This window comes from Vibrio sp. RM-41-2B, from assembly GCF_024744415.1.
Classification (GTDB): domain Bacteria; phylum Pseudomonadota; class Gammaproteobacteria; order Enterobacterales; family Vibrionaceae; genus Vibrio; species Vibrio diabolicus.
The window spans coordinates 115,344-173,014 of the sequence record NZ_JAMQWD010000056.1; the positions used below are offsets into that span (position 1 = coordinate 115,344).

Annotated in this window: 58 protein-coding genes (2 of these 58 cut by a window edge); 25 read left to right on the forward strand and 33 right to left on the reverse strand. The window is 44.7% G+C overall.

Annotation, left to right across the window (positions count from 1 at the left end; all coding sequences use genetic code 11):
• On the reverse strand, positions 1 to 361 hold the beginning of the coding sequence (gene glnS / locus NB463_RS23455) for a glutamine--tRNA ligase (RefSeq protein WP_258430310.1). The gene continues 1,310 nt to the left of window position 1, outside the view; the window shows 361 of its 1,671 coding nt (coding positions 1–361); it begins with the start codon at positions 359 to 361; its stop codon lies beyond the left edge, outside the window.
• 276 nt (positions 362 to 637) lie between these two features.
• Positions 638 to 2,131 carry an N-acetylglucosamine-specific PTS transporter subunit IIBC gene (nagE, locus tag NB463_RS23460; RefSeq protein WP_167426807.1) on the reverse strand — a complete coding sequence of 498 codons (1,494 nt, stop codon included), beginning with the start codon at positions 2,129 to 2,131 and terminating at the stop codon, positions 638 to 640.
• Between the two features lie 489 nt (positions 2,132 to 2,620).
• Between nagE and nagA the strand changes: the two genes are divergently transcribed.
• The 4 genes from nagA to asnB all read left to right on the forward strand — a co-directional run bounded on the left by nagA (position 2,621) and on the right by asnB (position 8,540).
• On the forward strand, positions 2,621 to 3,757 hold the full coding sequence (gene nagA, locus NB463_RS23465) for an N-acetylglucosamine-6-phosphate deacetylase (protein WP_258430311.1): 1,137 nt from the start codon (positions 2,621 to 2,623) through the stop codon (positions 3,755 to 3,757).
• 2 nt (positions 3,758 to 3,759) lie between these two features.
• Complete coding sequence (gene nagC, locus NB463_RS23470) at positions 3,760 to 4,974, forward strand: DNA-binding transcriptional regulator NagC (RefSeq protein ID WP_006742713.1); 1,215 nt, start codon at positions 3,760 to 3,762, stop codon at positions 4,972 to 4,974.
• Between the two features lie 81 nt (positions 4,975 to 5,055).
• The gene (locus tag NB463_RS23475; protein WP_258430312.1) at positions 5,056 to 6,645 is read left to right on the forward strand and encodes a cation:proton antiporter family protein; all 1,590 of its coding nucleotides are present in this window, start codon (positions 5,056 to 5,058) and stop codon (positions 6,643 to 6,645) included.
• Between the two features lie 230 nt (positions 6,646 to 6,875).
• Positions 6,876 to 8,540, forward strand: coding sequence for an asparagine synthase B (gene asnB, locus NB463_RS23480; protein ID WP_005393054.1), 1,665 nt, complete (start codon positions 6,876 to 6,878; stop codon positions 8,538 to 8,540).
• 148 nt (positions 8,541 to 8,688) lie between these two features.
• Here the strand turns inward: asnB and rfaH are convergent, their stop codons facing one another.
• Complete coding sequence (gene rfaH, locus NB463_RS23485; RefSeq protein ID WP_258430313.1) at positions 8,689 to 9,189, reverse strand: transcription/translation regulatory transformer protein RfaH; 501 nt, start codon at positions 9,187 to 9,189, stop codon at positions 8,689 to 8,691.
• Positions 9,190 to 9,523: 334 nt separating this feature from the next.
• Here rfaH and NB463_RS23490 point away from each other — a divergent pair, with 334 nt between their 5' ends.
• A complete protein-coding gene (locus NB463_RS23490; RefSeq protein WP_005393058.1) occupies positions 9,524 to 10,912 on the forward strand; it encodes a peptide MFS transporter in 1,389 nt (462 codons plus the stop codon).
• A gap of 47 nt (positions 10,913 to 10,959) precedes the next feature.
• Here the strand turns inward: NB463_RS23490 and hemH are convergent, their stop codons facing one another.
• The 3 genes from hemH to htpG all read right to left on the reverse strand — a co-directional run bounded on the left by hemH (position 10,960) and on the right by htpG (position 14,962).
• A complete protein-coding gene (gene hemH / locus NB463_RS23495) occupies positions 10,960 to 11,922 on the reverse strand; it encodes a ferrochelatase (RefSeq protein WP_256964986.1) in 963 nt (320 codons plus the stop codon).
• 169 nt (positions 11,923 to 12,091) lie between these two features.
• Positions 12,092 to 12,736: an adenylate kinase gene (adk, locus tag NB463_RS23500; protein ID WP_005393061.1), complete on the reverse strand. Its 645-nt coding sequence runs from the start codon at positions 12,734 to 12,736 to the stop codon at positions 12,092 to 12,094.
• Positions 12,737 to 13,057: 321 nt separating this feature from the next.
• Positions 13,058 to 14,962 (reverse strand): molecular chaperone HtpG, encoded by a 1,905-nt coding sequence (gene htpG / locus NB463_RS23505; RefSeq protein WP_104974379.1) that lies wholly within the window; start codon positions 14,960 to 14,962, stop codon positions 13,058 to 13,060.
• 271 nt (positions 14,963 to 15,233) lie between these two features.
• Between htpG and NB463_RS23510 the strand changes: the two genes are divergently transcribed.
• From NB463_RS23510 to NB463_RS23525, 4 genes are read left to right on the forward strand one after another with little or no spacing between them, the layout of a single operon-like run.
• Positions 15,234 to 16,112 carry a transcriptional regulator gene (locus NB463_RS23510; protein ID WP_203346555.1) on the forward strand — a complete coding sequence of 293 codons (879 nt, stop codon included), beginning with the start codon at positions 15,234 to 15,236 and terminating at the stop codon, positions 16,110 to 16,112.
• Positions 16,113 to 16,122: 10 nt separating this feature from the next.
• Positions 16,123 to 16,638: a transmembrane regulator ToxS gene (gene toxS / locus NB463_RS23515; protein ID WP_005393067.1), complete on the forward strand. Its 516-nt coding sequence runs from the start codon at positions 16,123 to 16,125 to the stop codon at positions 16,636 to 16,638.
• 46 nt (positions 16,639 to 16,684) lie between these two features.
• On the forward strand, positions 16,685 to 17,440 hold the full coding sequence (locus NB463_RS23520; RefSeq protein ID WP_258430315.1) for a sulfite exporter TauE/SafE family protein: 756 nt from the start codon (positions 16,685 to 16,687) through the stop codon (positions 17,438 to 17,440).
• 21 nt (positions 17,441 to 17,461) lie between these two features.
• Entirely contained in the window at positions 17,462 to 17,740 is a 279-nt protein-coding gene (locus tag NB463_RS23525; RefSeq protein ID WP_005382088.1) for a SelT/SelW/SelH family protein, read from the forward strand.
• Positions 17,741 to 17,780: 40 nt separating this feature from the next.
• Here NB463_RS23525 and yfcE read toward each other — a convergent pair whose 3' ends face one another.
• From yfcE to NB463_RS23555, 6 genes are all read right to left on the reverse strand, one after another.
• Positions 17,781 to 18,326 carry a phosphodiesterase gene (gene yfcE / locus NB463_RS23530; protein ID WP_258430318.1) on the reverse strand — a complete coding sequence of 182 codons (546 nt, stop codon included), beginning with the start codon at positions 18,324 to 18,326 and terminating at the stop codon, positions 17,781 to 17,783.
• Between the two features lie 64 nt (positions 18,327 to 18,390).
• The gene (locus NB463_RS23535; protein ID WP_258430319.1) at positions 18,391 to 18,600 is read right to left on the reverse strand and encodes a hypothetical protein; all 210 of its coding nucleotides are present in this window, start codon (positions 18,598 to 18,600) and stop codon (positions 18,391 to 18,393) included.
• 149 nt (positions 18,601 to 18,749) lie between these two features.
• Positions 18,750 to 19,157, reverse strand: coding sequence for a CBS domain-containing protein (locus NB463_RS23540; protein WP_005393075.1), 408 nt, complete (start codon positions 19,155 to 19,157; stop codon positions 18,750 to 18,752).
• Complete coding sequence (locus NB463_RS23545) at positions 19,154 to 19,504, reverse strand: P-II family nitrogen regulator (RefSeq protein WP_005393077.1); 351 nt, start codon at positions 19,502 to 19,504, stop codon at positions 19,154 to 19,156. Before NB463_RS23545 ends, NB463_RS23540 begins: the two co-directional genes overlap by 4 nt.
• Entirely contained in the window at positions 19,494 to 20,285 is a 792-nt protein-coding gene (locus NB463_RS23550) for a DUF1538 domain-containing protein (RefSeq protein ID WP_046874269.1), read from the reverse strand. Before NB463_RS23550 ends, NB463_RS23545 begins: the two co-directional genes overlap by 11 nt.
• Positions 20,282 to 21,016 carry a DUF1538 domain-containing protein gene (locus tag NB463_RS23555; RefSeq protein ID WP_046874270.1) on the reverse strand — a complete coding sequence of 245 codons (735 nt, stop codon included), beginning with the start codon at positions 21,014 to 21,016 and terminating at the stop codon, positions 20,282 to 20,284. The genes NB463_RS23550 and NB463_RS23555 overlap by 4 nt, the downstream gene beginning before the upstream one ends.
• Positions 21,017 to 21,268: 252 nt before the next feature.
• On the opposite strand from NB463_RS23555, the gene NB463_RS23560 reads away from it, so the two are divergent.
• The 7 genes from NB463_RS23560 (at position 21,269) to NB463_RS23590 (ending at position 26,725) form a co-directional block, all read left to right on the forward strand.
• A complete protein-coding gene (locus NB463_RS23560; RefSeq protein ID WP_065645456.1) occupies positions 21,269 to 22,183 on the forward strand; it encodes a TIGR01777 family oxidoreductase in 915 nt (304 codons plus the stop codon).
• 40 nt (positions 22,184 to 22,223) lie between these two features.
• Positions 22,224 to 23,051: an SDR family oxidoreductase gene (locus NB463_RS23565; RefSeq protein WP_047009542.1), complete on the forward strand. Its 828-nt coding sequence runs from the start codon at positions 22,224 to 22,226 to the stop codon at positions 23,049 to 23,051.
• 479 nt (positions 23,052 to 23,530) lie between these two features.
• Complete coding sequence (locus NB463_RS23570; protein WP_048626123.1) at positions 23,531 to 24,385, forward strand: co-chaperone YbbN; 855 nt, start codon at positions 23,531 to 23,533, stop codon at positions 24,383 to 24,385.
• Positions 24,386 to 24,540: 155 nt separating this feature from the next.
• Complete coding sequence (locus NB463_RS23575; protein ID WP_005393087.1) at positions 24,541 to 25,458, forward strand: SPFH domain-containing protein; 918 nt, start codon at positions 24,541 to 24,543, stop codon at positions 25,456 to 25,458.
• 3 nt (positions 25,459 to 25,461) lie between these two features.
• Positions 25,462 to 25,923 (forward strand): NfeD family protein, encoded by a 462-nt coding sequence (locus NB463_RS23580; protein WP_053807089.1) that lies wholly within the window; start codon positions 25,462 to 25,464, stop codon positions 25,921 to 25,923.
• Positions 25,924 to 26,248: 325 nt separating this feature from the next.
• Positions 26,249 to 26,428 carry a hypothetical protein gene (locus NB463_RS23585; RefSeq protein ID WP_074191004.1) on the forward strand — a complete coding sequence of 60 codons (180 nt, stop codon included), beginning with the start codon at positions 26,249 to 26,251 and terminating at the stop codon, positions 26,426 to 26,428.
• Between the two features lie 114 nt (positions 26,429 to 26,542).
• A complete protein-coding gene (locus tag NB463_RS23590; protein ID WP_109168626.1) occupies positions 26,543 to 26,725 on the forward strand; it encodes a hypothetical protein in 183 nt (60 codons plus the stop codon).
• Between the two features lie 42 nt (positions 26,726 to 26,767).
• On the opposite strand, the gene NB463_RS23595 is transcribed toward NB463_RS23590, so the two are convergent.
• The 3 genes from NB463_RS23595 to zipA form a co-directional block, all read right to left on the reverse strand.
• Complete coding sequence (locus NB463_RS23595) at positions 26,768 to 28,177, reverse strand: OprD family porin (protein WP_258430324.1); 1,410 nt, start codon at positions 28,175 to 28,177, stop codon at positions 26,768 to 26,770.
• A 511-nt stretch (positions 28,178 to 28,688) separates the two neighbouring features.
• Entirely contained in the window at positions 28,689 to 30,701 is a 2,013-nt protein-coding gene (gene ligA, locus NB463_RS23600; RefSeq protein WP_041852978.1) for an NAD-dependent DNA ligase LigA, read from the reverse strand.
• Positions 30,702 to 30,791: 90 nt separating this feature from the next.
• The gene (gene zipA / locus NB463_RS23605) at positions 30,792 to 31,748 is read right to left on the reverse strand and encodes a cell division protein ZipA (RefSeq protein ID WP_258430325.1); all 957 of its coding nucleotides are present in this window, start codon (positions 31,746 to 31,748) and stop codon (positions 30,792 to 30,794) included.
• 251 nt (positions 31,749 to 31,999) lie between these two features.
• On the opposite strand from zipA, the gene cysZ reads away from it, so the two are divergent.
• The 5 genes from cysZ (at position 32,000) to crr (ending at position 36,930) form a co-directional block, all read left to right on the forward strand.
• On the forward strand, positions 32,000 to 32,743 hold the full coding sequence (cysZ, locus tag NB463_RS23610) for a sulfate transporter CysZ (RefSeq protein WP_258430327.1): 744 nt from the start codon (positions 32,000 to 32,002) through the stop codon (positions 32,741 to 32,743).
• Between the two features lie 164 nt (positions 32,744 to 32,907).
• Entirely contained in the window at positions 32,908 to 33,876 is a 969-nt protein-coding gene (gene cysK / locus NB463_RS23615) for a cysteine synthase A (protein ID WP_005382045.1), read from the forward strand.
• Between the two features lie 300 nt (positions 33,877 to 34,176).
• Positions 34,177 to 34,434 (forward strand): HPr family phosphocarrier protein, encoded by a 258-nt coding sequence (locus NB463_RS23620; protein WP_005382043.1) that lies wholly within the window; start codon positions 34,177 to 34,179, stop codon positions 34,432 to 34,434.
• A gap of 140 nt (positions 34,435 to 34,574) precedes the next feature.
• Positions 34,575 to 36,299 carry a phosphoenolpyruvate-protein phosphotransferase PtsI gene (ptsI, locus tag NB463_RS23625; RefSeq protein ID WP_005393100.1) on the forward strand — a complete coding sequence of 575 codons (1,725 nt, stop codon included), beginning with the start codon at positions 34,575 to 34,577 and terminating at the stop codon, positions 36,297 to 36,299.
• A gap of 121 nt (positions 36,300 to 36,420) precedes the next feature.
• Positions 36,421 to 36,930 carry a PTS glucose transporter subunit IIA gene (crr, locus tag NB463_RS23630; protein WP_005382041.1) on the forward strand — a complete coding sequence of 170 codons (510 nt, stop codon included), beginning with the start codon at positions 36,421 to 36,423 and terminating at the stop codon, positions 36,928 to 36,930.
• Between the two features lie 96 nt (positions 36,931 to 37,026).
• Here crr and NB463_RS23635 read toward each other — a convergent pair whose 3' ends face one another.
• The 16 genes from NB463_RS23635 to NB463_RS23710 form a co-directional block, all read right to left on the reverse strand.
• Entirely contained in the window at positions 37,027 to 38,151 is a 1,125-nt protein-coding gene (locus tag NB463_RS23635; RefSeq protein WP_258430347.1) for a flagellin, read from the reverse strand.
• Between the two features lie 117 nt (positions 38,152 to 38,268).
• On the reverse strand, positions 38,269 to 39,402 hold the full coding sequence (locus NB463_RS23640; protein ID WP_005393103.1) for a flagellin: 1,134 nt from the start codon (positions 39,400 to 39,402) through the stop codon (positions 38,269 to 38,271).
• A 506-nt stretch (positions 39,403 to 39,908) separates the two neighbouring features.
• A complete protein-coding gene (locus tag NB463_RS23645; protein WP_006743025.1) occupies positions 39,909 to 41,063 on the reverse strand; it encodes a flagellin in 1,155 nt (384 codons plus the stop codon).
• 423 nt (positions 41,064 to 41,486) lie between these two features.
• Positions 41,487 to 42,680 (reverse strand): flagellar hook-associated protein FlgL, encoded by a 1,194-nt coding sequence (gene flgL / locus NB463_RS23650; protein ID WP_005393113.1) that lies wholly within the window; start codon positions 42,678 to 42,680, stop codon positions 41,487 to 41,489.
• Positions 42,681 to 42,693: 13 nt separating this feature from the next.
• The gene (gene flgK, locus NB463_RS23655) at positions 42,694 to 44,634 is read right to left on the reverse strand and encodes a flagellar hook-associated protein FlgK (RefSeq protein ID WP_258430348.1); all 1,941 of its coding nucleotides are present in this window, start codon (positions 44,632 to 44,634) and stop codon (positions 42,694 to 42,696) included.
• A gap of 160 nt (positions 44,635 to 44,794) precedes the next feature.
• A complete protein-coding gene (gene flgJ, locus NB463_RS23660; RefSeq protein ID WP_046874278.1) occupies positions 44,795 to 45,721 on the reverse strand; it encodes a flagellar assembly peptidoglycan hydrolase FlgJ in 927 nt (308 codons plus the stop codon).
• 16 nt (positions 45,722 to 45,737) lie between these two features.
• On the reverse strand, positions 45,738 to 46,829 hold the full coding sequence (locus NB463_RS23665; protein ID WP_006743028.1) for a flagellar basal body P-ring protein FlgI: 1,092 nt from the start codon (positions 46,827 to 46,829) through the stop codon (positions 45,738 to 45,740).
• Between the two features lie 43 nt (positions 46,830 to 46,872).
• A complete protein-coding gene (flgH, locus tag NB463_RS23670) occupies positions 46,873 to 47,652 on the reverse strand; it encodes a flagellar basal body L-ring protein FlgH (protein ID WP_006743029.1) in 780 nt (259 codons plus the stop codon).
• A 30-nt stretch (positions 47,653 to 47,682) separates the two neighbouring features.
• On the reverse strand, positions 47,683 to 48,471 hold the full coding sequence (flgG, locus tag NB463_RS23675) for a flagellar basal-body rod protein FlgG (RefSeq protein WP_005382032.1): 789 nt from the start codon (positions 48,469 to 48,471) through the stop codon (positions 47,683 to 47,685).
• A gap of 18 nt (positions 48,472 to 48,489) precedes the next feature.
• Entirely contained in the window at positions 48,490 to 49,239 is a 750-nt protein-coding gene (flgF, locus tag NB463_RS23680; protein WP_258430359.1) for a flagellar basal-body rod protein FlgF, read from the reverse strand.
• Positions 49,240 to 49,528: 289 nt separating this feature from the next.
• Positions 49,529 to 50,842 carry a flagellar hook protein FlgE gene (gene flgE / locus NB463_RS23685; RefSeq protein ID WP_005393123.1) on the reverse strand — a complete coding sequence of 438 codons (1,314 nt, stop codon included), beginning with the start codon at positions 50,840 to 50,842 and terminating at the stop codon, positions 49,529 to 49,531.
• A gap of 30 nt (positions 50,843 to 50,872) precedes the next feature.
• Complete coding sequence (gene flgD, locus NB463_RS23690; RefSeq protein WP_005393125.1) at positions 50,873 to 51,583, reverse strand: flagellar hook assembly protein FlgD; 711 nt, start codon at positions 51,581 to 51,583, stop codon at positions 50,873 to 50,875.
• Positions 51,584 to 51,600: 17 nt separating this feature from the next.
• Entirely contained in the window at positions 51,601 to 52,014 is a 414-nt protein-coding gene (gene flgC, locus NB463_RS23695) for a flagellar basal body rod protein FlgC (RefSeq protein WP_005425613.1), read from the reverse strand.
• A 5-nt stretch (positions 52,015 to 52,019) separates the two neighbouring features.
• On the reverse strand, positions 52,020 to 52,415 hold the full coding sequence (flgB, locus tag NB463_RS23700) for a flagellar basal body rod protein FlgB (RefSeq protein ID WP_005382026.1): 396 nt from the start codon (positions 52,413 to 52,415) through the stop codon (positions 52,020 to 52,022).
• Between the two features lie 307 nt (positions 52,416 to 52,722).
• Positions 52,723 to 53,550, reverse strand: a complete 828-nt coding sequence (locus NB463_RS23705) for a protein-glutamate O-methyltransferase (protein WP_005393137.1) — start codon at positions 53,548 to 53,550, stop codon at positions 52,723 to 52,725.
• 11 nt (positions 53,551 to 53,561) lie between these two features.
• Positions 53,562 to 54,488, reverse strand: a complete 927-nt coding sequence (locus NB463_RS23710; protein ID WP_005382022.1) for a chemotaxis protein CheV — start codon at positions 54,486 to 54,488, stop codon at positions 53,562 to 53,564.
• A gap of 76 nt (positions 54,489 to 54,564) precedes the next feature.
• On the opposite strand from NB463_RS23710, the gene flgA reads away from it, so the two are divergent.
• The 3 genes from flgA to NB463_RS23725 all read left to right on the forward strand — a co-directional run bounded on the left by flgA (position 54,565) and on the right by NB463_RS23725 (position 56,195).
• Complete coding sequence (flgA, locus tag NB463_RS23715) at positions 54,565 to 55,311, forward strand: flagellar basal body P-ring formation chaperone FlgA (protein WP_005393139.1); 747 nt, start codon at positions 54,565 to 54,567, stop codon at positions 55,309 to 55,311.
• A gap of 116 nt (positions 55,312 to 55,427) precedes the next feature.
• A complete protein-coding gene (gene flgM / locus NB463_RS23720; RefSeq protein WP_005382018.1) occupies positions 55,428 to 55,742 on the forward strand; it encodes a flagellar biosynthesis anti-sigma factor FlgM in 315 nt (104 codons plus the stop codon).
• Positions 55,743 to 55,769: 27 nt separating this feature from the next.
• Positions 55,770 to 56,195, forward strand: a complete 426-nt coding sequence (locus tag NB463_RS23725; protein WP_012842057.1) for a flagella synthesis protein FlgN — start codon at positions 55,770 to 55,772, stop codon at positions 56,193 to 56,195.
• A gap of 114 nt (positions 56,196 to 56,309) precedes the next feature.
• Here NB463_RS23725 and flgP read toward each other — a convergent pair whose 3' ends face one another.
• On the reverse strand, positions 56,310 to 56,741 hold the full coding sequence (gene flgP, locus NB463_RS23730) for a flagellar assembly lipoprotein FlgP (RefSeq protein ID WP_053807681.1): 432 nt from the start codon (positions 56,739 to 56,741) through the stop codon (positions 56,310 to 56,312).
• A 9-nt stretch (positions 56,742 to 56,750) separates the two neighbouring features.
• Positions 56,751 to 57,389 (reverse strand): FlgO family outer membrane protein, encoded by a 639-nt coding sequence (locus NB463_RS23735; RefSeq protein WP_005382013.1) that lies wholly within the window; start codon positions 57,387 to 57,389, stop codon positions 56,751 to 56,753.
• 169 nt (positions 57,390 to 57,558) lie between these two features.
• Between NB463_RS23735 and NB463_RS23740 the strand changes: the two genes are divergently transcribed.
• A protein-coding gene (locus NB463_RS23740) for a flagellar assembly protein FlgT (RefSeq protein ID WP_258430366.1) crosses the window boundary here: on the forward strand, positions 57,559 to 57,671 show its 5' portion. It continues 1,021 nt past the right edge of the window; the window shows 113 of its 1,134 coding nt (coding positions 1–113); it begins with the start codon at positions 57,559 to 57,561; its stop codon lies off the right edge, out of view.

Sequence of the window (57,671 nt, forward strand, 5' to 3'; positions counted from 1 at the left end):
ACGCTAAGCCTTTGTTAATCAATTCAATTGCATATTCGTAAAGCTTATCGAAGTAGTTTGATGAGTAACATACTTCACCACTCCACTCAAAGCCCAACCAGTTTACATCTTTCTTGATAGACTCAACGTATTCGATGTCTTCTTTTTCAGGGTTCGTATCGTCGAAACGTAGATTACATTGACCCTGGTAGTCCTGAGCAATACCGAAGTTCAAACAGATAGACTTAGCATGACCGATATGCAGGTAGCCATTTGGCTCCGGCGGGAATCGAGTATGCACGCTAGTGTGTTTACCATCCGCTAGATCTTTATCAATGATCTGGCGAATAAAGTTTGATGGACGAGCATCAGCTTCACTCATCTATAGCACCTCAAAAATATTAGTATTGTCAGAGAAAACGGAACCCTGCATCCAAGTATGGTTTCACAGAGTACATTGTTCCTAATGATCCACAATTCTAAGCAATTAGACAACAAGAACTCGCTCTAAAACGACAATATTTATCGAGTTAGCGTGAAAGCAAAGCAGATTCAAAGGGCTTAAACGAAAAAAGGCCTCCTGCGGAGGCCTTTTGCGATGTTGTAGTATCAATTGTTTGCAATACCAATAACAAACAATCACACCACTATTAAACAGTTAAGCTGGTAGCTGAACACCACTTAAGTCTTCATCTTTAGATACATTCTTCATCTCACCAGCAACAATCTCTGCTAGTGGACCAAGAATAACTTGTAGGTTGTTTGTACCTAGCTTCACAACTCCCATAGCTCCAAGATCTTTCAGAGTTTTCTCATTGATAACGCTCATATCTTTCACAGAAAGGCGCAAACGAGTAATACAGGCATCGATAGAACTTAGGTTGTCATGACCGCCAAGTGCCTTCAAGTACTGACGAGCAAGCTCTGAAGAATTGCTTGATCCAGCCACGTTAGATGAAGATTCTTCATCATCTTCACGTCCCGGTGTTTTAAGGCCAAACTTAACAATCACGGTACGGAACACGAAGTAGTAAACCGCAAAGAAACCAAGACCTTGTACAATGAGCATGTACCAGTTTACCGCTAGCGGGTTACGAGTCGACAATACTAAGTCGACTAAACCAGCAGAGAAACCGAAACCTGCAATCCACTGCATTGATGCCGCGATATAAACTGATAGACCAGTCATCGCTGCGTGAAGAACGTACAGTCCTGGAGCAAGGAACATGAATGCAAATTCAAGTGGTTCTGTTACACCTGTAAAGAATGAAGCAAACGCAGCCGCAATCATGATAGATGCCACTTTCTCTTTATTCTTTGATTTCGCAGTATGGTACATCGCTAGAGCAGCGCCTGGTAAACCAAACATCATGATTGGGAAGAAGCCCGCTTGGTACATCCCCGTAACACCTACCGTTGCCGTGCCTTCAGCTAATGATTTCGCACCGCCAAGGAAGTTTGGAATGTCATTGATACCAGCAACATCAAACCAGAACACTGAGTTTAGTGCATGGTGCAGACCAACAGGAATTAGAAGACGGTTGAAGAATGCGTAAACACCTGCACCTGCTTCACCCATACCTTGAATGCTTTCGCCAAAACTTACCAGACCACCGTATACTGATGGCCAAACGTACATCAGGATGAACGCAATAACGATACCGGCAAAAGACGTTAGGATAGGTACAAGACGCTTACCAGAGAAAAACGCCAGTGCTTTGTGCAGCTCTACGTGAGAAAAACGGTTGTACAACTCAGCAGAAACAATACCAACCAAGATACCTACGAACTGGTTATTGATTTTACCAAATGCAGCAGGTACTTCACTTGGGTCAATGCCTTGAATTTGTGATACTGCACCAGGGGCCAAAAGCGTTGTGACAACTAAGAAGCCCACGAAACCTGAAAGTGCAGCGGCGCCATCTTTGTCTTTAGACATTCCGTAAGCAACACCAACAGCGAACAATACTGACATGTTGTCAATGATCGCTGCACCAGCTTTAATAAGAAATGCAGCAAGTGCACTGTTTGCGCCCCAGCCATTTGGGTCGATCCAGTAGCCAATACCCATGAGTATTGCTGCTGCAGGAAGTGTGGCAACCGGCACCATAAGCGCCTTACCCACCTTCTGGAAGTATCCGAGAATATTCACCTTAAGTTCCCCCTATAGGATTAGATGTTATGTTGAATGACTTATTTCAGTCGTCCAATTTAGTCATCCTCAGTTTATGACATTAATTTTGCTCCGCAAATTAAAAGCTCACCGTTTGTGATCATAATCACCACAATTTGCCCTTTCGGAAGGTTTTTGCTAGCGAGATCATAAAACTTATTTTATCATACGAAAAAATGGCGTTTTAAAGATAATATTCTCGCACTTTATGCAAGGCAGAATCAGTGTTATTTTGGTATCTAGGCGGGTAAATCACTGTAACTTTGCTCTGAAAAAGAATCATAAAAAACCATACAATTATTACTTTTCAGTTAGTTACTATGACAATAACATCGATAAAACGCGACTTGCTGTATGTGACTCGTTATCTAATTCAGTGATACAAACTAAGTACCCATATGACTAAAGCAGTCTCCACTTAGGTAACGATATAGAAATTGAATTCTCATCTATAAGGACTAGCTGACTATGTACGCGCTAAGTAACTGTAAAATTTATACCGGTAGTGATGTTCTTACCGATCATGCGGTCATCATCGAAAACGACCTTATTCAATCTATTGTACTGGCTGCAGAGCTACCTCAGGGCATCGAAGTGAAAGACCTCGCAGGCGCAAACCTAAGTCCGGGCTTTATCGACCTGCAACTGAATGGCTGTGGCGGTGTAATGCTAAACGATGCAATCACACCGGAAACCATGCAAATCATGCACGAAGCAAACCTCAAGTCCGGCTGTACTAGCTTCTTACCAACGCTCATTACTTCATCAGACGAAGATATGCGAACTGCAATTTCTGCCGCTCGTGAATACCACAACCAATATCAAAACCAATCACTTGGTCTACACCTAGAAGGTCCTTATCTTAACGTCGCGAAAAAAGGTATCCACAACGTCGATTTTATTCGCCCGTCAGATGAAAGCATGATTGATCTTATCTGCGCAAACGCCGATATCATCGCTAAAGTAACGCTTGCACCAGAGCAAAACGATCCAGAACATATTGCACGATTAAAAACAGCCGGCATCGTAGTTTCTATTGGTCATACAAATGCGACCTACGCCGAAGCGCGTAAAGGCTTTGAAGCAGGTATTACTTTTGCCACACACCTATTTAACGCGATGACACCAATGGTTGGTCGTGAACCTGGAGTTGTTGGTGCAATTTACGATACGCCTGACGTTTATGCTGGCATTATTGCCGATGGTTTCCACGTAGACTACGCAAACATCCGAATTGCTCATAAAATCAAAGGTGACAAGCTTGTTTTGGTGACGGATGCCACAGCTCCAGCAGGTGCTAACATTGATCACTTTATTTTTGTCGGTAAGAAAGTATATTACCGAGATGGTAAGTGTGTTGATGAAAACGGCACACTAGGCGGCTCAGCTTTGACAATGATAGAAGCAGTTCAGAATTCAGTTGAGCACGCGGGGATCGCTTTAGACGAAGCTCTACGAATGGCCACGTTATACCCAGCAACTGCAATTGGTGTTGAGGATCGCCTTGGCCGAGTTCGAAAAGGGATGGTTGCAAACCTAACCATTTTCGATCGTGACTTCAAAGTAAAAGCGACGGTTGTTAACGGACAATACGAGCAAAATTAAGCATGAATGGCGGACAGATTGGTAATGTAGATTTAGTAAAACAGCTTAACAGCGCTGCGGTATATAGGCTGATTGATCAGCAAGGTCCTATCTCCCGTATTCAAGTCGCAGATGTGAGCCAGCTCGCACCTGCTAGTGTTACCAAAATAACCCGCCAACTTTTAGAGCGCGGCCTTATTAAAGAGGTCGCCCAGCAAGCTTCAACTGGTGGTCGTCGTGCAATCTCTCTGACCACCGAAGTCAAACCCTTCCACTCTATTGCGGTTCGTTTAGGTCGAGATTACGTACAATTTTGTTTGTACGATTTAGGTGGCACTGCACTTGCGGAAGATCAGCACGAACTGCATTACACCAACCAAGCTGACTTGATCGCTGGGCTTATCGATTTACTTAAAGACTTCGTAAACCGTTGCGAAGACAAAATTGATCAGCTCATCGCAATTGGTATTACGCTACCGGGCCTTGTTAACCCAACAACAGGCGTAGTTGAGTACATGCCGAATACCGATATCGATAATCTAGCATTGGGTGAAATTGTTGGAGAGAAGTTTAATACCGCATGCTTTGTTGGGAATGACGTACGTGGTATGGCGTTAGCGGAGCACTACTTTGGGGCAAGCCAAGACTGTCAGGACTCCATTTTAGTTAGCGTTCACCGCGGTACTGGCGCAGGTATTATCGTTAACGGCCAGGTTTTTCTTGGTTTTAACCGCAACGTCGGTGAAATTGGTCATATCCAAATCGATCCGCTTGGTGAACAGTGCCAATGTGGGAACTTTGGTTGCTTAGAAACCGTAGCAGCGAACCCAGCCATTATCCAACGAGTAAAACAACTGATTGCTCAAGGCTATGAGTCAAGCTTGACTGACCTTGAAAACATCACGATTGAAGCAGTGTGTCAGCATGCAATGGATGGTGACGAACTTGCAAAGCAGAGTTTAGTGCGAGTGGGTAACCAGTTAGGTAAAGCGATTGCAATTACCGTTAACTTGTTTAATCCTCAGAAAATTGTCATTGCGGGCGACATTACTGCCGCACAAGACATAGTCTTCCCTGCAATTCAACGTAATGTCGAAAATCAATCTCTCAAAACTTTCCATAACGACCTTCCTATCGTGGCTTCACACATTGATAAGCAGCCAACGATGGGCGCATTTGCGATGATTAAACGCGCAATGCTAAACGGAGTTTTGTTACAAAAGTTACTTGAAGACTAAGTTTATACAACTAATTGAGTTACAATCTCGGGCTGTGTTTTCACAGCCCGTTTTTGTATATCAGGAATACAGCTCAACAGTATGGAAATTATTCTAATTACAACAGCTTTTTTAGCTGGCTTTATTGCGCTTAAATGTAGCCTCCCTCCCCTCGTTGGTTTTCTACTGGCAGGATTTGGTTTGCATGCATTTGGCTATCAAAGCAATGACGTTATCGTCACTCTTGCAGATCTTGGTGTCACTCTTCTTCTATTCACGATCGGACTCAAGCTTGATGTCAAAACGCTACTGTCCAAAGAAATATGGGGAGGAGCGACCGCCCACAACATACTGTCTACCGCTTTTTTTGCACTAGCGCTATCAGGTTTAAAACTACTGGGCTTAACTTCGCTCGCCAGTATGGATAGCGGTCAAATCCTACTTTTAGCTTTTGCACTATCGTTCTCCAGTACCGTTTTTGCCGTAAAAGCATTGCAAGAAAAAGGGGAAATGAACGCGACCTACGGCACACTCGCGATCGGTATCTTGGTTATGCAAGATATTTTTGCCGTAGTATTCCTGACTGCTTCAACCGGCAAAGTCCCAGAATGGTATGCCATTGGTTTGTTCGCATTGCCTTTCCTTCGTCCACTATTCTATAAGCTGTTAGATAAAGTTGGCCACGGCGAAATGCTGGTGCTGTTCGGTATTTTCTTCGCGCTTGTTGTTGGGGCAGGGCTATTCGAATTGGTCGGTATGAAACCTGACTTGGGCGCGCTGATTTTAGGCATGTTACTCGCAGGCCACCCTAAAGCTTCAGAGCTATCCAAATCGCTATTCAATATGAAGGAGCTGTTCTTAGTCTGCTTCTTTTTAAACATTGGCTTGTCCGCTTCATTGAGCGTCAATGGCGTCGTACTCGCCCTACTATTCATCTTACTGCTGCCAATAAAAGGGCTTTTGTACTTCGTCACTATTAATCATTTTAAGTTTCGAGTACGTACCTCTTTGCTCGCCTCTTTATCACTATTTAACTACAGTGAGTTTGGTCTTATTGTTGCTGGGTTGGCCTATAAAATGGGCTGGATGCCAAGTGATATGCTTGCTGCGATTGCGGTTGCGGTGTCGGTATCCTTTGTAATTTCCGCGCCACTTAACCGCCTTAGCCATAAAATTTATCAACATTCAGGTAAGTGGCTGCAAGAGACAGCCGCAGAAAAGCTCAATCAACGCGACCAACTCATCAACCCAGGTCATGCCCAAGTATTGATCTTAGGTATGGGGCGTATTGGAACGGGCGCTTATGATGAGCTACGTTCACGCTATGGCAAAATTTCATTGGGTATAGAAATTCGTGAAGACGCTGCACATCATCATCGTTCAGAAGGAAGAAATGTGATTTCTGGTGATGCCACCGACCCGGATTTCTGGGAGCGAATTTTAGATACAGGTCATGTAAAACTGGTTCTGCTTGCCATGCCACATCATCAAGGTAACCAAACAGCACTTGAGCAGCTTAAACGCAGAAAATATAAGGGGCAAATTGCCGCTATCGCCGAGTACCCAGACCAATTGGAAGGCTTACTTGAAAATGGCGTTGACGCAGCATTCAATATATATAGTGAAGCTGGTAGCGGTTTTGCTCGACACGTCTGTAAACAACTTCAGCCTAAATTCACACCAATTAAATAAGCAACAGCACTGATATTTTTTGAAAGGCTTTCTATTGATAGAAAGCCTTTTTTGTATGGTTTTCATACCAAACCTTGATCTCATTCACCAAAACAACGATTAAGTTAAATATTTTCCATACAACAAGGCTTTTTATCATTTTTTTAATCACAAAACGTTGCTTTTTTTATTAGTAATGGCAAATTTAAACCATACCGATTAGAAATTGTTTAGTTTAGTAAGGATGTAGTATGTGTTCAGTATTTGGCATTTTAGACATTAAAAGCGATGCAGCCGCATTGCGCCCTATCGCATTAGAGATGTCGAAAAAACTTCGTCACCGTGGCCCAGACTGGTCTGGGATTTACTCTTCAGAGCGTGCTATTTTAGCGCATGAGCGCTTGGCGATTGTTGGTCTAAATAGTGGTGCACAACCGCTATACAGCCCTGATAAAAAGCTCATCCTTGCAGTCAATGGTGAAATCTACAACCATAAAGAAATTCGTGCTCGTTACGAAGGAAAATACGAGTTTCAAACCGATTCAGACTGTGAGGTCATTCTTGCACTGTACCAAGATATGGGTGCAGATCTCCTTGAAGAACTAAACGGTATTTTCGCTTTTGTTCTGTACGATGAAGAAAAAGACGAATACTTAGTCGGTCGCGACCACATTGGCATTATCCCTCTTTATCAAGGTCATGATGAGCATGGCAACTACTATGTTGCATCAGAGATGAAGGCACTTGTTCCAGTATGTAAAACAGTGAGCGAGTTCCCTCCTGGTAGCTACTACAGCTCAAAAGATGCCGAGCCAACGCGTTACTATGTTCGTGACTGGAACGAATACGCTGCCGTTCAAGGTAACACCACCAGTAAAGAAGAACTGACTGAAGCACTAGAAGCAGCGGTTAAACGCCAACTAATGACGGATGTTCCATACGGTGTTTTACTATCAGGTGGTTTAGATTCATCCATCACCTCTGCTGTAGCTAAACGTTTTGCTGCAATGCGAATTGAAGACGATGAAAAGTCAGAAGCTTGGTGGCCTCAACTGCACTCTTTTGCTGTGGGTCTAGAAGGTGCACCAGATTTAAAAGCAGCTCGAGAAGTTGCCGATCAAATTGGTACTGTGCACCATGAGATGACTTACACAATCCAAGAAGGTCTAGACGCGATTCGCGACGTGATTTACCACATCGAAACGTACGATGTGACCACCATTCGCGCATCCACGCCTATGTTCTTAATGGGTCGCAAGATCAAAGCGATGGGCATTAAGATGGTACTCTCTGGTGAAGGTGCAGATGAGATTTTTGGTGGTTACCTATATTTCCACAAAGCACCAAACGCGAAAGAGTTCCACGAAGAAACGGTACGTAAGCTGCTTGCTCTGAACATGTTTGACTGCGCGCGCGCAAACAAATCGCTAGCGGCATGGGGGGTTGAAGGCCGAGTTCCGTTCCTTGATAAAGAGTTTATCGACGTTGCAATGCGCCTAAACCCAGCAGATAAGATGTGTGGCAACGGCAAAATGGAAAAACACATTCTACGCGAGTGTTTTGAGCATTACTTGCCAGAGTCGATCGCATGGCGTCAAAAAGAGCAGTTCTCTGATGGCGTAGGTTACAGCTGGATTGATACGTTGAAAGAAGTCGCAGAGCAAAAAGTGACGGATCAGCAGATGGAAACGGCTCAATACCGCTTCCCATACAACACGCCAACCACCAAAGAAGGTTACGTGTACCGAGAAATCTTTGAAGAGCTATTCCCACTACCTTCAGCGGCTGAGTGTGTGCCAGGTGGTCCTTCAGTAGCTTGTTCATCAGCGAAAGCGATTGAATGGGATGAGTCATTCCAAAACTGTGTAGACCCGTCAGGTCGTGCGGTGCAAACCGTCCATAACGACGCATACTAAGCGACTAAGTAGGGTGCCATGCCCTACTCCTAATCGGTAATCATCGTTGTTTTGCTAAGCTAGCTAAACAGCGTCCCACTGGTGGTGATCACCAGCAAGATTAAAAAAGAGGTGACAAAGCACCTCTTTTTTTGTTTGTACGCATTAGCTATTTCAAGTCTAAATAGCTGTTGTCAATGCTGACAGGCACTCGTTTAGTGATCATCTGCACTAACATGATTGAGCGTTTCTCACCATCTTGCTCTTGGAAGATAGCATCTATACCTGCAAACTGACCGCTCTTAACTCGGATTTGATCACCTGGTTTTGGCATACACTCAGAAGCGGTATTTTCATTACAGCATTTTTCTAGCTGCATCAATTCAAAGACTAAGTCACCTTGGACTTCTTTTGGTTGAGCACCAAAACGCACAAAATCAACAACCCCTCGAGTGGAGCGAACTGAGGTGAAGTTAGGTCCCTGTTCATAATCAAAGTAAGCAAACACATAACAAGGAAACAGCGGCTCTTCGACTTTTTGTCTTTTCCCGCGCAAAATCTTCTCAACTTCTACAGTTGGATAAAAGCACTCTACACCTTGGTTTTCAAGGTGCTGTTTCGCCCTAACCTGCTCCCCACGTTTACAATAAAGTAGATACCAACGTTTCATCTTTTTTACTAGCCAATTCTATTTTGTTTTTATCCTAGCATTAAGCCCAAGTTGAGTCATTGACATTCAGTTTATCTATAAAAGTATGATTATACATCGATCGCATTAACGATATCTTTTCAAAAGCTTACATGAAGAAGTCCATAGACAAAAATGGAAATTAAGTTTGTAACACAGCCAACACACCATCATATCATCTGCAAATCCACTCAAAAACAGTCACTTAACAAACAACTTTAGTCGTAATGCAAAATTTTATTGTTTGTCACTCATTAAATTGCAATGTATACGTAGAAGTCGTTAAAAAATGTAATAACTATTATTAGAAGAGCTTATGTCAAACCAACATCAATATTTCGGCCATCCTCGTGGCTTGTTCTTATTGTTCGGTACTGAACTGTGGGAACGCTTTTCTTACTACGCAATGCGCGCCATTCTAGTACTTTACCTTACAGATACAACGATGAATGGCGGCCTTGGCTGGTCAACCAAAGACGCACTAGACCTATACGGTATTTATACTGGTCTTGTGTATATCACACCTCTCATCGGAGGTTACTTAGCGGATAACTATCTAGGTCAACGCCGTTCAATTTTGCTTGGTGGCGCGTTAATGGCTATCGGCCAGTTTACACTCGCACTTCCAGCTGACGCTCTGGGTATTGGTTCGCTACACAGTTTCTATTTAGGTCTTGGTCTGCTTATCACGGGTAACGGCCTCTTTAAGCCGAATATCTCAACCATGGTTGGCGATTTATATAAAGAGGGTGACAACCGTCGTGACGGTGCATTCACCATCTTCTACATGGGGATCAACTTAGGTGCATTGCTTGCAGGCGTCGTTTCTGGCTCTGTGACAACCTCTTACGGTTGGAAAGCCGGTTTTGTGGCCGCAGGTGTAGGTATGATTATTAGCTTAGTGATGCAAATGGTGCTAGCTCAGTCTTGGCTTGGTGACATCGGTCGCGAGCCCGCAGCAAAACGAGATCTAAGCAACAAAAACTCAACTACGAAGCAACCCTTAACGAAAGAAGAAGTAAACCGACTAAAAGTAATTTTGGTCATGAGCTTATTCACTATCGTCTTCTGGGCTGGCTTTGAGCAGGCCGGTGGCCTAATGAACATCTACACTCAACAATATACTGATCGTATGATTGGTGGCTTTGAAGTACCTGCTGCGTGGTTCCAATCGCTAAACCCATTTTTCATTATTACCCTAGCACCAGTTCTGGCGGTCCTTTGGGTAAAATTAGGTAAACGAGAACCCACTTCGCCAGTGAAATTTGCGATGGCACTATTTTTCTTGGCAATTGGCTTCCTATGTATGGTTGGCGCTGTGCTAGAACAAGGTGGAGACACAACGGTAAAAACATCAATGTTGTGGCTGGTGGGAGCTTTCTTCTTCCATACATTGGGCGAACTGTGCTTATCTCCAATTGGTCTTTCACTGGTGACCAAGTTAGCACCGCTTCGCTTAGCTTCACTCATGATGGGTGCATGGTTTGGCTGTAATGCGATTGCAAACTACGTTGCGGGCTATGTGGGATCTCACGTAGGAGAATTGGGCGCAATGGCTATCTTTAGTGGCATTGCAGTCAGCGCTACCGTGAGTGGTGTCATCCTACTTCTGTTCTCGAATACGCTCGTTCGCTGGATGCATGGTGCAGAGAATACTCACAGCACAGCAGAACAAGTAGAAGAGCAGCAAGTACAAGTCGCTTAATCGCTCTACAAAAAATGAAAGGGTCGCTTTTGCGACCCTTTTTGTACCTAAAGCTTAGAGTGAACTAACTCAGCCATCATTTCTATATGAAGCTCACTATCGTTCAAACAAGGAATGTAGGTAAAGCTTTCACCACCTGCTTCAAGGAAAATCTCTTTACACTCTTCCGAGATCTCTTCCAACGTTTCTAAACAATCCGAAGAGAATGCTGGTGTCACTACATTGATATTTTTTACCCCTTTTGCAGGAAGTGCCTCTAGGGTTTTATCGGTATAGGGCTGTAACCACTCTTCTCGGCCAAATCGAGACTGATACGTCATACCTATCTGTTGCTCGTTTAACCCTAACGCTTCAGCGAGTAAGCGAGTCGTTTCTTCACAGTGCTGAGGGTAAACATCTCCATTATCAGCGTAACGTTTTGGAATACCGTGATAAGAACATAGCAAGTAGTCTCCCTTACCATACTCTTGCCAATGTTCACGAACTGAATGCGCTAACGCTTCAATGTATTTCGGGTGATTGTAGTAATCCCGAATAAAGCTAAAGCCCGGTATCACGGGCAGGTTTTTAAACGCTTTAGTGATTCCGTCAGAAACCGCTGCCGTTGTTGTGCCCGAGTATTGCGGATACAAAGGTAAAACGATGACTTCCTCTACCCCTTTAGCCAACAGCGCTTCAAAACCTGATTGCAAACTTGGATTTCCATAAGTCATGCCAAGTTCGACTGGCATATCAAGCTTTTGAGCCAACTTTTCTGTTTGACGCTTAGAGTACACCATCAGTGGCGAGCCCTCTTCCATCCAAACTGATTGGTAGAGTTTAGCAACCTTGGGAGCTCGGATTGGAAGGATAACGCCGTGCAATAGCGGACACCAAAGCCATCGAGTCATGTCTACCACTCGGTGATCATGAAGAAACTGACTTAAAAAGCGCTTTACGGCAGGAGCGGTTGGTGCGTCAGGAGTACCCAGGTTCACTAGGAGTACACCCTGTTTATTATTCTCTTTCATAACATCCTATTCATGGTAAACGGCTTGGTTCATATACTTAAATAGCCTCACGGCGCTGCATCGCTGACACTTGAAGTCATTTAGATATATGTTTACGAGTAAACTAAAAAAAGCGACCACTTGGGTCGCTTTCAATATATCAAAATATGAATTTTTTGACTTCAGCAAATTAAGAGAGTGCTTTCTCGATATCTGCACTAACTTCAGCTACTTGCTTAGTACCATCAAACTTAAGGTACTTAGTGTTGCCTGCTTCAGCTTCTTTACCGTAGTAGTTGATTAGTGGTGCAGTTTGCTCGTGGTAAACACCTAGACGTGCACGTACTGTTTCTTCTTTGTCGTCATCACGAACAACAAGATCTTCACCAGTTACGTCATCTTTACCTTCCACTTTAGGTGGGTTGTAAACAACGTGGTAAGTACGACCAGAAGGAAGGTGAGCACGACGACCTGCCATACGCTCAACAATCACATCGTCAGCAACGTCAAATTCGATAACATAGTCTACATCAACGCCCATTTCTTTTAGGCCGTCAGCTTGAGGAATAGTACGAGGGAAACCATCCAGTAGGAAACCGTTTGCACAGTCTTCTTGAGCGATACGCTCTTTGATAAGACCAAGGATGATTTCATCAGAAACTAGCTGACCAGCGTCGATAACAGCTTTAGCTTGTTTACCAAGCTCTGTACCTGCTTTGATAGCAGCACGAAGCATATCACCAGTAGAGATTTGTGGAATACCGTATTTTTCCATGATGAAGTTTGCTTGTGTGCCTTTACCTGCACCTGGAGCACCTAGAAGAATGATGCGCATGATTTATCCTCTTTAATATTTAAGATTTATACCGAAGCTCACAATAGCTGGGCTTCTTAGACATCAAACCCGAGAAGCACTCACAACGATAAGTTTCGGTATAACGTATATAGGCGAGCAAAAATACACGCCTTATTACTCACATTCAAGTCGCAGATTCTATCACAGGTTCGCCGCGCAAAGAGTGTATTAAGACTAAAGAATGTTAACGATACCCTCTTTCACGCCCTATTGATTATTAACTCAACACCTGAGATGCAAAATTTTGCGACAACAAACAAAAAGCTCGCGAAATGCGAGCTTTTTGATGTACTGAGGTTATTACACCTTAGTCAAAAGTTTATTAACAGCTCCTAAGAACTCCGTTGGGTCCTCAATCGAGCCTCGCTCTGCAAGCATTGCTTGACCAAGCAGGACTTCTACCCAACGACCAAATGCCTCTTCATCCGCTTCGTCAGCCATGCGCTTAACCAGCTCGTGCTCAGGGTTTAGCTCAAAGATGTACTTCACTTCTGGCACTGCCTGACCCGCCGCTGCAAGAAGCTTCGCCATTTGAGTGCCCATTTCGTAATCGTCCGTTACCACAACAGCAGGTGTAGACGCGAGTTTAAAGGTCGTACGAACTTCTTTCACACGATCGCCTAGGTAAGACTTCGTGCGTTCTACAACCGACTTAAACTCTTCTTCAGTTTCTTTCTGCTTCTCTTTTTCTGCTTCATCTTCAAACTGACTTAGATCGAGCCCAGCTTTTGTGATTGACTGGAACTGCTTGCCGTCAAACTCAGTTAAGTAGTTCATCAGCCACTCATCAATGCGGTCGTACATCAAGATAACTTCAATGCCTTTCGCTTTGAACTGCTCTAAGTGAGGGCTGTTTTTCGCAGCTGCATAGCTGTCTGCCGTCAAGTAGTAGATCTTATCTTGACCTTCTTTCATGCGCTCAACGTAAGCAGCTAGACCCACGGTTTGCTCCGCAGAATCCACTTCAGTTGAAGCAAAGCGCAATAGGCCTGCAACTTTCTCTTTGTTTGCGAAGTCTTCTGCCGGACCCTCTTTCATCACAAGGCCAAACTCTTTCCAGAATGATTGGTATTTCTCTTCATCATTCTTAGCCATGCGCTCTAGCATCGTTAGCACACGCTTAGTACAAGCATTACGTAGAGACTGAGTCACTTTGTTGTCTTGTAAGATCTCACGCGATACGTTGAGTGGCAGATCATTGGAGTCTATTAAACCACGTACAAAACGTAGGTAAGACGGCATGAACTGCTCTGCATCGTCCATAATGAACACGCGTTGTACGTACAGTTTCAAACCTGATTTGTGGTCGCGGTTCATCATATCCCATGGCGCTTTAGATGGGATGTAAAGCAAGCTCGTGTAATCGTTTTTACCTTCTACACGGTTATGGCTCCAAACCAATGGATCGGCAAAGTCATGTGATACGTGCTTGTAGAACTCTTGATACTCTTCATCTGAGATATCCGATTTATTACGCGTCCACAGAGCTTGAGCTTTGTTGATTTGCTCCCACTTCTTCTCATCCGTTTCTTTGCCTTCGTCATCGCAAACAACAGTTTGGATGGAAACTGGGATGCCAATGTGATCCGAGTACTTGCTGATCACATCACGTAGACGCCATTCATTTAGGAACTCTTTACCTTCTTCACGCATATGAAGAATGATATCAGTACCACGCGATTCTTTAGTGATGTTTTCGATGGTGTACTCACCTTCACCGGCTGAGTGCCATTGTACTGCTTCATCAGCGGCTAGGCCCGCAGCACGAGTGCGTACGGTGACGGCATCAGCAACGATAAACGCCGAGTAGAAACCAACACCAAACTGACCAATAAGCTGAGAGTCTTTGCTCTGCTCTTCAGACAGCTTTGAGAAAAACTCCGCGGTCCCGGATTTTGCGATCGTACCTAAGTGCTCGATCACATCATCGCGGCTCATACCGATACCGTTATCAGAAATGGTTAAGGTATTTGCGCTTTCATCAAACGACAGTTTCACGCAAAGGTCTGCATTACCTTCATATAAGTCTGGGTTAGATAGCGCTTGGAAGCGCAGCTTGTCCGATGCATCTGATGCGTTAGAAATCAGCTCGCGCAAAAAGATCTCTTTATTTGAATAAAGAGAATGGATCATTAAATGCAGTAGTTGTTTTACTTCTGATTGAAAACCACGAGTTTCTTTGTTTTGAGATACGGTTTCGCTCATGTGTGCTCCATAACATCTAAACTAATTGGTTTTTTCATGGAGATAAGTTTGTGACTTTCCCCTTGAAATTACCTTACTGAGATGTCATTTAACATGTGGCTGACAAATGTAAATTCAAGGTCAATATTGCTAAAAACGGTGTTTTTTTAGAAAAATTTAATTATCCTACCAGCCTAAAAGCATCTAAAATGTCGTGCGCACTCTATGCGCTTCGGTAATTTTGTGACATAAATCACTATAATTACAACATCATCCATCTAAGAAGAACTAAATGACTAACATCGGCACCAAATTTCTACTTGCTCAAAGGTTCACCTTTGATCCAAATAGTAATTCGCTCGCTGACCAACAAAACGGCAACGACGTTGTACGATTAGGAAGCAACGAAAGCCGTATACTTCTGATGTTGGCAGAGAGACCAAACGAAGTTTTAACCCGTAACGAGCTTCACGAGTTTGTTTGGCGTGAGCAAGGTTTTGAGGTGGATGACTCAAGCCTGACTCAAGCGATCTCTACTCTGCGTAAGATGTTGAAGGACTCAACAAAATCTCCAGAGTTTGTTAAAACGGTTCCTAAACGCGGTTATCAACTCATTTGTTCAGTGGAACGCTTAAGCCCATTATCTGCTGACTCTAATACTGACGTTGAAGAAGCCACTTCTGAAAATGAAGCGCACGCTGCGGAAATAGAAACAAGTGACGCGCCGTCAACAGAAGCGGCGACAGACACCACGACTGAAGTAGAGCCTCAAGTAGAACTACCTAAGGCACAGCCAAAACCAGCAGCTAACAAAAATAACTGGCTGCCGCGTATGATCGTTCTTTTGTCTCTACTGCTTCCTATTTGTGTATTGCTATTCACCAATCCTGCAGAATCCCAATTCCGTCAGATTGGTGAGTATCAAAATGTACCTGTGATGACGCCAGTGAACCACCCGCAAATCAATAGTTGGTTGCCGTCCATTGAGCAGTGCATTGAACGCTACGTAAAATACCATGCAGAAGATTCAATGCCGGTAGAAGTGATCGCTACAGGTGGCCAGAACAATCAGCTGATTCTGAACTACATTCATGATAGTCAACATTCATATGAGAACGTGACATTGCGTATTTTCGCTGGTCAAAATGACCCAACCGATATCTGTAAATAAGGAGGCCAGAATGAAGATAAAATTAGCATCTGCGGTTTTGGCCGTATCCGTTCTTTTCAGTGGTTGGTTATATTGGGGTAGCGACCTAAAAGTGGAACAGGTCCTCACTGCCAATGAGTGGCAGTCAACCATGGTGACGGTCATTACAGACAGCTTGCCTGACGATCCTGTCGGCCCACTGCGTCGTGTTAATGTTGAATCAAATGTGAAATATCTCCCTAATGGAGACTATATTCGCGTAGCAAATATCAAACTATTCGCTCAAGGTTCAACGGCAGAATCCACGATTAATATCTCGGAAAAAGGGCGCTGGGAAGTCAGTGACAACTATTTGTTGGTTTCGCCTTCTGAGTTTAAAGATATTTCATCTTCTCAATCAAAAGACTTCTCCGAAGCACAGCTACGTTTGATCACTCAAATCTTTAAGCTTGATGCCGAGCAAAGTCGCCGTATTGATGTCGTGAACGAAAAAACGCTATTGCTCACTAGCTTGAACCACGGTTCTTCGGTGCTGTTTAAAAACTAACTTTGATTTGATGATAAGGGGGCAAAACGCCCCCTTTATTTTGCTTATGGATTGGCTAGATACCATCACCCTCTTTTTCGGCTCACTTATCGCCAATACTCTGGCTTCGCTTTCTGGCGGCGGTGCAGGCTTACTTCAATTCCCTTTGCTCATCTTTCTCGGCTTGCCATTCTCGGTTGCGCTGGGGACACATAAAGTGGCTTCCGTCGCTTTAGGCTTAGGGGCAGCAAGCACACACTTAAAAGCAGGCACAATTAAATGGAAGGTCGCGCTCTACCTTATAGTCTCTGGCAGCGTTGGCGTAGTCTTAGGGGCGAACTTAATTGTCCAAATACCTGATGGTATGGCGGAAAAAATGCTAGGGAGCATGATTCTCGCGCTCGGCATCTATTCACGATTTAAGAAATCGTTAGGCCAATCAGAAATAATACGTAACCGTCACCCAACCGGTTGGGTCATCGGCGGCGTCGGACTAATGCTCATCGGTATCATCAACGGGTCGCTGACCGCAGGTTCTGGTTTACTCGTAACACTATTTTTAGTTCGCTGGTTTGGGTATAACTATAAACAAGCCGTTGCTTACACCATGATTTGCGTCGGGTTGTTTTGGAATGGCATTGGTGGGATCGCTGTCGTCCAAGCTGGCGCTCCGATACATTGGGCTTGGTTGCCTGTTTTATTGTTAAGCTCATTTCTAGGCGGCAGTTTAGGCGCATGGGCCGCGACTCGATACAGCAACCGAGTGATTAAAATTGCATTCGAAATTCTCACGTTTGCCGTGGGCATCAAGTTGCTAGTTTAAACCGATTAAAAGGAAAGTTTCATGGATAAAGCGATCATTGATATTTATTACTGCCGCCAATGCAACTGGATGTTGCGTTCAACTTGGCTATCGCAAGAACTACTGCATACTTTTAGCGAAGAAATAGAAACGATCAGCTTACACCCAGATACGGGTGGTCGCTTCGAAATTTTCTGTAATGGCCAGCAAATTTGGGAACGGAAAAAAGACAGCGGCTTTCCTGAAGCAAAGGTGCTAAAACAGCGCGTAAGAGACATTATCGACCCGGAACGCGATTTAGGACATTCAGACACAAAATAGGGAGCAATTCGCTCCCTATTTTTTTTACTTAGTAAAACCGTTAAATCATGGTTTGTGCTAATACTTCGCCTTCTGGCGTTTTTACCGTTAGCGTATTGTCTTCTAAAGTACCAAAGCTTCTTGGTAAACCATTACGTGGAAATGTCATCGAGCCTGGGTTAAAAATAATGGCCCCATCTTGCATCTCTGCGACAGGAACATGCGTATGACCGTGGGCGATGATATCACCTTCACGCAGTGGCGGCCGTTTTTCAGAGTTGTACAAGTGACCATGAGTCAAAAAGATTCTCTTGCCAGATTCAAGTAGCACCCACGAGTAATCCATCATCATTGGAAACTTCAATAGCATTTGGTCTACTTCACTATCGCAGTTACCACGCACAGAAATAATTTGGTCACTGTATTGGTTCAATAGCTCCACCACCTGCGGTGGGTTGTAACCTTCTGGAATCGGGTTTCTTGGCCCGTGGTTTAGCGTATCCCCCAACAAAATCAGGTGCTCCGCACCAGAGGCTAAAAATAGCTCAATAGTTTCTTTAGTTGCTGGCAAAGAGCCATGCAGATCTGAGGCAAAAAATAGTTTCACGACATCGTCTCCTCACAAAGTACGAGGTCATTCTACGGCATTTTTATGACAGCTCAACCAACGACTACTGATAGCGCAATGATTCAATGACCATAGGCAAAATATAGAACCATGCTGCATACGCTGTTCCAACCAACACCAGTGTCCAAAACACCATCGACATAAATTTTGATTTGGCTAGATGGTGCAGCGGATCGGGCTCTCCGCATCCTGGACATGCGTGAGCGCGCTTTGAGATTTGTTTCTCACACACAGGGCAAGAGACTAAAGGCATGATACAAATTCCTCGACAATAGACTTAGGGCGCAAAGAATAATGGTGAATTAACACATATGCAACCTAACATATATTAAATATTTTAGTTCTTTGTAACAGTCGCTGACTTGAGAAAAAATGCGTTGATTTTTCATTTATATCAACCTATTACACTTCTTCTCGCACCATGCCATTGATGACAATATTGTTATAACTCACCATGCCAATGACCTCCCCATCTTCAATGACCGGAGCTCGGCTAATGCCAAATCGTTCAAATAGGCGCGCACAATATTTCACATTCATATCAGGGTCGACACACAAAGCGGGCTTGGTCATGATCTCATAAATATTCGTGCGCTGTGGAGAGCGATTATTCGCCAGCACCTTTTTGGCGATATCATTCATCAAGACGATGCCATATTCATCGTTGTCATCTCGCTTTTTCACCACCAGCGCTTTTACTTGGTATTTTTTAGCCAACGTTATGCCTTCATAAACTGTCATTAGCCCATCAACCATGACATAAGTAGCCGCCATTACATCTCGAACTCTAATTATCGTTTGACTGCTCATAACTCATCCTCGACCACTTTGGTCAACGTCTCTACTTGATGCGCGACACCGACTGCATCCTCAATATCGATCTGAATAGCAATGCCCTGCCCCGACTCTCTGTCGAACTCACCAACTTCATTGATGGTTTCTAATATGTGTCGAGAAAGGTGCTCCTCAACGACAAACAGCAGCACATCTTTTTGTACTTCCAGCGTTAAGCCAAAAAACGTTCGCTTTTGATTTAAACCTTGTCCACGAGCGTTATTAATCACCGTCGCACCAGTCGCGCCAGCTTCGCGAGCAGCGTCCAGTACCTTGTCTGTTTTGCTGTCTTCAACAAACGCAAGTATCAATTTAAAGCGCATTTTCTTCGTCCTCCGAGACATCTTTATTCAGCCATTGGGTTATTTGCGCATAGCCCATCACAGAGATCATAGGAAACAGACTGGCAAAAGCGATCAAGCCAAAACCATCAATCATTGGGTTTCTTCCTGGGACGGTAGAAGCAAGCCCCAGCCCTAGTGCGGTTACAAGCGGAACAGTGACAGTAGAAGTCGTGACGCCTCCAGAATCGTAGGCGAGTGGAACAATAAGCTTTGGCGCATAAAACGTTTGAATCACAACCACGATATAACCCGCAATGATGTAATAGTGGATAGGGTCACCGACAACAATCCGATAGCTCCCTAGCGCGATGCCAATGGCCACCCCAAATGCAACAGCCACGCGTAAGCCGTTAATACTGATACTGCCACCAGAAACTTGGTTTGCTTTTATCGCTACCGCGATTAGAGAAGGCTCAGCAATCGTGGTACTAAAACCGATAAAAAAGGCGAAGGTATACACCCAATAGTAGTCGACCCACACTAAGGCTTTTCCCACAGAGACTTTAAACTCTTGTAAAAATTCCGGCGCCGTCAGTTGCACGGCCATGGTCTCTCCGAGCGGAAACAGAGCCATTTCTAATCCGAGCAAAAAAAGAGCGAGCCCAAGAATCACATAAACAAACCCAAGCAAAACCTTCTTAAGGTTGTTAACTGGACGCCTTAACACCGCTAACTGAAAACCAAAAATAATGCTGGCGATGGGAATGACATCTCGAACGGTCGATAATAAAGTGTCTAGGAAATGTTCAATTGAAATCATGTTACGACCATTCCGTAAACCATCACAAACATCATCGGTAGCAGCGAGGCAAAAGCGATCAAACCAAAACCATCCACCATGGGGTTGCGCCCTTTAATCGCCGATGCTAAACCAACCCCTAGTGCAGTGACCAAAGGCACGGTGATAGTCGAAGTCGTCACACCTCCAGAATCATAAGCAACGCCAATAATGGCTTCCGGTGCAAACCACGTCAGGACTACAACGCCGACGTAGCCGCCGATGATCATGTAATGAATTGGCCACCCTTTTAAGATGCGCAGAACGCCAATAACGATGGCGATCCCCACAGAAAGTGCCACCGTTACTCGTAGCCCTTGTCCATAATCCTGCATGGATTGCTCTGAGTTTGTGATCATCCCGCCTTCTGCCGCAACTTCTGATGCTTCTTCTGCTACGGCCGTTAATGCAGGCTCGGCGATCGTGGTGCCAAAGCCTAGACAAAACGCAAAAACTAACAACCAGAATACGCTGCCTTTTTTTGCAAAGGCTTGAGCCATACTCTCTCCGATAGGAAAAAGACCAAGCTCTAGACCAAAAATAAAAAACGTTAACCCTAAAACCACAAGCAATAAGCCAAAAAGAATGGAGATGAGATTAGGAAGTGGCTCTTGCAAAACAACTAATTGAAAAAAAGTGATAACAACAACGATGGGTAGCAGATCGCGAGCACTATTAAGGAGCGCTCGAAAAAGAGCAACAAATGCTTCCATACCTATCCTCCTTGATGGTGCAAACTGATTACGCTTGTTCCGGTAGCGATGTTTCTAGTCTGGCATAGATTTAGTTCTCCTACCGTGAACGAATTAGCGCCATGCATAACATTTAGTTACATTTTTTCAATATGTGAAGTCAGTAGCCTCGCTACAGGCTTGCCACTATCCTAGAAATAATAGTCGTGAGATGATCAAGCTCAGCACAAAACGACTATAATGTTCTAATACGTGTACATTCAAAGAGATAACATGAAGATATTACTCACAGGTGGCACTGGGTTTATTGGTTCGGAGTTGCTCAAGCTGCTATCCACTCACCAAGTTATGCTACTTACACGCTCTCCAGAGCATGCAAAACAACGCCTCCAACACGCTGATTTGGGTAATATCGAATACCTTAACTCGCTTGAGTCATTCGCCGATCTCAATCACATTGATGCCATAATTAATCTTGCGGGTGAGCCTATCGCAGATAAAAGATGGACCAGTGAGCAGAAAGAAAAAATCTGCAAAAGTCGCTGGAAAATTACCGAACAAATCGTTGAGCTGATCCACGCCAGCACAGAACCTCCCGCTGTTTTTATTAGTGGCTCGGCCGTTGGTTACTATGGCGATCAACAAGACCACCCGTTTGATGAGTGCCTGCATGTTAACAGTGAAGACTTTCCTCACGAGGTTTGTGCAAAGTGGGAGCAAATAGCCAAACGCGCAGAGTCTGAACAAACACGTGTTTGTCTATTGCGAACTGGCGTGGTGCTCGGCCTTAATGGCGGTGCGTTGGCGAAAATGCTCTTACCTTACAAACTTGGCGTAGGCGGCCCGCTCGGGAACGGTAACCAGTACATGCCTTGGATTCACATTCTGGATATGGTCCGCGCCATCATGTACTTGCTTGAAACACCACATGCCCACGGTGCGTTCAATATGTGCGCACCTCACCCTGTGACTAACCGTATCTTTAGCGGCACGTTGGCAAAAACGCTCAAACGACCACATATCTTGTTCACGCCTAAATGGGCAATGGAACTCCTAATGGGTGAATCTTCCTGCTTATTGTTCGATAGCATGAGAGCAAAACCCAAAAAGCTCACCGAACTTGGCTTCAAATTTAGCTACTCCAGAATAGAGCCAGCACTCAAGCACTTGCTTCATGACCGGAGCTGATGAATGATGACCTCATTCAATGTTTCTTGAGGCTTAATTTATGAAAAAGTCGATTCTTATTACGGGTTGCTCAACCGGTATCGGTTACGTGTGCGCTCACGCCCTGCAAAACGAGGGATTTCATGTCATAGCATCTTGTAGGAAAGAGCAAGATGTCCAACGTCTAATTAATGAAGGGCTAACCTGCATCAAGCTAGACCTAAACAGCCCTGAAAGTATTTCTTCGGGCGTGAAGCAAGCATTAGAGCTAGCAGAGGGTAAGCTTTATGCCGTGTTCAATAATGGTGCCTATGGCCAGCCCGGTGCATTGGAAGACTTGCCCACCGAGGCTCTTCAAGCTCAATTTCAGACCAACTTTTTTGGTTGGCACCAGTTAGTCAGAGAAGTGCTTCCTCACATGCGCATACAAGGCGAAGGACGGATAATACAAAACAGTTCTGTTCTTGGCTTTGCTGCAATGAAATACCGCGGCGCCTACAATGCGTCAAAGTTTGCCCTAGAAGGCTGGACTGACACACTACGGCTAGAGCTTGCGGATACGAATATCAAAGTGGCATTGATAGAACCTGGGCCTATCGAAACTCAATTTAGAAACAATGCATTAAAAGCCTTCGAGAAGTGGATTGATATTGAATCCAGCCCTCACCGCCTCGCCTATGAAGGACAAAGAGAGCGACTCAACAAAGACAAATCTAATAATCGATTTGTTTTACCTGCAGAGTCCTGCGTCGCACCTGTTCTTCATGCATTAACTAGCGCTTCACCTAAAATTCGCTATCGAATTACTACGCCGACTAAATTATTCGCAATCTTGAAAAGGTTATTACCAACCCGTGTGCTTGATAAAATTTTGCGACAAGCTGCATAAAAAAGTTTTGTCACAATGTAATTTCATCGTAACAATGTGATGTCATTATGAGCATGTAGGTTAAAAAAACCTCAAGCAAACGAATCAATTTCTACGCAATTCAGTGAGCACTATTCAACCTAAAGTGAATGAGTTGCTTAGATTTGGTATCGCCACCCATTACGTTTTGTAGCAATGTTTTTACTACTGCGAGGCAACAATGACATTAAATCAGCTTAACTGGCTTAGTGTGGGTGTAGTGTTGACCATGTTCATCCTATTTTGATACCGCACTAACAAATAGCATTAGAACTGCGCTGCTTCGGCAGCGTTTTCTTTTTGCCTTACACCTATTCAGCAGTAACACCATTCTCTTACCGCATCCTTTCACAAAATAGAATGATTCATTATTGATGACGATTAGCAACCATCGCTTGAATTTCCCTTAAATCAACTCCATATCTATTATCAACGACAAGACACAAAGCAAGGATACTCTGATGCAATCCCCATTTATCGTTGAGATAACAGAACAGAACTTTCGCGAAACTCTTGAAGGATCAATGAACACGCCCGTTCTGATCCACTTTTGGGCCAATGCTCAACCAGAAAGCGCACAGATACTCCCTGAGTTGCAATCTCTTGCTCAACAGTACAACGGTGCATTTACGCTTGCTTTATTAAATTGTGAAGATCAGCCGGCTTTAGCGTCTCAATTTGGTGTGCAAGTATTGCCAACTATCGCGCTGTTTATAAATGGTCAAGCCGTCGATGGATTGGGTGGCCCTCAGCCAATTGATGCCATTGCAACCATGCTACAAAAGCATTTGCCAAGCCCAGATGAACAGCTATTAAAGCAAGTCAGTGAACTTCTTCAGCAAGGTGAACATGCTCAGGCTTTAAGCATCATCCACACTTTGCCGCCAGAACTGCAAGAGCGTGGCGATGTGAAACTCGCGATGGCTGATTGTTTATTAGAAACCAAACAATTTGATGTAGCCCAAGAGCTACTGAACGCTATCCCTCTTGAGTATCAAGATAACTACTACAAGAGTCTAATAGCCAAGCTCGAGCTGCATTTGCAGGCTGCAGATAGCCCTGAGTTACAACGACTAGAACAAGCATACGCAGCAGACATGGCAAACTTCGAACTCGCTTGTGAATTGGCGGTACAGTACAACCAGGTGGGTCGTGATGAAGAAGCGCTGGAACTGCTGTGGAATATTCTTAAAAAAGACTTGGGCGCCCAAGACGGTGAAGTGAAGAAGACTTTTATGGATATTCTCAGCGCGCTAGGTCAAGGCAACGCATTAGCAAGCAAATATCGCCGTCAGCTGTATTCGATTCTGTACTAACTCGCTGAAAAGCGAAACTTCAACTAAAGGCCGGATATTCCGGCCTTTGTTATATAAAAAACCAATAACCTCTTAAGGTTCTCAGAACTTCAATTGTCTATTGTCTATAAATAGGTAAAAATGAATCGGACATTATGCACTTAAGGGAATAACTCATGCCAATTGATTCACTGATTACCATCGGTATTTTCGTCGTTCTTGCTGTAGTTATCTTATCTTCAGCCATTAAGACGGTGCCACAAGGAAATAACTGGACAGTCGAACGCTTCGGACGCTACACCCATACGCTAAAACCCGGCTTAAACTTGATCATCCCATTTGTTGATAAGATAGGGCAAAAAGTCAACATGATGGAGCGCGTTCTTGATATTCCAGCGCAAGAAGTTATTTCAAAAGACAACGCTAACGTGGTTATTGATGCCGTCGGATTTGTTCAAGTCATCGATGCTGCCAAAGCGGCTTATGAAGTCAACGATTTGGAACATGCCATTAGAAATTTAACTCTCACCAATATCCGTACCGTTTTAGGCTCAATGGAGTTGGACGAAATGCTGAGCCAGCGTGACATGATCAACTCCAAGCTGCTGGCAATTGTTGACCAAGCCACCAACCCGTGGGGTGTAAAAGTCACGCGAATTGAAATAAAAGATGTCCAGCCACCATCCGATCTAACGGCGGCGATGAATGCTCAAATGAAAGCCGAGCGAAATAAACGAGCGGAGATTCTTGAAGCAGAAGGGGTACGCCAAGCTGAAATTTTAAAGGCTGAAGGTCATAAGCAATCGGAGATATTAAAAGCTGAGGGCGAAAAGCAGTCTGCTATTCTCCATGCTGAAGCTCGTGAACGCGCCGCGCAAGCAGAAGCAAAAGCGACTTATATGGTTTCTGAAGCGATTGCCAAAGGCGATATGCAAGCCGTCAATTACTTCATTGCTCAAGGCTATACCGAAGCGATCAAAAGCATTGGTCAAGCCGAAAACGGCAAAATCATTATGCTTCCATTAGAAGCGACCGGACTAATGGGCTCGGTTGCAGGGATAGCAGAGATGTTTAAACAACAAGATAAAGAATAACTTATGGACTTTTTCAGTTTGCTGGAAGGTATCTCTTTCTGGCATTGGCTAGCCTTCGGTTTTGCACTTCTAGCGGTAGAGCTACTTGGGACTGCGGGATATTTTCTCTGGCTCGGAGTTTCTGCACTTATCGTTGGGGCACTAATGACCGTTTTGCCAATGAGCTGGCAATTACAATGGCTTTGCTTTGCAAGTTTCAGCTTAATCACCACTTGGTTATGGTGGCGACGACAATGGTCTCAAGACAAGAAAGAAGACCAAGAAAGAGATCTGAACCAAAAGTATAAGCAGTTAATCGGACGCACACTTACCATTGAAGAGGACTTTTCTGTTGGGCTCAATCGTATCAAGGTTGCCGATACCACGTGGTCGGCGCAGTCGGATCAAGCACTTCCAGCAGGAACGCGCGTTAAAATAAAAGATATCGATGGTATTATTTTAATCATTGAGCCTGATTCTAAGTAATTTATGCCAAAGTAATGGGGCATAACTATGCTCCATTACTTTAATCTAAACAACCGCTTTCATTTCATTGATTTAATTAAAATCGAACAAAAAATAAGTAGCAGAAATATTATTAATATCCTACCCTCTTCTTCCAATTATTTAATTCTTCATCATACGATAATCAATAAGATAGAAATATATCGATAAAAATTATCTTCCTAAATTTATTTTAAAAAATAAAACTTTATTGAATTATTTTTTGATCTTTTTGCCCCCCCATACATACTTAACGCATAAGCATTTAAGTTGAATGCTTTTTATTTGGTAAGTAAGAGGATGTACTATGAAGAAACTTCTCTTTTTAATGTTATGCGGTATCTTTTCTTTTTCTTCCTTTGCCTACACCAACGGAAATGGTGGTACAACTAATTTAGGACCGATAGTCGAATGTAAATTGCCCAGTGGTGATGTCACTAATATTCCAAGTGAAATGTGTCGATTTAGAGGCGGGGAATGGAACTAATATAGAAGTCAGTAGTTAGTTCAATATTAAGAAACTATTGATACCTTACTTTTCAGTAAAGTCATTATTTATCCAAGCAAGTAGATATTCAATGTCTACATTAAGGTGATGATTATGAAATTTTTAGCTGGTCTATTGTTAGCATGTTTTGCCCTAGCTCCATTAACTACTCATGCTAATGGTGCTTCAGGTGGTCGTACGCTAGCCCCAGAGATAAAGTGTGAGTTACCAAACGGTAACGTGCATATGTTACCGCCGTTATATTGCAAAATATATGATGGTCGAGAAGTAAAATAAAAAAAGGAGCCTAGCGGCTCCTTTTTATCATCTCACTAAGTATTAGTGGAAGCTGTAAGGGATAAGAACTTGTAGACGTAGGTCTGTTTCATCCGCATCACCAGCACCAGTGTACTCATCACGCTCTAGGATTGTACCGTGTAGACGGATCGTAGAACCTTTCAGTGCACCACTCTGTAGAGAGTAAGATACTGTCGCGTTAACTGCGTATTCACTTTCGTAATCCCAGTCACCTGATGCACCGCTTGCTGCAGAATCAGCACCAGTACCGTAACCAAAGCCTAGGTAGTAGTTCCAGCCGTTACCTTGGTTGTAAGATAGACGGTTGTACCACGCTAGCTCACCCGCTTTGTTCCAGTCAGACAGTGCATCCCACCACTGAGACCAAGTACCGTTGTTCATACCGTAAGTATGAATTGTACGTGGAACGAAGTCAGCACGGTTGTCTGTGTCTGTGTAGCGTAGCTCAGACATCCAAGCTAGCTTGCCGAAAGATTGATTCAAAGATAGACCAGTGTGGAAACCTAGACCATCGTATTTCACATCATCGTCAACACCGTAGAAATCAAATGCTAGAGTTGTACGGTCACTCACAGTGTACTTCAAGTAAGCCTTGTAAGAAGTGTTGTCAGTTTCGTTGTGGTAGCTAGTTACTTGACCTGCACCCCAGTCGATACCATTTGCATATTGAACGCCAGTAGCTTGACCCAAACCAAGTTGCATAAACAAGCTGTCAGTTAGGTTACCGTTTAGGCCTAGAGAGTGTAGGTAGCTCCATGACGTGTCAGACCAAAGCGCTGGCGCGTAGTCATCTTCGTGAAGTAGCCAAGGTGCTGTAAATTGGTCTGCACCAAAGTAGCTTAGGTTGAAATCACCTAGTTTAGCGTTCAGTTCGAAACCACGGTAAGTACCAGGTACGAAACTCCAAACGTTACCAATAGTACCGTTACCACCCGCTTGTAGCATACCAAAGCGCGCGTTGAAGCTTTCGTTTGCTTTGAACTTCAGTGCTGCTTTGTAAACTTTAAGCTGTTGACCATCACCTGCACCCCAGTCTAGGTTGTTACAAGTTGAAATTTCATTACATAGGTAGCCTTCGTTTGAATTGTAAAGGCTATCGTTGTAAAGGTCGCCAGAATAGTAAGCCGCAACATCTGCACCAACCCAACCATCGTGGTAGCCAGAAGTAAAGTCTAAAATTGCGTTGTAAGAAGAGTAGTTTAGACGACTCCAACGGTCACCGTTTTCACCGCCAGGCTTACCTGTTGTACGAGTACGAGAACGAGTATCAACTAGAAATAATGCATTAAGACTAGAGTCTTGCATAAATTCGTTCACTTTCTCTACGTACTCGCCACCTGCTGCACTTTCAGTAGACGCTGTAGCTGGAGCAACAGCAACAACACCAAACATTGCTGCGGTTAACGCTGAAACCTTAAAAAATTTGTCCATGGAAAAACTCCTAAAAATGGATATAGCTGTATTTTTCTATCTCACCTTTAGTTGGCCGCCGAAGGAGAGAAGTAAATTCCTGATCAAACCTCATTATTTCTAATTTGGCTTTTTTTTAGTTCCTGCATACACACCGTGTATCCACGTGATTAAGACTAACTTCGCAGCTAAAAACATCCAAACGGAACTTATTTTTTTTCTAAAAAAATATGAGCCAGTCCAAAGTTCCATATAAGTTGTTGATCCAGATCTTACTTTTAACAACACCAACACAAAAAGACAGTTAAACATTGAATATCAATAACTTAAACCACACCCTAGAATTCCAACTTGAAGTCACTCGCAGACTAAAGAAGTAAAAAACCTTAATAATTCAATGGGAGATCTTGATCACTGAAAAGATAAAAAGCACAAATAACTCAATCAAAAAGCACTTAATTATGAGCAAGAAAAAGCCCCACATGCTTACCATGTGGGGCTTTTAGTTATTTTTTAGCTTTTTTGATAAGACTTAATTCATCAACTCGAGTAAGTCTTGTTCTGTTTTGATCTCGATACCCAGTTCTTGTGCCTTTGCCAACTTCGAGCCTGCATTTTCACCAGCAAACAAAATATCTGTTTTCTTAGAAACACTACCTGTCACTTTTGCACCTAGTGATTGAAGGGCTTCTTTAGCCTCTGTGCGACCTAATTGAGAAAGTGTTCCTGTCAATACAACTGTCTTACCTTCTAACGGTAGCTCTCCTACCTGCTCAGTCGTATTAATCTCTGGCCAGTGGATCCCTTGTTCAAGCAAATCTTTAACCACTGCTTGGTTCTGCTCTTCACTGAAGAAAGTCGTAATATGTTGAGCAACCACAGCACCGATGTCTTGCACTTCAATTAACTGCTCTTCGTTAGCATTTTGGATGGCTTCCAACGTTTTAAAGTGCATTGCTAGGTTTGCGGCGGTTGCCTCGCCAACTTCACGAATCCCAAGCGAATACAAAAAGCGAGGTAACGTTGTTTCTTTGGATTTTTCTAACGCATTCACAATATTCTGCGCAGACTTTGGCCCCATGCGATCTAATACCGTTAAAATCCCCGCAGATAACTTAAATAAGTCAGCAGGGGTTTTTACCATCTCACGATCAACAAGTTGCTCGATCACTTTATCGCCTAGACCGTCAACGTCTAACGCTTTACGAGACACAAAGTGTTTTAGCGCTTGTTTACGTTGGGCTTGGCAAACTAAGCCACCCGTGCAACGTGTTACCGCCTCTCCTTCGATCCGCTCAACATGCGAGCCACAAACCGGACACTGAGTTGGAAAAATAATATCTCGCGCTGTTTCTGGTCGACGCTCTTTGATGACAGAAACGACTTGAGGAATAACGTCACCCGCTCTACGAATCACAACGTGATCACCGATCTTAACTTGCAGACGTTCTATCTCATCTGCGTTATGAAGCGTCGCATTACTTACCGTTACCCCGCCAACAAATACAGGCTCTAGTTTAGCAACAGGTGTAATCGCACCAGTACGACCGACTTGGAATTCCACCTCATTCAACGTCGTCATTTCTTCCTGAGCCGGGAATTTGTAGGCAATCGCCCAACGTGGAGCGCGAGCAACAAATCCAAGACGCTCTTGCACGGCAATATCGTCAATTTTAATGACGACACCATCGATCTCATAAGGAAGGGCATCACGACGCTGCAAGATATCTTGGTAGTAAGCTTTTACATCAGCCAAGCTTTCAACTCGCTTGGTCTCCGGGCACATTGGTAATCCCCAAGATTTAATTTGCAAGAAGCGTTCGTAGTGACTTGCCGCCAATTCAGCGCCTTGCACCACGCCCACACTGTATGCATAGAAGCTAAGCGGACGAGAAGCCGTAATGCGTGAATCCAATTGTCGTAAGCTACCAGCCGCAGCGTTACGTGGGTTGACAAAGATTTTCTCGCCTTTCTTCCTTGCTAATTCATTGAGCTTTTCAAACCCAGCTTTCGGCATAAAGACTTCACCACGAACTTCAAGACGATTTGGCCAGTCATTACCTCTGAGTTTTAAAGGAATGGCTTTAATCGTGCGAACATTCTCTGTGATGTTCTCGCCGGTAGTGCCATCACCTCGTGTTGCCGCCTGCACTAACACTCCGTTCTCATACAGTAAACTAACTGCGAGTCCATCCAGTTTCGGCTCACAACAGTATTCTTTCACACTCTGACTGCCCACCCGCTCTTGTGCTCGCTTATGGAAACTATCAAGTTCGCTGTCATCAAACGCATTATCAAGCGAAAGCATCGGTACTTCATGTGTCACTTGGCTAAACGCAGAGAGAGGTTGTCCACCGACTCGTTGACTTGGTGAATCTACGGTAATTAAATCAGGGTTCTCAGCTTCAATATCCAGGAGCTCTCGCATTAAGCGGTCGTACTCGGCATCAGGGATCTCTGGGTTATCTTCCACGTAGTAACGCACAGCGTGGTAATGCAACGACTCTTTTAGTTCTTCTAATCGCTGAAGTACTGATTCAGACATAGTAAAGCCCCGTGTATTTTCAATCGGTGAGGTTGGGAAATCCAAGAAAAAGGGCTCCATCCGGAGCCCTATTATTATTTGCTGTTAAGATTATGCGTTAGCGGCATTAAACTCAACTATTTGACGTCGATAAGACGCTAAACGGTCTGGCGTCATTAAGTTACGCTGGTCATCAAGAACGTTGCCACCTAAATCATCAGCAATTTGCTGCGCAGTTCGGAGCATTAAGTTAAAGTTCTGTTCAGCCTCACCATAACAAGGCAATGTCATGAAGAATGAAATACCCTTCGTTGTAAACTCAGCAGGATCAGCATGCTCAAACGTACCAGGGTGCATCATATTAGCGACGCTAAACAGCACTTTGCCGTTACCGGACAAGTCGACATGACGGTGGAAAATATCCATCTCGCCATAAATTAAGCCGTTTTGTTGCATACTCTCAAATAAAGCAGTACCAACAAATGGCTCTTCACCCGCGCAGTGCACATTCAATACAATCACTTGCATTTCAGGTTCAGGCTTTGGCTCTTCCTTAGGCTCTGCAACGACAGGGTCGCTAACCGTTTCGACTTGCTGTTCTTTCTCAGTAATATCAAACGCGGCGGGAATAGCTTCTTCTTCCACAGCAGGCTGGAGTGGCTCTTCAACTACTGGTGCTTGAACAACAGGCTGAACGTCCTCTTCTTTATCTTTTTCTGCAACAAATGAAGGGATGTCATCCGGCTCCTGCTGTGTCTGTGTTACTTCAGATGGGCCACCGAATAGCGGGTCAGATTCAAATTTGTTGTCGAAAGAACTCGCCATCCCAAAATCTGGTTCTTTGCGATCTTTACGAATGATCTCAAAGTCATCTTCAGGAGCGGGAGCGAAGTCTCGTTCTTTCTCGACAAGATCATTTTTGTCCCCTTGGTCAACATCCAGCTTACCAAGCGGTTTGTTACCAAACTTTGCTTTGCCTTCTTTTTTACTGCTCCACAAACCATGAAACAGCAATGCCGCGATGGCTAATGCGCCAACAACAATGAGTACGAATCGCAATTCCTGCATTATTTACTCTCAATATACTTGTTTTTACTACTCGCAGTTCCTTGAGCAGCAACCCAAGTGCAATAAATCTGAATGATACGTTTACTTTACCAAAACTATATGTAGATTTAGAACAACTTAATGCAAGAAGTTCCGTTTTTTGTTGTGATTCTTGCCACGATTCCACTTAACAAGACGTCATTTGTCAGGGCATTGAAAGAAAAGCCCTCACAGGTACAATGAGTTTTCATTTACACGAAGCCAAAATAGACATGAAGCAAAACAATCAGCAGAAAACCGGATTCGGTTATTTTCTATACGGGATACAATTGGCACTTGCCCCTAAAATCAGACGCTTTGTCATCTTACCTCTACTTGCAAATATCTTGCTTGTGGGTGGTGCCATCTTCTATCTATTTTCAAACCTTAATATATGGATCGAAGACTGGATTGGGCAATTGCCTGAGTTTTTATCCTGGTTAACTTACATTCTTTGGCCTTTACTCGCTCTGACGATACTCGCTACCTTCTCCTATTTTTTCAGCACGCTCGCGAACTTTATCGCCGCGCCATTCAATGGCCTCTTAGCTGAAAAAGTGGAAGAGTACTTAACGGGACAAAAAGTAAATGATGATGGATTCACTGCCGTTCTGAAAGATGTTCCTCGCGTTTTAGCTCGTGAATGGAGAAAGCTGCTTTACATCTTACCTAAAGCAATAGGCCTATTCCTGTTATTGCTTATACCTGCCCTTGGGCAAACAGTAGGCCCATTTTTATGGTTTATTTTTACCGCTTGGATGCTCGCGATTCAATATTGTGACTACCCGTTTGATAACCATAAAATCCCATTTAACGACATGCGTTACAAATTGAAACAAAAGCAAGGTAAGGCCTATGGCTTTGGGGTATTGGTGTCTGTGTTTACGACGATCCCAATTTTGAACCTCATTGTCATGCCTGTAGCAATATGTGGCGCAACCGCTATGTGGGTGGCGGAGTTTAAGCACCAACGATAGTCGATTAGAGATTAAGGAAAGGGATCTGCGCCAGCTTTTCCCTTTTCTTTTATCGAGTTCTGGGCCAACCTAATAAGATATAACTTTTTAATCCTTTTCCCTTTTTTTCATACCGCATATTCTTCTATCCATATTCACACAACGTGTAATGAAGGAACATCACTATGAGCAAAATCTACGAAGATAACTCTCTTACTATCGGTAATACACCTCTCGTTCGTCTAAACAAAGTAAGCAAAGGCAAAGTTCTCGCGAAAATTGAAGCGCGTAACCCTAGCTTCAGTGTTAAGTGCCGTATCGGTGCAAACATGATTTGGGAAGCAGAGAAAGCGGGGCTTCTTAAGCCAGGTGTAGAGCTTGTAGAACCTACCAGTGGTAACACAGGTGTTGCTCTAGCATTCGTAGCGGCCGCTCGCGGTTACAAGCTAACATTGACCATGCCTGAATCAATGAGCCTAGAACGCCGTAAGCTACTTAAAGCACTGGGCGCTAATCTTGAGCTGACTGAAGCGGCGAAAGGCATGAAAGGGGCGATTGCTAAAGCAGAAGAAATCGTAGCAAGCAACCCTGAGAAGTACCTACTTCTTCAACAATTTGACAACCCTGCGAACCCAGAGATCCACGAAAAGACTACGGGCCCTGAGATTTGGGAAGCGACAGACGGTGAAATCGACGTATTCGTTGCTGGTGTAGGTACGGGCGGTACTATCACAGGTACAAGCCGTTACATCAAAGGTGAAAAAGGCAAAGCCATCACTTCTGTCGCAGTTGAGCCAGCAGAGTCTCCAGTTATTGCCCAAGCACTTGCTGGCGAAGAAATCCAACCTGCTCCGCACAAAATCCAAGGTATCGGTGCTGGTTTCATCCCAGGTAACCTCGATTTAGATATTATTGACCGCGTTGAACAAGTCACCTCAGAAGAAGCGATTGAGATGGCTCGTCGCCTAATGGAAGAGGAAGGTATCCTAGCTGGTATCTCATCTGGTGCGGCTGTTGTTGCAGCCAACCGACTTGCAGAACTCCCTGAATTTGAAGGAAAAACAATTGTAACCGTTCTACCAAGTTCAGGTGAGCGTTACCTAAGCACAGCACTCTTTGCAGGTATCTTTACCGAAAAAGAGAACCAACAATAATATGTGTTCAAATCAATTTTTAGTTTAAAAAAGCCCCGTTTAGGGGCTTTTTTGTTGATCCCTGCCCTACCTTTGGTAATATCAGGGTGTTTTATTTCTAGCTTCAAAATAAAGAAGCAGAACACAAAAAGGTTTCAAAGTGATTACGCACGCAAACAGTTGCGTAGTTACCAAACTTTTGACTAGTATCAGAACTGACGCGCTTTGAACTCTTCCCGTGCTAGCGCACAAGATGTAAAGCAGTTAAGCTAAAATCTAGTCACAAACTAACAAAAAAATACATTTATTGGGGTATATCACATGTACGAGAAGCAAGTAGAAATCACAGCAGAAAACGGCCTTCACACTCGTCCAGCTGCACAGTTTGTTAAAGAAGCAAAAGCATTCGACGCAGACATCACTGTGACTTCTAACGGTAAAAGCGCTAGCGCTAAGAGCCTATTCAAACTACAAACACTAGGCCTAGTAAAAGGTACTCAAGTAACTATTTCTGCTGAAGGCCCACAAGCTCAGCAAGCAGTTGACCACCTAGTTGCTCTAATGGACCAACTACACTAATCCGGTCTCCTACTCCAGAAGCCATTTTGTGAAAGCAAAATGGCTTCGTTGGAAATAGGCTCAAAACTAAGCTAAAACTATTCGTTAGCGCACCCATTATTCTCCCGTTTTATAAAGTTGACCAAACTTAAGGTAAGGCTATGATTTCAGGCATCCTAGCATCTCCTGGTATTGCAATCGGTAAAGCACTACTACTTCAAGAAGATGAAATTGTCCTAAACACAAACACTATTTCTGACGATCAAGTAGAAGCTGAAGTTCAGCGTTTCTTCGACGCTCGTAACAAATCTGCAGCTCAGCTAGAAACTATCAAGCAAAAAGCGCTTGAAACGTTTGGTGAAGAAAAAGAAGCGATCTTTGAAGGTCACATCATGCTTCTTGAAGACGAAGAGCTAGAAGAAGAGATCCTAGCACTTATCAAAAACGACAAGATGACTGCGGATCACGCTATCCACTCAGTTATCGAAGAGCAAGCATGTGCTCTTGAGTCACTAGATGACGAATACCTAAAAGAACGTGCAACTGACATCCGCGATATCGGTTCTCGTTTTGTGAAAAACGCACTGGGTATCAACATTGTTTCGCTTAGCGACATCAATGAAGAAGTTATCCTAGTTGCTTACGACCTAACGCCATCTGAAACGGCACAAATTAACCTAGACTACGTACTTGGTTTTGCTTGTGATATCGGCGGTCGTACATCTCACACTTCAATCATGGCTCGCTCTCTTGAGCTTCCAGCTATCGTTGGTACTAACGACATCACGAAAAAAGTTAAGAATGGCGATATGCTGATTCTTGACGCGATGAACAACAAGATTGTTGTTAACCCATCAGAAGCTGAACTAGAAGAAGCGAAAGCGGTTAAAGCAGCATTCCTAGCTGAAAAAGAAGAGCTAGCGAAACTGAAAGACCTGCACGCAGAAACGACTGACGGTCACCGTGTAGAAGTTTGCGGTAACATCGGTACAGTGAAAGACTGTGACGGTATCCTCCGTAACGGCGGTGAAGGTGTTGGTCTGTACCGTACTGAATTCCTATTTATGGACCGTACTGCACTTCCAACTGAAGAAGAACAGTACCAAGCGTACAAAGAAGTTGCAGAAGCAATGAACGGTCAAGCTGTGATCATCCGTACTATGGATATCGGCGGCGATAAAGATCTCCCATACATGGATCTTCCAAAAGAGATGAACCCATTCCTAGGCTGGCGCGCTGTACGTATCAGCCTGGATCGTCGTGAAATCCTTCGTGATCAGCTACGTGGCATCCTACGTGCTTCTGCACACGGCAAACTGCGTATCATGTTCCCAATGATCATCTCTGTCGAAGAAATCCGTGAGCTTAAGAAAGCGATCGAAGAGTACAAAGAAGAGCTACGTGCTGAAGGCCACGCATTCGACGAAAACATCGAAATCGGTGTTATGGTTGAAACTCCTGCTGCTGCAGCGATTGCACACCACTTAGCGAAGGAAGTATCTTTCTTCTCTATCGGTACAAACGACCTAACTCAGTACACGCTAGCGGTAGACCGTGGTAACGAGATGATCTCTCATCTTTACAACCCACTATCACCAGCAGTACTAACCGTGATCAAGCAAGTTATTGACGCTTCTCACGCAGAAGGTAAATGGACTGGTATGTGTGGTGAACTTGCAGGTGACGAGCGTGCAACGCTTCTACTTCTAGGTATGGGTCTGGACGAGTTCTCAATGAGCGGCATTTCAATCCCTAAAGTGAAGAAAGTAGTTCGTAACTCTAACTTCGCAGAAGTGAAAGCAATGGCTGAAGAAGCCCTTTCTTTACCGACAGCTGCAGAAATCGAAGCAGTGGTAGAAAAGTTTATTGCTGAGAAAGCTCAGTAATCGGTAGTACCAAGTAATTCAATACTTAATGGCCATTAGACTGCGAAAAAAGTCGTCTAATGAGCTATATTGGTATACTATAATTCGACAGAATAAAACCAAACCTTAGGAGCATGACACAATGGGTCTGTTTGACAAACTTAAGAAGCTTGTATCTGATGACAGCGCTGACGCTGGTGCTATCGAAATCATCGCGCCACTTTCTGGTGAGATTGTAAACATCGAAGACGTGCCAGATGTTGTTTTCGCTGAGAAAATCGTTGGTGACGGTATTGCTATCAAGCCAGCAGGCAACAAAATGGTAGCTCCTGTAAACGGTACTATCGGTAAGATCTTCGAAACTAACCACGCATTCTCTATCGAGTCTGACGACGGTGTTGAGCTTTTCGTTCACTTCGGTATCGACACAGTTGAACTAAAAGGCGAAGGCTTCACGCGTATCGCTGAAGAAGGTCAAACTGTTAAAGCTGGCGACACTGTTATTGAATTCGATCTAGCTCTTCTAGAAGAGAAAGCGAAGTCAACGCTAACTCCAGTTGTTATCTCTAACATGGACGAAATCAAAGAGCTGAACAAGCTTTCTGGTTCTGTGACTGTTGGTGAAACTCCAGTTCTACGTGTAACTAAGTAATTTTTACTTAGCCGAACACGAAAAAACGCTGCCATTGGCAGCGTTTTTTATTACCTGAAATTTTATTCCTGATCGACTTACATCAATGAAACCCGCTCAGCTAAGTAATCCAAGTGCCGAACTCGGCCTTTGCTTTGCCTGAGCCAATAACGCAGTTGTCGCATCTTGGAGCACTTGAGAACGTACCATTTCCGTAGATTCTCTTGCGAAGTCTGTATCTCTTATTCGACTCTTGGATTCTGTAACACTCCGATTCACGGTATTTAAGTTATCCACCGAACCATTTACACGATTCTGAAAGCTGCCAATTTCACTTCGGTGAGAATCAACGTACTTGATCGCTGCATCAATCACCCCAATTGAAAGCTGCGCCTTACCAGCCGTCGCCATATCAATGTCGTCCATTGTGACTAATTGACCAGCACTCACATCAAGCTCATCCGCTAAACTCCCTTCGAGAACCACACCCTCTGGCGCCTTGATCGTAGAAGCGAAGAATTGCAGTTCGTTGTTTTCCGTTACTGAAGCATTCACTGTCGATTGTTGAGCATTGATGTAAGTGGCGACCTGTTCTACGCGATCACCCAATTTGAGCCCAATGGATTCCGTTTGGGTTTGCCCTTTACTGTCTTGGTATTCGACTTTTAGAGTTTGGTTATCTTTAGTGACTCGCCAATCTTTATCGACCGCATCACCAACATAATGCTGCCCTCCCATCTCTGGGATATGGCTACGCATATTACGTAACGTCAAAGAGATTGAGTTAGCGTTCGCGCCAATATGGAAACTTTGTGAACCGTAAGATCCATCAAACAGATTTTTATCCGCAAATGTCGTTGTGATCGCGACACGATCAAGCTCATCCTGCAGCGCTACGACCTCGTATTGGATGCTTTGTCGGTCACTGGTATCGTTACTACCATTTGCCGCTTGAAGCCCTAGAGAGCGTAACCGTTGCAAAATATCACTGCTCTCATGTAACGCGCCTTCCGCGGTTTGCGCGACCGAATAAGCATCGTGCGCATTTCTTAAGGCGACATCAAGTCCTCTCGTTTGCACATGGAGAGTATTGGATATCTGTAAACCTGCCGCATCATCACTCGCCGAGTTAATTCGAAAACCAGAAGTGAGGTTCCGTTGTGACTCGACGTTTTGCGCTGCCGCTTGACTCAGATGTCTCTGCGCCACCATCGCGGCAACATTGGTATTTAAAGAGACCATCTAATCGATATGAGTGCCTTGTCGAACATCCTGTTGGGACGCATCTAAATCGTTATAGCCGATAAGCAAAAAAGCCAGGGATGAGCCTGGCTTTTGTATCTTGTCTTATTAAGGTGATTAACCTAGCAGACTTAGCGCTGAGTTTGGCGCTTGTTTCGCTTGCGCAAGGATTGAGCTTGACGCTTGCGATAGAATTTGTGACTTGGTCATTTGAGTCGTTTCTTTCGCGAAGTCAGTATCTTTGATACGGCTCTTCGACGCGTTCACGTTCTCGTTGATGTTATCCAAGTTGCTGATTGCATGGTTGAAACGGTTCTGGAATGCACCCAGTTCTGCGCGGTGGCTGTCTACGTATTTCAGTGCCGCATCGATGATAGCGACAGATTCTTGTGCGCCACCAACTGAGGTTACGTCAATAGTATCTACCGTCACTTTTTTACCTTCGCCCAAACCTAGCTCGCCAGATAGGCCGCCTGAAAACTCGACTTCGCCTTCGACTTTGTTGTTGCCAGCAAAGATTTGCAGTTTACCATCTTGGTCTACTGATGCTTTCACTAGGTCAGTTTGACCGTTAATGTAAGTCGCAAGCTCTTCGATATCGTCACCCGCTTTTGCGCTGATGTTGATTTCTTGCTCTTGGCCGTAGCTGTCCGTTAGGTTGATTTTTAGGTCGTTCTTACCTTCAGCAACGTTCCAGTCTTTACCTTTACCACTTTCAGCTTGGTAGCTCACACCGCCCATCATTTTGTTGTCTGAACGCATGTCTTTTAGCTCAAGCATCACGGCTTCACCGTTATCCGCACCGATTTGGAACGATTTCGCGCCGTGTGTGCCGTTTAGTAGCTTGTTACCACCGAAAGACGTGGTTTCTGCGATACGGTTTAGTTCGTCATTTAGCGCGGTCACTTCTTCTTGAATCGCCACACGCTCTGATTTCGAGTTTGAGCCGTTTGCTGATTGTAGAGACAAATCACGCATACGTTGAAGAATGTTAGTGGTCTCGTTCATTGCACCTTCAGCGGTTTGTGCAATTGAGATACCGTCGTTCGCGTTGCGAACCGCCACATCCAAACCACGGCTTTGTACGTTCAAACGGTTCGAGATTTGTAGACCCGCAGCGTCATCTTTTGCGCTGTTGATTTTGAACCCCGAAGACAAACGCTCCATAGAAGTTTGTTGAGCTGAGTTTGCGTTGTTTAGGTAACGCTGAGCCGTCATCGCTGATACGTTAGTGTTTACATTCACTGCCATGGTGATTTCTCCAATTGATTTTCCGGTGTAGCGGTTTCCGACGTCTCGGAAAACCAAGTAGTTCTCTCAAAGTTACCTCTATTAACGACACCAAATTCAGAAGCTTTAGAAAAAAATTTAAAAAAATAACATTGCGAGATTTAGCTAATAAAATTGAAGAAAAGTAAGAAAAAGTGCTCAAGTTTCCACAAATCGAGCCGAGAGGGCCAAATTGTATAGAAAATCAGCAAAAGGAAACAATTGAAGGTAAGTTCGCAGACGATAGACGTGAGAATTAGAAAAGAAAAAGCCCCTTTTCCTTTGAGAGAACTGGGGCTAGGTTGGTCGCCAGAGCCTATGTGGAGATCAAGAGAAATGAACACATTTCCGGCATACCGAGTGCAACTTTACATTGAAAATGATTGGCAGGTGAGAGATGAGAGAGCCGCTCATTCTATTGTAAAGTTGCTTGCCAAAAGCCTGTATTCCCATCCACGTCTGAATGTATTGAGTACAGGCTAAGTAAACTACTGCAATAGTGACATTGCAGAGTTTGGCAACTGTTTCGCTTGAGCAAGAATCGATGTACCTGCTTGTTGCAAAATTTGTGCTTTGGTCATTTGCGTGGTTTCTTTCGCAAAGTCCGTGTCTTTAATTCGGCTGTTCGACGCGTCAACGTTTTCTTGGATGTTTGCCAAGTTGTTGATGCTGTGGCTCAGACGGTTTTGCTTCGCACCCAGATCCGCACGTTGTGAATCCACGTATTTCAGTGCCGAATCCAGCACAGAGATAGCGTTTTGAGAACCTTGTACGGTTGTCATATCAATATCTTGTACTGATGTTCTAAGAGGTTCATCGCTCAAACCAAGCTCAGACGCCAATCCACCCGAAATTGAAATCTCACCCTGAACGTTTGGATGTGCAACAAAAACTTGTAACTTGCCATCTTCACTTACAGACGCGTTGATCATGTCAGACTGACCATTAATGTACGTAGCAAGCTCTTCGATGTCGTCACCTGCTTTTGCATTAATGTTGATTTCTAGATCATCGACATTGCCGTCTTCGTCTTCACCCATACCTGGCAAAGTGATTTTTAGGTCCGATTTAGCAGGGTCAACGCCCCAATCTTTATCTTTACCGTTTTCCGATAAGAAGGTCACACCGCCCATACGAGTATCGTCCGCACGAATGCTGGTTAGCCCCATGATCATTGCTTCACCTGAGCTCGCACCAATCTGGAATGCCGCTTCACCGAATGAGCCGTTCAATAGACGACGGCCACCAAATGACGTGGTTTCTGCAATACGGTTTAGCTCGTCAATCAATGCCATTGACTCTTCGTTGATCGCCTGACGCTCAGCCGGAGAGTTAGTACCGTTCGATGATTGAATCGCCAGATCACGCATACGTTGCATGACAGATGTTGCCTCATTCATCGCACCTTCAGCGGTTTGGGCAATCGAGATACCATCGTTCGCGTTACGCATTGCGACATCTAGGCCACGAGACTGTGCAGTTAAGCGGTTAGAGATCTGTAGACCTGCCGCATCATCTTTTGCACTGTTAATCTTATGTCCTGAAGATAAGCGCTCCATCGACGTATTTAATTCGTCAGTCGCTTTGTTTAGGTAACGCTGCGCGGTCATCGCGGAGACGTTAGTACTAACTGTTACAGCCATTTTGCTCTCCTTTTGAGTTCGCAAGCTTTTGCGAAGCGGCCAGCTTTACTCTCATTTGGATAAGCACTGACCGTAAAAATTACTTGCTAAATCTGCCTTAAACGCAGGGTTTAGAATCTCGAAATCTGTTCTAATATTTTCAATACAATTTGTGTGCCAACTTACAAAATTTATTTCACTGCTTTTAAAAGAAGTAAATAAACAATAAGTTAGCGTTAGCACCAAACCATTTCAGGATAATGAGGCTCATCTTGTCTCATGTATATTGACCGCTACTCTGTTGCCGCCCGACTTGCCTCTTGCGTCATTGCCGCTTTGGGTAAAATCGTGCCGCATAGCATGACTCTCAATTTACGTCGATTTATCGCACTTAAGGCTTTGCACATAAGGCATCAAAAATCAGACAGTGTGTCTTAAGTCAGACTAAATATAGTTAAACAACGTTAGATCTTTGGTCTTACCGAATGCTTGTTGCGATGCCTGTAACGCTCGTGAGTTTTCACTGAACTCGATAACGGCTTTAGAGTAATCCAAATCCTCAAAGTTGCTCTTCGCTTTCGCCAGAGACAAATTAAAGTCTTCGTGGTTTTGCTCTTGGATATCGAGCGTGCTCAATCGAGCGCCAGCATCAGTACGCGCTTTATTCAAATGGATAAAAGCAGCGTGAAATTCTTCTGTCATTTGGTGCAATTTGGCGGTCGCCGACGTATCCGACACCGATTTATCTGACCACGCCATTGCATCCTTGAAGGTATCGAAAATGCTGAACTCTGCCCGCTTTTCGATCTCGATGCTGTCGCCAGGCGTAATTTGACCTTTTACGTGCACTTTCAGGCCTTTGTACTCAATGCCTTTTTCTGGAGAAAACTCATCGGCATCCACGACTTTACCGTTACGCTCTAGTTGGTAACCAAATTTGCCGTTGTTCATATCGACAAATGTCACGCGATACGCCGCATCATCCTTCGTATCAACGTTAGTGGCTCTGTTTAATAGCAACTCAGAACCGTTTTGTAGATCGTAATTCGGCTGATAATCGCCAAATGGGTTTGGTATCTCCATAAACAGCTTGCTGCCAGGATCGTTCATTGGCATCTCAAGCATGCTGGAGACTTTCATTTTGCGCTGGTAATCGTCTCCAGCGTACTGAACACTACCGTCTTTATCGCGATAGAATGGTTGGCTTTTGGGCTTAGTGCCCGCAAACACGTAGTTACCAGATTCATCTTGCGAGTTCACTAAGTTAAGGAAGTTGTTCGCAATCTCTTCTAGCTCACGCTTCTTTGCTTGTCGGTCTTCCGCAGAAAACGCACCGTTAATCATCTCCATCGTTAAGCGCTTCGACTCGTCGGCAAAATTCTCTGCATTGGCGATATTAACTTCGTGGTTTTCTAGACGATTACGCACCAACACTATCGAGCTAAGATATTGTTGTAGCTGTTCTTGTTGCTGACTAATATTTTGAATGTAATGCGACGCAAGGGGATCGTCGCTAGGTTTCAGTAACTTTTTCCCTGAAGCAAGTTGCTCTTGGTTATGGTGAACCTTATTCTCTTGACGACGCAAATCATTTTGTACGGACTGATAGTTATGGAAACTAGAAATTCGGGTTAGCACTTATCTCTTCTCCTTACCTCAGTTGTAAAATGGTATTGAAGGTGTCATTCGCCGCTTGCATCACACGTGATGAAGCCATGTACGCTTGTTGAAACTTCATCATGTTGGCGGCTTCTTCATCGAGGTTAACGCCAGAAATAGAAGCAACGCGCTCTTGTGCCGCCTCATGCTCTAAGCGAGCGACGGAGGCTAATCGGTTTGCTGTAGAAGATTTCAATCCGACTTCGGTATTGAGGTTGTGATAAACATCAATCAAAGTACTGGATTTTCCGTCCATCATCTTATCTGTTTGGATCTTCTGCATTTTTCTCAAGTTGCCATTACCACCTTCCGAAGGCACCAAGTTCGCGGTGAACTTGTCATTCATCAGCGCACCTTCGCTCAACTCAAACACGGTTGCATCGCCGTTTTTATACAGCGGATGACTTTTCGGCACTGAGATTTCAATCATCGGGTTGTCTTTGTCTAGCGGGTATGAGTATTTGTCCGATAGCAAATTGCCTTTGTTGTCCGTGATCTTTAACCACGGCTTATCATGTTTCTCGTCGGCTGGTTGTACGGTGACCTCAAACTCTTTGACATCCCCCGCCTCACGAATTTTGAACTTGGCGTTACCTTGAGCAAAAGTGGTTGAAGCTTCATAACTTTGCGCGGCAATGGCTTTTGCATCGTTGGTTTCCATCTTGATGATGGCTGCGCCACTTCGTGTTGGGCGCAACAATACGCGCTCACCAGCGGCAAGACCTTCACCAATTTGCACTTTCATACCATCCAGAACAAACGAAGAATCCGATTGATCAATGTTCAACGACATTTGCTCACCTTTCGGTGTTGTCACGCTATATTGGTCGCCATCATAACGTAGCGAATATTCACCACCTTTGATCGCTGAAATATCATCAATGTAAACCGCAACATCAGCTTGAGAGTCAGGCGCAGCAAAAACTCGAGATTTTGCCACCAGCTCAGAGTTCACGTCGGTAAATACGTCTTTACCTATCTTACCGTTAAGATCCAGACCTTGAGATTGCAGCTGATTAATTTTGTAGGAAAATCCCGTCGCTAAACGGCCCATTTCATCCTGAAGTTGTGGAATGTGTTTGTCGCGCATTTCAAGCAAGGCACCGATTTTGCCATCCATGTCGTCAGACTTGATCGCTTTAATGCCATCTCCTTCCACCATCGCTAATCGTCTCTGGTGAACATCAGGATAGCCGTCAATCATTTTGAGCTGGCTTGCTTCCGTGCCCGAAACTAGCGTGTGTCCATTGCCAATATGAACATTAAACCCTTCGGCATTTTTGCGTGGGGTTACGGTTACTTTGGTGTACTCAGATAGCTCAGTAACCAGCTTTTCATGCTGGTCCATCAAATCATTGTGTGGACCGGGTGTGCGCATCATTAACCGATGCACATCGCGGATTTCCAACGCAAGTTGGTTCACGCGTTCAATGCCCATATCCAATTTTTTATTGGTCACATCAGATTGCAATCGCACGGTTTCATGGAAGTCATTTAATGTATCAGAGAAGATTTTCGCCTTTTCCAATACCACTTTCCGTGCCCCCAAATCGTTCGGGGTATCTGCCATGGTTTTGACCGCATCGAACCACTCGTTCAAGTTCTCTGGAATTTTCTTCGATGCAACTGAGCTCAACATGCTAGAGAGCATATCAAGATTGTCTTGGTTATCCGTTTTGTTGGCGTTGTTGGTTGACGACAAGTTCAGTTCATTCACGGCAAACTGATCCCACGAGCGGCGAACATTTTCCACATGCACACCCATGCCGTAGGTAGAACCACCAAACATGCGCGGATCATTCGTACCTTGGATAACAGACTGGCGGCTATAACCCTCTGTATTAACATTAGAAATGTTATGACCAGTGGTGTTTAATTGTCTCTGAGCAGTAAGCACACTTTGAGTACCTACATTCAGAAGATCTGACGCCATACATGCCCCCAAAAACGAAATAAAATCGGCAAAACCGATCACCTAGACACATCAAAGCAAAAGGTGTGCCAAATAAAAGAGAGGTGTGAATGTTCAGAAAAAGTAAAGGCTTGCACTGTGGCAAGCCTTCGAAAACAACATGAACTGGCGAAGAGTAACATTACATACTTTCGATTTTCTGCTTCACCTGCAGGACTTTGTCTGCGTAATTCGGATCGGTCGCGTAACCCGCGCTGTGGATGCCGCGAATGAAGGACTCTGAATTCCCTCGCTGTTGCAATGCCGTCTCGTAACGTGGGTTGTCATTTAAAAAGCGCACAAAGTCATTAAAGCTGTCTTCGTAATTTGAGTAGGCGCGAAACGCTGCCGTCTCTTTCACTGGCGTATTATCGTGGAACTCTAGCGTTTGAGTCGTCACTTTGTCACCCTGCCAACTTCGATCTGCTTTGATGTTAAATAAGTTGTTGCTGCTGCCACGCGCGTTCTTCACGACCTTTTGTCCCCACCCGGTTTCCAAAGCCGCTTGCGCAAGTAGCAGAGATGGCTCGACACCTAGGGCTTTCGCGGCTTTCTCCGCGTATGGCTTCATCGAGTTAACAAAAGATTCTGGCGAATCGAATCGAGTTGGTTCATTGCTTGGTCGAGATAGCTGACCAGATTCAATCAAGCGCTGTTCAATCTCACGCGCTTTTTTCGGGTCAACACGACGATATTCCACGGCATTATTTGCCGCATCACGCATTGCCGTTTCACTCTTGTCGTTACCTTGCCCAGCCGTTAATTGCTTAACAATCATATCGGCCAAGCCCATTGAACCAGACGAACTGAGCTCGCTCGCCATCTGCTCATCCAGCATTTGTCGGTAGAACTTCTCGTTCTGGCTGTTCATCATGTTGGACTCAAAGCCCTCATTGGCTTCTCGCATTGATTTCAACATCATGGAGGTGAAAATAGATTCGAACTGACGAGCCGCTGCACGAAGTGCTTCTTGCTCGCCATCTTTACCTTCCTTCACTGCTTTTTGACGCAGGGTATCCAGCGAACTGATGTCATGAATAAAACCAATGTCGTTAGGATTGTTCATTATACCTACCTCCTAACCATTAAATGATGATCAACTGGCCTTCAATGGCACCAGCTTGTTTCAATGCTTGCAAGATAGCCATCAAATCCGACGGCGCTGCGCCGACTTGATTCACTGCACGGACCAAATCATCCAACGTTAAGCCTGGCTCGAACTTAAACATCTTGCCCTGCTCTTCGCTAACTTCGATATCCGAGTCTGGCACGACAACGGTTTGCCCACCAGAAAAGCCGTTCGGTTGGCTAACATTCAGGTTTTCTTTGATTGCGACCGTCATTCCGCCATGGGTTACCGCAGCAGGTTTAAGGCGAACATGTTTACCAACTACGATGGTACCCGTGCGAGAGTTAACGATGATTTTGGCTGCGCCATCTGCTGGGTCGAACTCTAGGTTTTCAATTGCCGATAAGAACGCCACACGCTGGCTGACATCACGAGGGGCACGTACACGTACCGACGTCGCGTCTACTGCACTCGCCATTTGTGGGCCAAGGAAGTTGTTTACCGCATCCGCCATACGTTGAGCCGTTGTGAAGTCTGACTCAAGCAAGTTGAACGTGATGTAATCGCCACGACCAAATGGGTTTGGAATTTCTCGCTCTACTGTCGCACCACTAGAGATAAGACCAACGGTTGGATTGTTACCTACGATTTTTGAACCGTCAGCGCCTTCAGCACTGAAGCCGCTCACCACTAAGTTACCTTGAGCAACCGCGTAAACTTGACCATCGAGACCTTTGAGGAACGTTTGCAGTAGCGTACCACCACGCAAACTTTTGGCACTACCGATAGAAGAGACTGTCACGTCTACTTGCTGACCTGGTTTAGAGAATGGCGGCAACTCTGCCGTTACCATGACTGCGGCAACGTTTTTTATTTTCGGCTTTGTGCCCGGCGGCATCTGAATGCCGAAGTTTTGCAGCATGGCGGCGAAACTTTGCTCCGTAAACGGGTTCGCTTCGCCTGTGCCAGGTAAGCCTGAAACCAAACCATAACCCACGAGTTGGTTGCTTCGTACACCTGCCACTTGCGCGACGTCTTTGATACGTGCAGCTTGGGCAGCGGTAGAAAACAGAGCCACGCTCATCAGTATTAAAAGGAGTTTTTTCATGCTTACTTATCTCTTGCAGTCAAATTGCCGTCAGCACGGCGTGTTATAGCGCTACATTAAAGAATCGTGCCAAGAAACCCGGCTCTTGCATATCTTGTTGTACACCGGTGCCAGAATACTGAATTCTTGCGTTAGAAACGCGGTTTGATGCAATAGTATTGTCGAAACTAATGTCATCCGGACGAATAGTGCCGCTTAAACGTATGTACTCATCACCCGTATTAAGCGTCATCCATTTTTCTCCACGGATAACGAGGTTGCCATTTGCCAAAACTTCAATCACCTCAACAGTAATGTAACCACTGATGCTGTTACTCTGCTTAGCAGAAGAGTCACCCGCAAATGAGTTTGAGTTATTTAAGTCATAAGAGAAATTGTATTTGCCACCAATTTGCAGCTCTTCGCCACCCACTTGAAGTGGGTCCATTTGCGCTTCATTGGTTTTCGATAAATCGGCATTGGCGCTTTTCGTCGCGCTGGTTGTCTCATCCAGTGTCACAGTAATAATGTCGCCAATACCACGTGGCTTGGAATCGTCGTAAAGATCGGTAATGTGCTCGGCGCTAAACAGTGAGCCTGTTGCAGCAGCATAATGCTCTGGTTTCTTTTTCGGATGAATCGGAGCCCATGCAGGATCACCCGCAACCGGATCGCTTCTGCCACGCAGTGTATCCACGATACCGCTGCTCTCTTCTTTCGATTTATCGCCTTCTACTGCGTCGACCACCGTGGTTGCTTGCGTCACTTCATCCGTTTCAATCGGCTCTAACATGGCACAACCCGACATCGTGGCAATCAAAGCAAGTAGACAAATACGTTTCATCGTGAGCTCCTCAATTCTTGCTCTTAACCGTTATAACTGCTGGTTAACAAAGCTCATCATCTTATCGACTGACGAGATCACTTTTGAGTTCATTTCGTAAACGCGCTGGGCTTCGATCATGTTGACCAACTCTTCCGTTACATTCACGTTAGACGCTTCCAGCATGGATTGACGGATTTCACCCAAACCGTCCAAACCAGGAACACCTTCTTGTGGATCGCCACTGGCACCCGTTGGTAAGTAAAGGTTCTGGCCAATTGGCTCTAGGCCACCTGGGTTAACAAAGTCTGTAATGGTTAGCTGACCAACGACTTGGTTGTCTTGCTGACCGCGGACGCGAACCGATACTTCACCATCCGTACCGACAGTGATAGAAATCGCATCTTCTGGAATCACAATTTCAGGTTCTACAGGGTAGCCAGAACCCGACGTGACTAACGTGCCTTCACCATTTAACGTGAACTGACCGTTACGGGTGTAACCGATGTTGCCATCCGGCAACGTCACTTGGAAGAAGCCGTCGCCTTCAACCATCATGTCCAGTGCGTTGGTCGTTGTCTGCGCATTACCATGCGTGTGCACTTTTTGCGTCGCAACCACTTTAGAACCCGCACCTAGCATCAAGCCACTCGGAAGCTCAGTGTTCTGAGATGACTGGCCGCCAGGCTGGTTGATGTTCTGATAGAACAAATCTTCGAATACCGCTCGGCTCTTTTTGTAGCCCACAGTAGAGGCGTTCGCCAAGTTGTTCGAAATCGTGGCAATGTTGGTTTGTTGGGCGTCTAGACCTGTTTTACTTACCCATAGTGCTGGATGCATAGTGAACCTCTAACTCTGTTAACTCATACGAAGCAGTGAATCTGAAGATTTATCCATCTCTTCAGCAGTGCTCATCATCTTGACTTGCATTTCAAACTGACGCTGTAAGTCAATCAATGCGGTCATTTCACCTACGGCATTCACGTTACTGCCTTCAATCGCTCCTGTCTGGAGGCTAACAGTAGCGTCTGCTTCGTAAGGTTGGTTTGGAGTTTTATGGCGAAATAAGCCATTGGTGTCTTTAAACAAGCTTTGATCATTAGGCTTAACAAGCTTGATGCGATCAACTGCTTGGAATTCTTCTGCCGGGGCACCTTGAGGAAGCACAGAGATGGTGCCATCCCGACCGATTTCAATTTTGGAGAGAGGAATAGGCAAAGTAATCGGCGCATCGTTTTCACCCAGCACCAAATGGCCACTTGCGTTGGTAAGCATGCCATTTTGATCGACTTTTAGGTTGCCGTTACGGGTCAACCCTTCTTTCCCTGTGTGATCGAGTACCGAAATCCAGCCGCTGCCTTCAATCGTCACATCCAGATCACGCCCTGTTGTAATCACGCTACCTTGAGCAAAGTTATGCCCTGAACGCTCTGTCATGCTGAACACACGTGAAGGATGGCCTTCACCATAAGCCTGCATTGAGCGAGCCTGTGCTAAATCCGCACGAAACCCTGTCGTGCTTACGTTAGCCAAGTTATTAGCACGCAATTGTAGTGCCTGCATATTTTGCTTGGCCCCACTCATTGCGAGAAACAGTGCGCGATCCATAAATTACTCCAAAAACTTCTCTGTACACGGAGTAAAAGCAATAGTTATGCCAACATAAAATGAGCTTATTTATCAAATATTTAAATAAGAAACAAAAGATTAAGAGGGGTTTCAGTGGCAGAAAACTGCAACAAGGGGCAAGGTTTTGATCCACATGGCGGCAACGGCGGCAAATCAGAGATCAAAGCATGCTTAACCTGAACTGAGGTATTTTCAGGCTAAGCAACAGATGAATGTCATGATGTTATCAAGCCAAGCGGCGAAAGCTCGCCTAACTTGATGATGCAGATTATCGGATCTGCAGGATATTTTGTTGTAGCTGGTTGTGCACTTCTAGCGAACGTGAGTTTGCTTGGAAGTTACGCTGAGCAGAAATCAGGTCCACCAGCTCCTGCGTCATATCAATGTTTGACTGTTCCAGCATACCGTTGTTGATGGTGCCGAAAGAGCCTTTGTTAGATTCACCCCAAATCTTGTCACCAGAGAACTGAGTTGAATCCCATTGCGTACCGCCCTTCTTATCCAGACCTTGCTCGTTTGGAACACGTACTAGCGCGACACGACCCAATGTGACGTTTTCACCGTTTGAGTAAGTCCCCATTACGCTGCCGTTTTCATCGAAGTCAACCTTGGTTAGGAAGCCCGTTGTTGCACCGTCTTCATCGAACTTGGTCAGTTCGAACGGAGCAGCAAACTGTGTTGCCGAGCCTAAACCGAAGTTAAGCGTCTGCGCAGGATCGGCACCATTCATATCGACTGGTGTCGTGTTCGTCGCTGGATCGCCTAATGCCACAGACGTAATTGGCTGACCATTGTTCAAGCTCGCCAACGTACCATCGTTGTTGAACTTCATGGTATGACCCACATGGCCTGTTGGCGTTTGTGCATCACCTGCCGCAACATTTAAAGGCTTTTCACCTTCTTTATCTGTCACGGTGTAGTAAGTGTTCCACGTGTTTGGCTGAGTCTGATCTTTCAAGTAGTACGTCGTTAGCTTGTAAGACTGACCCATCGAGTCATAAATAGTCGAAGAGGTTGAACGGTTGTATGTATCTGGGTCTGAAAAATCAAACTGAGTCGGATCTTTCAAATCGCCGTTAGCTGGCAAGTTCACGCCCACTTCAATGTTTGCTGTTTGCTTTGGCTTACCAAATTCAGCAGGAATATTGATAGGTTGTGGCTCGTATGAAGAAACCTCACCAGAGCTTGGATCCACTTGGTAACCTAATAAGAACTCATCGTTCGCGGTCACCATGTAGTTTTCTTTATTTAAATGGAATGCACCATTACGTGTCAGTTCATTCTGTTGTGGAGTCAGACGCTCCTTCGCCACGGCGAAGAAACCTGTACCCGAAACACGCAAATCCATTGGGTTGTTGGTGTAAATGCTTGAGCCTTCATGGAACTGCTGCGCCACTTGGCTTGCTTGCGCACCCCCACCCGGTGTGGTTTTTGCGTTAGTAAATAAAGAGTTAGAGTAGACATCAGCAAACTCAGCACGGGACTCTTTAAAGCCGTATGTGTTGGCGTTCGCAATGTTGTTACTGGTGGTGTTCAAATCCAGTTGGGCGGCGGACAAACCGCTTAAAGATACATATGACATTCCAAAATCTCCTAATCTAGCGAGCTATGACTACGCTTTGCCGACTTCCAAAACTTCTGCAAGTCGAACTGGCGATTCAAAACCAGCCAGATTGAGTAATACGTTTCCGTCACCTTTGCCGAGCAATACGCTGTTTACGTTGGCGTATGTCGATACTGGGAACTCTTGCGACTCCCCTTCAACTAAGCCAGACGCTTTCACTTTGTATTTGCCAGCAGGCAGTGGATTTCCGCTTTCATCTTTACCGTCCCAAAGCACACGCGTGTCGCCGGCTGGTTTCGCTCCTACCTCAAAAGTACGAACCAGTTGGCCAGCTTCATCCTCTACACGAACAAACAGATTATCGATAGATTGTGAAAGCTTAACCATTGCCGCCATTGGCGCGTCGTCCTGCTTCACACCTGCCGCTCCTGGGACCAATACGTCACGTCCTACCAAAGAGGAAGCTTGTAACGCTTGGTTTGATGTCATTGACGAGTTCAAACTCTCAAACTGAGTGTTCATCTTGCCAATGCCATCAACGGTCGCAAATGAAGCCATTTGCGCAATCATCTGGTCATTACTTACCGGCTTAAAAGGGTCCTGTTGAGACAATTGCTTCGTGAGCAATGATAAGAAGTCTTCCTGTTTTAGGTCCTGCTTACCCGTGCTCTCTTCCGTCTTCTTGTTACTCTCTTGTAGACTTTTAAGCTGGTCGATATAGGACAAGCCGCTTTGACCAACGTTGTTAATTCCGGCCATACGCTACCTCCTTATCCTTATTGACCCATCTGCAGCGTACGCAGCAGCATTTGTTTACTAGAATCCGCTACTTGCACATTGGTTTGGTATGCGCGAGAAGCTGAAATCATGTTCGCCATTTCTTCCATTACATTGACGTTAGGCTTGTAGATGTAGCCTTCGTCGTTTGCAAGGGGATGGTCTGGGTTGTACTCCGCATTCAGCGGTTTATCGCTTTCTACAATACCCATCACTTTCACTGGCACCGTATCACCGCCACGCATGGCGTTACTTAACTCTGCACCAAATACAGCATGACGCGCTTTGTAAGTGTCTTTCGCAGAGCTGCTGACACTGTCGGCGTTCGCCAAGTTGCTTGAGGTAGTGTTCAGACGAACGGATTCAGCGCTCATTGCGGAACCTGTCACATTGAAAACGTTAAATAAGCTCATCTAAATTATTCCCCTTTGATTGCTTTGGTTAAGTTCTTGAATTTGCTGCCTAGAAAGTCGAGTGATGCTTGGTGTCTGATTTGGTTTTGCATAAATAAGTTACGCTCTAAATCCAAATCTACCGTGTTGCCATCGCCCGTATCTGGTTGCGTAGGAAGACGATATAGTTTGTCCCCGACCAACGTCGTAGTGGCAGGAATATGCCGACCATCTGTGCGACTAAGACCAATGCTTGCCCCAGATGTTGCCGCTTGCAATTCCTTCGCAAAGTCTAAACCTCTTGCTTTGTAACCAGGCGTGTTGGCTTGTGCAATGTTGGTGGAAATCACCTCAGCATTGCGCTCACGTACGCCCACCGTGTGCTGGTGGATGCCTAGTGCATTGTCAAAAGATATAGCCATGTTTGCCTCTACAATTAAGAACTGACCGTGATTGATAACCAAAAAGCAATTAGCATGCCAAAAACATAAAGCGCTCTATCTACTTAATAGCTATCACCCATTGGAATAGCAATAAGTGAGCCAAAGTGACTGGAATGTCATGTCGTTTCACTTTGTTCACTTAATAAAGATACACCGTGATGAGGGAACAAAGCAAAATCGCGCTTCAATTTAGCAAGTGAAAACGTGGAAACACTCGAAGTCAGGAAACCAGCAAACAAAAAAAGCCTGACACTAGGTCAGGCTTTTTATCAATGAAGAGATACCGCTATTTAAGCTTGTAAATGATACCCGGATTACAGCGCACCATTTCAAATTTATCAGTCAGACCAGTTAGCGACTCAGATGCCCCTAACAGCAGATAACCACCAGGGTTTAAGCTGCTCGCCATTTGGTTAAGCACTTTTGATTTCATTTCCGGTGAGAAGTAAATCAGCACGTTGCGACAAAAAATAATGTCGAACTTACCCATCAGTGCATAACTGTCCATCAAGTTTTGTGGACGAAAGTTCACCAAACGTTTGACGTTGTCTTTGACTTTCATACGACCACCGTCCGCATCCTCAAAGAAGGTGCGGCGACGTTCAGGTGAAAGTCCGCGCCCTAGAGCCAAATTGTCATACACACCTGCACGACACATCTCGAGCATACTTGCTGAAATGTCTGTTGCTGTAATAGACACGTTTGGTAACAAACCCGGCTTGCGCTGTTGCGTTTCCAGAATCGTCATTGCAATAGAATACGGCTCTTGGCCCGATGAACTGGCTGCAGACCAGATCTTGATTGGGCGCTTGCTTGCCGCTACTTCTGGCAATAATTTGTCAGCTAAAACTGTGAACGGATAAGTATCTCGAAACCACAAGGTTTCGTTAGTCGTCATCGCGTCCACAGCGGCCACTCGTAATTCACGATTGCGCCCTGTAACAACATCACGTAGCAAATCTGATAACGATGCGAGCTTAAACTTCGTCACTAAAGGACTCAGTCGGCTACGCACAAGGTATTGCTTGCTATCACCTAACACGATGCCACATTGCGATTCTAGAAAACGGCTAAAGTCACGATACTCTTGATCACTGATTGTAATAGCAGTCATTAATGTCTCTTTTATTGTGTTAATGCAGATTTAACCGCGTTACCCAATTCATCTGGGTTAAATTTCGCAATGAAGGTATTGGCACCTACACGCTCAACCATAGCCTGGTTGAATACACCACTTAATGAAGAATGGAGGATAACATAAAGGTCTTTCAAATCGGCATGTCTGCGAATTTCAGCCGTTAAGGTATAGCCGTCCATTTCTGGCATTTCAATATCGGAAATAACCAACGAAATTTGATCGTAGATATTGCCTTCTTGAGCCATTTCAATCAACTTATTGTACGCTTCTTTGCCATCTTTGACAGATACGACCTCGAAACCGATGGATGTAATCGCACGCTCTACCTGTTTACGCGCGACAGTCGAGTCATCAGCAATCAATATACGACGTACAATAGGCTTTTCTTGTTCTGCTTGCGCGATTTCTTCACCGATAGCGGAATCCATCGTTTCATCAACCGGCGCAATCTCTGCCAGGATTTTTTCAACGTCAAGGATTTCAACCAGCTCGTTGTCGATGTTCGTCACTGCGGTCAAGTAGTGCGCTTTACCCGCACCGTCTGGCGGTGGCAAAATCGCTTCCCAATGCATATTGATAATACGCTCAACCGATGATACCAAAAATGCTTGGATCGTACGGTTAAATTCTGCGATAACAACAAAACATTTATCCAGATCAGTGGTTGGGCGGCCACCAATTGCCAGGCTCAAATCAATAACGGACACGGTATGGCCGCGGATATGAGCGATACCTTTTACCAGCGGGTGTAGATTTGGCATTGAAGTCAGCTTAGGGCACTGCAGTACTTCTTTCACTTTGAATACGTTAATGCCGTAGCGCTGTCGGCCCATCAGTCGAAAGGTCAATAATTCCAATCGGTTCTGACCGACGAGTTGCGTACGCTGATTCACCGAGTCAAGAATCCCCGTCATATGCTCATCTCCATCTCAAACTTTTTGTTTTTAAATGATACTCTACCACTGGCAAGCACGATACCAGGGAGACAGTATGGCGTATTTCACTTTCACTTCGACACCATTGACTATGACAATATGTAGAGCGCTAATTACAAAGTACGCTAAGTCTATCGGCATTTTGCTCAGTATGTTTAGCTTTTTTGTTCATTCAGCTTCAGATAATCAGATCGAGCAAATAAAAACGGCAGCAGAACAACATATTCTTGCTACAGTTGATCAGCCTGATGGTGGCGAGCTATCTGTTAATGCGGCAGATATCGACTCGAGAATAAAAGCAACGGATTGCCCAGTGCCCCTAGATACGTCAGCTTCTTCCACCAGCAGTACTCGAAGCAACATCAATGTTCTAGTGGAATGCCCACCGGATGACTGGAAAGTCTATGTCCCTGTGAGGATCTCAGTATCGGTGCCAATGATCGTCGCAACACGAACACTAGGGAGAGGAGAAATCGTCAGCGCGTCGGATGTCACCACTTCCATGATCGAGCTACAGCGCTTTCGCAAAGATGGCTTTTCTAACTACGATCAAGTGGTTGGCGCAAAGCTAAAACGCAACGTTCGCCTAGGTGATGTTGTTGAGCGTAATGATGTCTGTGTCGTTTGCCGGAATGAAAAGGTCACAATCAAAGCGGTGAATTCTGGCATGACAATCACCACGCAAGGCACTGCATTGCAAGATGGTGCGGCTGGCGATCAAGTAAGAGTGAAAAATGATAAGTCACAGCGTATAATAGAAGGCATAGTGACTGGCATTGCGGAAATCACTGTTAATTTTTAACACCCACTGGTAGCGTGTTTAAACTGATCAATAAAAATGCAAAAAATGACTAAAGTTATTTTTGCACTGGTCGATAGTCTGGATACCAGTATTACGATACAAGGCAAAGGTTAAACATGGCAGGTATAGATAATATACGTTCAGGGCAAATGATGACGACGACAAGTCGTGCACCTGCGCGTAACGATTCCAATGCTACCAGCACGACTGAATCGAAAAAAGCCCCCGCACAACAAGACGCTGTATCACTCAGCCAGCAAAGCAAAGCCGTTAGCAAACTCCAAAAAGATATGGCAGCTTCTCCGGCCTATGACAGCGCCAAAGTGGCGGCAATCAAAGAAGCAATCACAAACGGTTCATACAAAGTCGATCCTGAAAAATTGGCCGACAACATGATTAAGTTTGAAAACGAATTGCAAGGCAAAAGCTAACTGACTTAGGCCGAAGGTAAGTATTTTATGGCAGCATTAGTCGATCTCGTCAATTTCCAACTAGAAAATGCTAAGGCACTTTCTGCTGTTTTGCGTCAAGAAACACAAGCGATAACTGCGCGTGTCTCTACCGAGATTGAGAATATTGCCAAACAGAAGATGACACTCATTGATCAGCTTAGAACGACTGATCAGCGAATCGCCTCTCACCCGCACGTCAATCAACTTACTGAAGATGAGCACCTAAGTCAGGTTGTTGCTCAAATCCAATCGATCGTCCTCGACTGTCAACAAGTCAACAAAGTAAATGGTGAATCGCTTAGTCGCGCACAGCTGAGTTTCAATAAACTCAATAACATGCTTCAGCGAACTCATGGCAAAGTGGGCATGACCTACAATGCCGGTGGCAAAACCCACACTATTTCGACACTTGGCACCAATATAAAAGCCTAAACGTCACTCCTGGCCCACACCATCTCTAGAATGTAGATATAAAAAAGCGACTCATTGTTGCCAATCAGCCGCGGGAAAGATTATCTGGTCTTCTGAAGTAATGCGCTTAGGGCATTAGAACAAGGTTTGTTGACGCTTCTCAGGCACCTGTTGAACTTCTCCGTAATCACGTAGCTTATCCATTTTACGAATATCAAGACGCAACTCTGTAACGTAACTGTCCTCAACAAGATAACTACGCACAACTTCCGCACCACGAATCACACCATCAACCGCGCCTGTAGTGCTCTCAATACCTAAACGCTGGTCTTGCAGTTCTGCACGTCCACTAACACGCATACCATACACTTGTTCTGCCAGTTCACGGTACGCATCAATTTTTGATGCACGCATCGCTCGTACACGCTTTTCTTCTACTGTGCGGCCTGTTTGCTCACTGACACTGGCGTAACCCACTGCCACTAAGATTTCATCTTGACGCATCTGTTGTAATGGCTGACACCCCACCAATACCAGTGTGGTAATAATAAATAATAACTTCTTCATGCTTCTATCCTATGGACGCAGAATCACAGTGTACGGCTGACGAATGGTTGGGTCTGAGCGAATCAACACGCCATCTTGCGTACGGATACTGTTTAACGTATCTAAGTCACGACCAATACGGTCAGCCGGAAGGAAACCCTGCGCAGTCGCTACAACTACACGGCTCTGCATACCGACCACACGTGCGTTGACCAGCACCCCGCCCTCTTGGCGCAGCATCGTGCCAGTCAGTACATACTGAATTTGTTGCTCTTGCGCCAGATCTTGCCAATCACGGCTTAAAGCAAAATCGCCCTGCTGCGTCACTTGGATAGAGCCCGTAGTTTTGAAATCAACCACTTTAAACCCTCGGCGCTGGAACTGATGGATAAAACCTTCCGAGACCGAGTTACCTAACCAGTTTGTTGCATCCATATTTTGTAGATCAACAAACGAGGTAATCGCAATCGGTGTCCGCGCAGATACCGCCACATTAGAAACCATCAGGTCTTCGGTCATGCTTTCAATGAAAAAGTCCATCGTATGACGTGGACTATCCATAAGCATGAACTGGCTTCCCGAGTACGGTTCTTTACCATTGTAAATCGGTGAGTACGCGCACGATGTCAGAAGCGTCATCATCGATGCGGCGACAAGCCACTTTTTCATGGTTTGATTCTCCAGATAATCTGAGGTGATACCGTTCTTGATTAATTCCTTTCTAAGAAAGTGAATATTGGAACAGTCTTTGCTTTTCTTTGTTTGCCTAACGAAGAAAAATCCACCAAACTTCACTGAAATTGTTAAAGCAATATTTATACCCGAACGGTTGTAATCAATGAAAAAAATATTAAACAGTCTGTTTTCAATCACTTTAGTGATGCTTGTGCCTTTTAAAGTAATGGCATCTTGGTATGAAGTAACAGGCGTTGCCACTATCGTTTCTTCAGA

Coding starts and splice junctions, on each gene's coding strand:
- NB463_RS23520 (WP_258430315.1), top strand. CDS start 16,685: ATGGATTGGCTAGATACCATCACCCTCTTTTTCGGCTCACTTATCGCC.
- NB463_RS23580 (WP_053807089.1), top strand. CDS start 25,462: ATGGACTTTTTCAGTTTGCTGGAAGGTATCTCTTTCTGGCATTGGCTA.
- NB463_RS23710 (WP_005382022.1), bottom strand. CDS start 54,488: ATGACGGGGATTCTTGACTCGGTGAATCAGCGTACGCAACTCGTCGGT.
- NB463_RS23645 (WP_006743025.1), bottom strand. CDS start 41,063: ATGGCTGTAACAGTTAGTACTAACGTCTCCGCGATGACCGCGCAGCGT.
- ptsI (WP_005393100.1), top strand. CDS start 34,575: ATGATTTCAGGCATCCTAGCATCTCCTGGTATTGCAATCGGTAAAGCA.
- NB463_RS23725 (WP_012842057.1), top strand. CDS start 55,770: ATGGCAGCATTAGTCGATCTCGTCAATTTCCAACTAGAAAATGCTAAG.
- cysZ (WP_258430327.1), top strand. CDS start 32,000: ATGAAGCAAAACAATCAGCAGAAAACCGGATTCGGTTATTTTCTATAC.
- flgK (WP_258430348.1), bottom strand. CDS start 44,634: ATGGCGTCAGATCTTCTGAATGTAGGTACTCAAAGTGTGCTTACTGCT.
- NB463_RS23490 (WP_005393058.1), top strand. CDS start 9,524: ATGTCAAACCAACATCAATATTTCGGCCATCCTCGTGGCTTGTTCTTA.
- flgH (WP_006743029.1), bottom strand. CDS start 47,652: ATGAAACGTATTTGTCTACTTGCTTTGATTGCCACGATGTCGGGTTGT.
- flgG (WP_005382032.1), bottom strand. CDS start 48,471: ATGCATCCAGCACTATGGGTAAGTAAAACAGGTCTAGACGCCCAACAA.
- adk (WP_005393061.1), bottom strand. CDS start 12,736: ATGCGCATCATTCTTCTAGGTGCTCCAGGTGCAGGTAAAGGCACACAA.
- NB463_RS23570 (WP_048626123.1), top strand. CDS start 23,531: ATGCAATCCCCATTTATCGTTGAGATAACAGAACAGAACTTTCGCGAA.
- rfaH (WP_258430313.1), bottom strand. CDS start 9,189: ATGAAACGTTGGTATCTACTTTATTGTAAACGTGGGGAGCAGGTTAGG.
- toxS (WP_005393067.1), top strand. CDS start 16,123: ATGAAGATAAAATTAGCATCTGCGGTTTTGGCCGTATCCGTTCTTTTC.
- flgD (WP_005393125.1), bottom strand. CDS start 51,583: ATGGCCGGAATTAACAACGTTGGTCAAAGCGGCTTGTCCTATATCGAC.
- flgA (WP_005393139.1), top strand. CDS start 54,565: ATGGCGTATTTCACTTTCACTTCGACACCATTGACTATGACAATATGT.
- hemH (WP_256964986.1), bottom strand. CDS start 11,922: ATGAAAGAGAATAATAAACAGGGTGTACTCCTAGTGAACCTGGGTACT.
- NB463_RS23705 (WP_005393137.1), bottom strand. CDS start 53,550: ATGACTGCTATTACAATCAGTGATCAAGAGTATCGTGACTTTAGCCGT.
- NB463_RS23590 (WP_109168626.1), top strand. CDS start 26,543: ATGAAATTTTTAGCTGGTCTATTGTTAGCATGTTTTGCCCTAGCTCCA.
- NB463_RS23585 (WP_074191004.1), top strand. CDS start 26,249: ATGAAGAAACTTCTCTTTTTAATGTTATGCGGTATCTTTTCTTTTTCT.
- flgB (WP_005382026.1), bottom strand. CDS start 52,415: ATGGCTATATCTTTTGACAATGCACTAGGCATCCACCAGCACACGGTG.
- flgC (WP_005425613.1), bottom strand. CDS start 52,014: ATGAGCTTATTTAACGTTTTCAATGTGACAGGTTCCGCAATGAGCGCT.
- NB463_RS23545 (WP_005393077.1), bottom strand. CDS start 19,504: ATGCGCTTTAAATTGATACTTGCGTTTGTTGAAGACAGCAAAACAGAC.
- flgP (WP_053807681.1), bottom strand. CDS start 56,741: ATGAAGAAGTTATTATTTATTATTACCACACTGGTATTGGTGGGGTGT.
- NB463_RS23540 (WP_005393075.1), bottom strand. CDS start 19,157: ATGAGCAGTCAAACGATAATTAGAGTTCGAGATGTAATGGCGGCTACT.
- nagC (WP_006742713.1), top strand. CDS start 3,760: ATGAATGGCGGACAGATTGGTAATGTAGATTTAGTAAAACAGCTTAAC.
- NB463_RS23735 (WP_005382013.1), bottom strand. CDS start 57,389: ATGAAAAAGTGGCTTGTCGCCGCATCGATGATGACGCTTCTGACATCG.
- flgF (WP_258430359.1), bottom strand. CDS start 49,239: ATGGATCGCGCACTGTTTCTCGCAATGAGTGGGGCCAAGCAAAATATG.
- nagA (WP_258430311.1), top strand. CDS start 2,621: ATGTACGCGCTAAGTAACTGTAAAATTTATACCGGTAGTGATGTTCTT.
- NB463_RS23475 (WP_258430312.1), top strand. CDS start 5,056: ATGGAAATTATTCTAATTACAACAGCTTTTTTAGCTGGCTTTATTGCG.
- zipA (WP_258430325.1), bottom strand. CDS start 31,748: ATGCAGGAATTGCGATTCGTACTCATTGTTGTTGGCGCATTAGCCATC.
- NB463_RS23560 (WP_065645456.1), top strand. CDS start 21,269: ATGAAGATATTACTCACAGGTGGCACTGGGTTTATTGGTTCGGAGTTG.
- NB463_RS23665 (WP_006743028.1), bottom strand. CDS start 46,829: ATGAAAAAACTCCTTTTAATACTGATGAGCGTGGCTCTGTTTTCTACC.
- flgM (WP_005382018.1), top strand. CDS start 55,428: ATGGCAGGTATAGATAATATACGTTCAGGGCAAATGATGACGACGACA.
- NB463_RS23510 (WP_203346555.1), top strand. CDS start 15,234: ATGACTAACATCGGCACCAAATTTCTACTTGCTCAAAGGTTCACCTTT.
- NB463_RS23595 (WP_258430324.1), bottom strand. CDS start 28,177: ATGGACAAATTTTTTAAGGTTTCAGCGTTAACCGCAGCAATGTTTGGT.
- ligA (WP_041852978.1), bottom strand. CDS start 30,701: ATGTCTGAATCAGTACTTCAGCGATTAGAAGAACTAAAAGAGTCGTTG.
- crr (WP_005382041.1), top strand. CDS start 36,421: ATGGGTCTGTTTGACAAACTTAAGAAGCTTGTATCTGATGACAGCGCT.
- NB463_RS23640 (WP_005393103.1), bottom strand. CDS start 39,402: ATGGCAGTGAATGTAAACACTAACGTATCAGCGATGACGGCTCAGCGT.
- NB463_RS23565 (WP_047009542.1), top strand. CDS start 22,224: ATGAAAAAGTCGATTCTTATTACGGGTTGCTCAACCGGTATCGGTTAC.
- NB463_RS23525 (WP_005382088.1), top strand. CDS start 17,462: ATGGATAAAGCGATCATTGATATTTATTACTGCCGCCAATGCAACTGG.
- NB463_RS23575 (WP_005393087.1), top strand. CDS start 24,541: ATGCCAATTGATTCACTGATTACCATCGGTATTTTCGTCGTTCTTGCT.
- NB463_RS23620 (WP_005382043.1), top strand. CDS start 34,177: ATGTACGAGAAGCAAGTAGAAATCACAGCAGAAAACGGCCTTCACACT.
- htpG (WP_104974379.1), bottom strand. CDS start 14,962: ATGAGCGAAACCGTATCTCAAAACAAAGAAACTCGTGGTTTTCAATCA.
- NB463_RS23550 (WP_046874269.1), bottom strand. CDS start 20,285: ATGATTTCAATTGAACATTTCCTAGACACTTTATTATCGACCGTTCGA.
- NB463_RS23555 (WP_046874270.1), bottom strand. CDS start 21,016: ATGGAAGCATTTGTTGCTCTTTTTCGAGCGCTCCTTAATAGTGCTCGC.
- flgE (WP_005393123.1), bottom strand. CDS start 50,842: ATGTCATATGTATCTTTAAGCGGTTTGTCCGCCGCCCAACTGGATTTG.
- NB463_RS23635 (WP_258430347.1), bottom strand. CDS start 38,151: ATGGTCTCTTTAAATACCAATGTTGCCGCGATGGTGGCGCAGAGACAT.
- NB463_RS23535 (WP_258430319.1), bottom strand. CDS start 18,600: ATGCCTTTAGTCTCTTGCCCTGTGTGTGAGAAACAAATCTCAAAGCGC.
- asnB (WP_005393054.1), top strand. CDS start 6,876: ATGTGTTCAGTATTTGGCATTTTAGACATTAAAAGCGATGCAGCCGCA.
- cysK (WP_005382045.1), top strand. CDS start 32,908: ATGAGCAAAATCTACGAAGATAACTCTCTTACTATCGGTAATACACCT.